We start from the raw sequence: 41,131 nt of genomic DNA, 5'->3' as shown, positions 1-41,131 counted from the left end.
GTGGCGGGCTGGCGCGGCGGGGGCCGCACGGCTGGCGGCGCCGCCGGTGACCCGGAAGCGGCCCACGAGGCGGGCCAGTTCCTCGGCCTCGTCGGCGAGGACGCGGCTGGCGGCGGTGGACTCTTCCACCATGGCCGCGTTCTGCTGGGTCACCTGGTCCATCTGGTTGACGGCGGTGTTCACCTGACCGAGGCCGAGGGCCTCTTCCTTGGCGGACGCTGCGATTTCGCCGACCACGTTGGAAATCTCGCCGACCTGACGGACGATGCGCTCCAGGGCCTTGCCGGTCTCGTCGACCAGGCCCACGCCCTCGGCGACCTGTTGAGTCGAGGCCGAGATGAGCGCCTTGATCTCCTTGGCGGCTTCCGCCGAGCGCTGGGCCAGGGCCCGCACTTCGGAGGCGACGACGGCGAAGCCCTTGCCCGACTCACCGGCCCGGGCGGCTTCGACGCCCGCGTTCAGGGCCAACAGGTTGGTCTGGAAGGCGATCTCGTCGACCACGCCGATGATCTGGCTGATCTTGTTGGAGCCTTCCTGGATGTTGTTCATGGCCAGGACGGCCTTGCGGACGATTTCGCCGGACTGTTCCGCGTCGGTCTTGGCCGAGGCCGTGGCCTCGCGACCGTGGGTGGCGCCTTCGGAGGTCTTGTTGACGGTGGCGGTGATCTCGTCGAGGGCCGCGGCGGTCTCTTCCAGGGTCGCGGCCTGGTGCTCGGTGCGGCGCGACAGGTCGTCTGCCGAGTGGCTGATCTCGCCGGCGCCCGACTGGATTGAGGCGGTGGCGCTGGCGATGGCCGTCATGGCTTCTTCCAGCTTGGCCACCGCGGCGTTGAAGTCGTCGCGCAGCTTGCGGTAGTCGCCGGGGAACTCGGTGTCGACGCGGTAGGTCAGGTCGCCGGAGGCCAGCGCATCCAGGGCGCGGGCCAGGTTGGTGACCACGTTGGCCTGCTCCTCGGCGATGGCCGCGGCGGCTTCGGCGTTCTGACGACGGGCCGATTCAGAGGACGCCTCGGCGACCTCATGCTCTTGGCGAAGCTTTTCCAGGTGGAGCTGGTTGTCGCGGAAGACGGTCAGGGAGGAGACAATCGCGCCCAGCTCGTCCTTGCGGGCCAAGGCGTCCAGGTTGATGGCGTTGTCGCCGCGTGACAGGGCCTCGGTGGCGCCGGCGATCTTCTTGACGTCGCGGCGCAGGGTCAGGGTGAGGCTCATGGCCAGGGCGCCGGCGATCAGCAGGGTGGCGAGCGCGCCCACCAGGGTGGCGGTCTGAGCGGTCTTGGCGCGGGCGGCGCTGGCCGCGGCGTTGGTGTCGGTGACTTTCTGGCCAGCGTCCACGATCCTGTGGAGGGTGGCGCTCATCTTCGCGTACTCCTCCTCGAAGGGTGCGGCGAATCCGGCGGCGGTGCCGAAGTCGGCGCCGATCATGGCGCAGATCACATCAAGGGCGTCGCGGGTGTTCTTCAGAGCCTTGATCAGCTCGTCATAGGATTTCTTCTGATCGGCGGGGGCGGTCTTGCGCGCGGTCTCGACCTCCTTGGTGATGGAGTCGATCTCGGCCAGCATCGCCTGGGATTCGCCCTCGATCTTCTCGACCTCAATGGACGCAGCCTGGTGGGTCAGCAGGAAGTAAAGCTGGCCGTGAACGGCGGTGATCCGTTCCGAGACCTTCTGCATTCGCAGGCTGTTGGGCATGTCCACCTGGACCACCTGCCGCAGCTCGGCCGACTGGGCGCGTTGCAGAATGATGGCTCCGGTGGCCAAGCAGGCCAGCATGACCAGGGCGAAGGCGGGTGCGAAACCGATCTTGATGATCAGCGGCGTATCCACGAGCCTGAAGCGCTTCACTGTATATTCCCCCCGTAAAACACGGTTAGCGACTCGGTCACCATGCCTTCAGGTTGCTAACCAAACGTCACCGAAGTGGGGATGAAATCGCTTTCTGTTGTTGCCCGCTTGAATTCACAGGTTCAAAAAACAGCGTTCGTGTATTCATGATTTCTTAACCGTGATTATGACGCGCCGCCTCAGACTCTCTTAACCCGACTGCTTCATCCTTAGATTGTCCAAATCTAGAAAGGAGTGGGGCATGAAAAATATCATCAAGATCTTGGGCGGTTGCGCCCTGGCTCTCGCGGTCGCCGGTTCGGCGTCTGCTGGGAGCTTCGAGGACAGCATGGGCCGTTGCCTGACGAAGAACGCCAACACGCGGGACTCGGCAGTCGTCATGCTGGAGTGCACCGCCGACGCCGGCAAGCTTTCGGGCTGCAAGGTGCTCGAGGACAGCAAGCCGAACAAGGGCTTCGACAAGGCCGCGCTCTGCGTCGCCGACGCGTTGCCGATGGGTTCGAAGACCGGGACCGTGAAGGTTCCGATGCGCTTCCCGGGCGGCGGCTAAACCCGCAGCTCCAAGAATTCTCATTCTTGCAAATTCGCGCCTCCGACCCTCGGGTCGGGGGCGTTTTGTATTGTGGGCGACGCTTCCTTGCCTGTCGCGCGCTCTAGGTGTTCACCCGCGAGATCAACTCCATCGCCGCGGCCGGAGCGCGCACCTTGCCCTCGTGGATGAAGTAGCAGAACACGTCCACGGGCTGTTCGGCGGGCGCGGTTCGGTCAATGGGGGTCAGGTCGTCGGGGCAACGCCCTTGGGCGTATTCCGTGAACCGCCGGGCCCACTTGTCCAGCCCCTCCGGAGCATAGCCGGTGGGGATGTCGTCGGAGCCGTCGATCAGGCGCGCATAGACGAAGTCGGCCGTGACGTCGGCGATCATCGGATAGCGGTCGTTCTCCGAGACGCAGATGGCCACGTTGCGGTTGCGGCACATCTTCACGAACCCCAGGTCCACGAAGCTGGAATTTCGCACCTCCACCACGTGCCGCAGTTTCAGGCCCTCATGGGTGCTGGGCAGCAGATCGAGGAAGGCCTCGAAGTCGTCGGGTTCGAACTTCTTGGTGGGCATGAACTGCCAGAGGATCGGCCCTAGCCGGTCCCCCAGCTCCACGATCCCCTGGTTGAGGAACTTGCCGATCGACTCCCCCGACTGGGCCAGGATCTTGCGGTTGGTGCAGAAGCGCGAGGCTTTCAGGGAGAAGACGAAACCCTCAGGGGTCGCAGCCCTCCACTTGGCGAAGGTCGCGGGCTTCTGGGACGAATAGTAGGTGGAGTTGATCTCGATGGAGGTGAGGTGGCGGCTGGCATAGGAAAGTTCGTCGGCCTGCTTGAGGCCTTCGGGATAGAAGACGCCGCGCCAGGGCTCAAAGGTGAAGCCTCCGATGCCGGCACGGATGTAACCCGCCTTCGCCATGCCGCCTGTTCCCCCTACTTGCGCGCGCCGGCGGTCTTGTCCCGCTCAGCCTTGAACTCAGACCCCGCCTTCCATTCCGGCCAGGCGCGGGAATTGGCCAGCTTGGTCCCCAGCACCAGCAGCATGTCGGCGTTCCGCGCCGCGCCGGACAGGTCCCAATCGGGGGAGTATTCGTCCGCCGGCTGGTGATACCGCTCACTGGTGTAGGCCTTCTGGAGCGCTTCGCCGCGCGCCTTGCCCCCGTTCACCAGGTCCTGGCCGCCGCCGAACGAGATGGCCGGCACGCCGCGCTTGGCGAAGGAGAAGTGGTCGGAGCGGAAGAAGCTGCCCGCACCCGGCCGGGGGTCGGGGCTGTAGGTCATGTTGAAACCCTTGGCGACCTCGATCAGATCGTCCTGCAGCGTCAGCGGGGCGTCGCCCGAGGTGCCGAAGTCCCTGGACGGCCCGTTGGTGGAGACCCCGTCCATATTGATATCCGCCACAGTGGTGGCCAGCGGATAGAGCGGATGGGTGGCGTAGTATTCTGAACCCAGCAGGCCCTTTTCTTCGGCGGTGACGGCCAGGAACAGCATGGAGCGTTGCGTGCGCGGCTGGGCGGCGGCGGCGCGGGCCATCTCGATCAGCACTGAGGTGCCCGAGGCGTTGTCCAGGGCGCCGTTATAGATGCGATCGCCCTTGGCGTCCGGCAGGCCGACCCCCAGGTGGTCCCAGTGGGCGGTGTAGATCACCTTGTCTTCGGGGCGCCTGGTCCCGGGCAGCAGGCCCACCACGTTCTTCGAGACGATCTTCTTGGCGGTCACCGCGATGTCGGTGGAGAAGGTGACGCCGGTCAGGGCCACCGGCTTGAAGTCGCGGGTCTGGGCCTGCTTCTTCAGGACTTCGAAATCCAGACCCGACGCCTTGAACAGGGCCACGGTCGGCTCGCGCTGAATCCAGGCCTCGATGGGGGCATGGTCCTTGGTGGGGTCCTCGCGGATGATATCGAAGACGGTGTTGGTGTTGGAATTCTTCACCGTGTTCCAGCCGTATGAGGCTGGCGCGGACTCGTGGATGACGATGAAGCCAACGGCGCCCTGGCGCGCGGCCTCCTCGAACTTGTAGGTCCAGCGGCCATAATAGGTCATGGCCTTGCCGCCGAAGTCTCCGGCGCCGGTCTCGAAGTCTGGGTCGTTGACCAGGACGAGCGCGATCTTGCCCTTCAGGTCATAACCCTTGAAGTCGTCCCAGTCGCGCTCCGGCGCCTTGACGCCATAGCCGACGAAAACGACGGGTGCGTCCTTCACCGTCACGTGGTCGACGCCGGTCTGCGGCGCGCGGACGGCGATCTGGTCGCCTTGGGCCCAGGTCTGGACCTGCCCGTTGACCGTGACGCTGACCGTGATGGGGTCGTTGTTGTCGAACTGGGCCAGGGGCACGTCCTGAGTCCAGGCGCGCGTGCCGTCCTTCTGCAGGTCACCGCCCGGCTGCAGGCCCACCGCCTTGAACTGGTCGGTCAGGTATTTGACGGTCTTGACCTCGCCGGCGGTGGCCGGGCCGCGACCCTCGAACGCGTCCGAGGCCAGAATCTTGATGTGGTCGGCGATCTTCGCGGCGTCGATACCGGCTTGGGCCGGAAGGCCAAAGGCTAAAACAGCCCACGCGGACGCGCCGGCCAGGAGGAATTGTTTCATGGATGCACTCGAGCAAGGACCAATTTGCCCAGGACCCTAGCGATACGGGTGCGTGGACGCTAGGGCGTCCGACCCGTGAGTTCGTGCTTGGTCATATCGTTCAGTATTGAACGATTATCGCCAAAAAGGTGTGACAGATGCGCCCCAGTCGCTATGGCCAAGCCAGTTTGTATCGCCACTGCAATTCTGGGGAGGGCTTGCTATGATCAACGGAGCATCAGCTAACCGCGTTGCGCCTCCCCAAAGCCGATACACTCGGCGGCGATTCGCGGTCTGACAACGACAGAGATCATGCGCCCCGCCATATTCGTAGCCGGACTGGCCTGCCTGACGCTTGCCGCGTGCGCTTCCGCGCGCAAGCCCGACGTCGCCGTGCCGACCGCCTTCGAGGCGCCGCAGCCCTCCGCGACCTCAATGGACGTCACAGCGCTCGACCGTTGGTGGACGCAGTTCAACGACCCGGTGCTCACCGCCCTGATAGAGGACGCCTTGGTCCGCGCCCCCGATTCTCGTTCAGCCGCCGCCCGGCTGGCCGAGGCCCGCGCCACCTCGTCAAACGCCCTGATCGCCTTCCTGCCCCAGGGCAACGCGGCGGGTTCGACCCGGGAAACCCACACAACCCAGACCTCAGGCACGGTGGTTTCCATCCCGGGCTTTTCGACGAACGGCGAAAGCACCACCGCAAGCGCCACCTTGAACGTGAGCTGGGAGGTGGATCTCTTCGGCCGCATCTTCGCCGTGGCCAAGGCCGCCAAGGGCGACACCAACCAGGCGCAGGCCAGCTATGAAGGCGCGCGCGCCAGCCTCGCGGCCAATGTCGCCGACACCTATTTCCTGGCCCGCGGCCAGGCCATCCAGCTCGAGGACGCCGGCGAGACCGCCCGCATCCAGCGCGGCCTGCAGCAGATCGCCAGCGTGCGGGCTGAACGTGGGCTGGGGTCCTCCTCCGAAGCTGACCGCGTGGCTGGAGACCTGGCTCAGGCCGAGGGGAACGCCGCCGGCCTTGAGGCCGAGTTGAAGGCGACCCGCCGAACCCTGCTGGTCCTGGTGGGACGGGGTGTTGATCCCCTGGCCAGCATCCCCACCCCGGCCAGCGTCGGGGAGATTCCGCCGGTCCCGGCCACCGTGCCGGGCGAACTGCTGGCCCGGCGCCCGGATGTCCGTCAGGCCGAAGCGGCCGTCCGCTCGGCCGCCGGCCGGCTGACCTACGCCAGGCTCGCCTTCTTCCCGACCTTCACCCTGACCCCCGGGATCGGCCTCTCCAGAACCGAGCAGCCGGGCTACGAGTCCTCGACCCGAAATTGGTCGATCGGGGCCGGCGTCACCCAGCCGATCCTGTCGATACCCAAGCTGCTGCAGGATTTGAAGGCTCAGAACGCGCGGACGGAACAGGCGGTCATCGCCTATGAAAAGGCGGTGCAGACCGCCTATGGCGAGGCCGACAGCGCCCTGACCCGCCTGGACGCCGACCGTCGCCGGGTCGCGCTGCTGGCCGATGGCGCGGTTCGCGCCCAGCGAGCCTATGAGGCGAGCCGCGTTCGCTACGCCGCCGGCCTCGACGACCTGACAAGCGCGCTCGGGGCCGAACAGTCCTGGCGCGCCACCCGATCGGCCCTGACCAGCGCGCAGGTTCAAGCCCTGCGCCGCGCCGTCCAGACCTACAAGGCGCTCGGAGGCGGCTGGCCCGCCACCCCGGCGCCGACCAATCAAGGGGCACGCTAGACGTGACGAGAACCGCAACTGCCCTCATCCTCGCCCTGGTCGCGACCTTCGCCCTCGCCGGCTGCGGTAAGAAGCCGCCGGCCAAGGAGACCGACACCCAGCGCGCCCGCGCCGTCCGGGTGGTCAAGGTCGAGCCGCGCCAGATCATCGGTTCGCTCACCGCCTCGGGAGTGCTAACGCCTCGCGAGGAGGCCGCCGTCCTGCCTGAGGTCACCGGCTACCGTGTGGCTCGGGTGCTCGTCGACGCCGGGCAGTATGTCCGCGCGGGCCAGACCCTGGTTCAGCTCGACGGCGCCCTGATCGTCGCGCAGGTGGAACAGCAGGGAGCGCTCGCCGCTCAGAGCGCCATCCAGGCCGAACAGGCCGAGGCGCAGTCCGCCCGCGTGCAGGGCCTCGATGGTCAGGGCGTGCTCTCGCAGGAACAGCTCGATCAGCGCCGCTTCCAGGCCCGCGCCGCGCGCGCCACCGCCAACGCCCAGGCCGCCGCCTACAAGGACGCCCGCACGCGCGCCAGCAAGCTCGCCGTCACCGCTCCGGTCTCCGGCCTGGTGCTGGAACGCAACGTCCGTCCGGGCGAGCTCTCGGCCGGCGGCGCGACGCCGTGGTTCCGGATCGCCCAGGGCGGTGAGGTCGAACTGCTGGCCGAACTGTCCGAAGAGGATCTGGCCCGGGTGCGCCCCGGTCAGCGCGCCACGGTTGCGCTTTCCACGGGAACCAGCGCCGAGGGCACGGTCCGCCTGGTTTCGCCGCAGGTGAACGCCCAGACCAAGCTCGGCACGGTGCGCATCCGCCTGCCGGTCCGCGCCGACATCCGTTCGGGCGGCTACGGCCGGGCCTTGTTCGCCGACGCCGTGGGCCAGAGCCTGGCGGTGCCGGAGACCGCCGTGCGCTACGACGCTGACGGCGCCAGCGTGATGGTGGTCGGCGCCGACAACCGCGTGAAGCGGGTCAAGGTGCAGACGGGTCCGCGCGGCTCGGGTCTGGTGTCCCTGATCAAGGGGCCGCCGGCCGGCTCCCGCGTGGTTTTGAACGCCGCGGCCTTCCTGCTGGATGGTGACATGGTGCGGCCGAGCGAAGGCCCGGTTCCCATGCCCAAGGCGGCGAGCGTGAAGAAATGACCCACGCGCCGAAAGATCACGACGCCGACGGCAGTTTCCAGATTTCCTCCTGGGCGATCCGCAACCCCGTCCCGGTGGTGGTGCTGTTCATCGCCCTGATCCTGGCCGGGATGATTTCCTACGGCGGACTGCCGGTGAAGCAGTTCCCCAACGTCCAGTTCCCGATGGTGAACATCACCGTGACCCAATCGGGCGCGGCGCCGGGCGAAATCGAGACCCAGATCACCCGGCCGGTGGAGGACGCCATCGCCGGCATCTCCAACGTCAAGAACATCTACTCGACCGTGACGCTGGGGGTCTCCACCACCAATGTCGAGTTCGAGCTGGGCGAAGACCTGCAGAAGAAAACCGACGAGGTCCGCTCGCGCATGGACCAGACCCGAGCGGTCCTGCCGCGCGAGATCGATGAGCCGACGGTGACTCGGGTGGAGCTGGATAGCCAGCCGATCCTGACCTATGCCGTGGCTGCGCCGGCCATGTCCGACGCCGAACTCTCCTGGTTCATCGACGACACCATCGCCCGTGAACTCCAGACCGAGAAGGGTGTGTCGCAAATCTCCCGCGTCGGGGGGGTGAACCGCGAAATCAACGTCATTATCGACCCTGATCGCATGGCGGCCCGTGGGCTCACCGCGCCCCAGATCAACAACGCCCTCCGCAGCTTCGACATTGATGCGCCTGGCGGCCGGGTCGCCGTGGGCGGACGCGAGCAGACCCTGCGGGTGCTGGGCGCGGTCAATACGCTCAAGGCGCTGCGCGAGCTGACCATACCCACCGGCGGTGGGCGTTATGTGAAACTGACCGAGGTGGCCGAGGTCGGCGACGGCTCCAGCGAGGTGCGTGGCTTCGCCCGCCTGAACGGCGCCCCGGTGGTGGGCTTCCAGGTGATGAAGACCCGCGATTCCAGCGACGTCGGTGTCGACGACGCGGTGATCAAGGCGATCGCCAAGCTGGAGACGGACCACAAGGGGGTCTCCTTCACCCGCATCTTCTCCTCGGTCGATGAGACCCGCGCCAGCTTCCGCGCCACCCAGCACGTGCTGCTGGAAGGCATGCTGTTGGCGGCCATCGTGGTGTTCGTATTCCTGCGCGATTGGCGCTCGACGATGATCACCGCCTTCGCCATGCCGGTCTCGTTGATCCCGACCTTCTTCTTCATGAACCTGTTCGGGTTCTCGCTGAACGTGGTGACCCTGCTGGCCCTGACCCTGGTGGTGGGCATTCTCGTCGACGACGCCATCGTCGAGATCGAGAACATCGAGAAGCGGGTGGCCCAGGGCATGCGGCCGTTCCAGGCCGCCCTGCAGGGCGCCGACGCCATCGGCCTGGCCGTGGTGGCCACCACCATGGCCATCATCGTGGTGTTCATGCCCGTCAGCTTCATGAAGGGCATGGCCGGCCAGTTCTTCCGGGAGTTCGGCCTCACCGTCTGCGTGGCGGTCATGTTCTCCCTGGTGGTGGCGCGCCTGCTAACGCCGCTGATGGCCGCCTACCTGCTGAAGCCCACCAGCCATCCGGTGGAACGCAAGCCCTTCGAGGGCTTCTACCGAAACGCTCTTGAGTGGTCCCTGGACCACCGTATCGTCGCCTGCATCCTGGGCGGCGTGGTGTTCGTGGGTTCCCTGTTCCTGGTTCCGATGCTGCCCCAGGGGTTCCAGCCTGCCGGTGACCCGGACTACATCTATGTCGACCTCCAGGGCCCGCCAGGCGCCGACGCCGCGGCCATGGAGGATGTCGCTCTTCGCGTCAGCCGGGTTTTTGAAGGCCATCCCGCGGTCCGCGCCGTCTTCGCCCAGGTTGGCTCCACCGCCGGCGGCGGCGGCCCCGGCTTCGGCGGCGGCGGCGGCGGCGGCGACCTGCGGAACGGCACGGTCACCGTCCTGTTGAACGAGCACCGCTCGATCAGCGGCGACGAGCTGAAGGCCCAGACCCGCCAGGCCCTGCGGGAGGTGCCTGACGCCCGCATCACTTTCATGGATTTCCAGGGGGGCGCCGGCCTGCAGGCCATCCTCGCGTCCAACGATCCTGCCGCGCTTACGGCCGCCTCGCTGGAGCTGGAAAAGCAGATGCGGACCATCGACATCATCGCCGATCCGCACGCCTCGGCGCCGCCGGTCGGGCCGGAGCTCATCGTGCGCCCGCGCGCCGACGAGGCCGCCCGCCTCGGTGTCTCGGTGGAGACCATCGCCACCGTCGCCCGCGTGGCCACAGTGGGTGACATCGACGCCAACGTCGCCAAGCTCACCGTGGGTGAGCGGCGTATCCCCATCCGCATCCGGATGCCGGCCGACGCCCGGGCCGACCTGGAGCGGATCAAGGCCCTGCGTGTCCCGACCGTCACGGGCGGAACCACAACCTTGGACGCCGTGGCCGATGTCAGCTTCCAGGCCGGACCCGCCAAGATCGACCGCCTGAACCGCAAGCGCCAGTTGACCATCCAGGCCGAGCTGAACGGCGCGGAACTGGGGGACGCCTACAAGCGTGTCCGCGCCTTGCCGATCATGAAGAACCTGCCCCCCGGCGTGGCGCCGGCCGAGACCGGTCAATTGGAGGCCCAGCAGGAACTGTTCGGCTCCTTCGGGCTCGCCCTCTTCGCCGGCGTGGCGATGATCTACGGCGTGCTGGTCCTGCTGTTCCGCAGCTTCTTCAAGCCGGCGGTGATCCTGACCGCCCTACCGCTGTCCTTCGCGGGCGCCTTCCTGGGTCTGCTGATCTTCAATCTCTCGCTCTCGATCCCGTCCCTGATCGGCTTCCTGATGCTGATGGGACTGGCGGCGAAGAACTCCATCCTGCTGGTGGAATACGCCATCGAACGCGAGCGTGAGGGTATCCCGCAGCGCGACGCCATCCTGGAGGCGTGCCGCGAGCGGGCCCGGCCTATCGTGATGACAACCATGGCCATGGCCGCCGGCATGCTGCCCACCGCGTTCGCCCTGGAAAAGGGCGCGGAGTTCCGTCAGCCCATGGCCGTGGCCGTGATCGGCGGTCTGATCACCTCGACCCTGCTGTCCCTGGTCCTGGTGCCGGTGGTCTACGAACTGGTGGACGACTTCGAGATGTGGCTGCGCCCGCGCCTGGCCAAGCTGATCACCCCGCGTGAAGCTCCCGCCACGGTCGCGCCCGAGGACCGGCTCTAGCACCTAGGCGGCCAGGACCCCCTGGAGCGCGCTCACCAGGGCGCGGGTGTCGACGGGCTTGGGCACGCAGTCGTCCATCCCGGCCGAGAAGTAGCCGCGGGTCTCCTCCGGCTGGACGCTGGCGGTGACGGCGATGATCGGGGTCTTGTCGCGCCCGAGCTCGATTTCGCGCCGGCGGATGCTGGAGGTGGCGGTGACGCCGTCCATCTCGGGCATGTGAATGTCCATCAGGATGGCGTCCCAGGCGGTGGTCTCCCAGGCGGCCACGGCTTCGACTCCGTTGACGACGCACTCTGCGGCCAAGCCCAACTGTTCCAGCAGGGCGCAGAGCACCAGGCGGTTGGTGGCGTTGTCGTCCACCACCAGGATGCGCAGCTTTTCGTCCGGGGCCCCCTCGGCATGCGGCTCGACCGGCGCGGCGCAGGCGGGCATGGGAACCATCAGGGTGAAGGTGGAACCCACCCCCAGTTCGCTGGTGAAGACGATGGTCCCGCCCATCAGCTCCGACAATTCCTTGCAGATCGCCAAGCCCAGACCCGCGCCGCCGAAGCGCCGTGTCGAGGAGCCGTCGGCCTGGACGAACCGGTCAAACATCTCGGCCTGCTGGTGGGCGGCGACGCCGATCCCTGTATCGGTCACCTCCAGGACAACCTGGTCACCGCGCAGGAAGAAGGCGGCGCGCACCTCGCCGACCTGGGTGAATTTCAGCCCGTTGGAGATCAGGTTGCCAGCGATCTGCCGCAGGCGAGCGGGGTCCCCGAGCCGCCAGCCGCGGGCGGCCGGATCGACCGTGAGGCTGAAGGTCAGGCCCTGGTTGGCGGCCATACCGCTGTAGATCGCGTCCAGATCGCCGGTCAGGCGGTCCATGTCGAAGGGTTCGGGCAGAATCTCGAGGCTGCCGGCCTCGATCCGGGAGATGTCCAGCACATCGTTGACGACGCTGACCAGGGCCCGACCCGAGGCGCCGATGGTGGCCAGATGCTCCCGCTGCGCGGGGTTCAGCTGGGTCCGGCCCATGACGTCCACCAGCCCCAGCACGCCATTGAGCGGGGTGCGAAGCTCGTGGGCCATGGTGGCCAGGAATTCTGATTTGGCATGATTGGCCGCCTGAGCCTGCAGGGCCAGGGCCTGGGCCTCCTCCCGGCGCACCTCGGCCTCGGCCTCCAGCAACTCCTTCTCCACCGCGGCGTCGCGGAAGGTGACCACGGCCTGGGCCATGAGGCCGACCTCGTCGCGGCGTTCGACGGCCGGGATCGAGACCGAGTGGTCACCACCCGCCAGGCGGTTCATCACCGCGGTGAGCCGAACGATAGGGTTGGCCATGCTGCGGCGGAGCGCCAGGCCCATGACCGCAGCGCTGAGAGCGGCGAACACTACGCCGAGCGCCAGGGCCGTGCTCATCGCCTGCATGGCCTCGGCCTTGCGCGCGCCGCTCACCTCCACCGCGTGCTGGCTCTGCGCCTGGATGGTTTCCAGGGCCCGCTCGGCCGGCGCGATCAGGTCGTCGGCGGGGCTGGCCGGCCCGACCATCTCGGCGGCGAGGGCTCTGGTATCCCGGGCGCCCGCCAATTCCAGGGCGCGGTCGACCGTCCATTCATTCCAGATGTCATAGGCCGCCTGGGCCTGGTCGATCTGGCCGTTCAGATCAGGGTCGCCTGCGGCGAGCCGCTCCAGCTCGGCCATACGCGCCTGAAACAGCGGGCGGTGATCTTCCGCGATCCGCCGAGCGTAGAAGGGGTCGCCGGAAATGATGTAGCCGCGCAGCGAGTCTTCCTGACGGGTCAGGGCGAAAAGGGCGCTGCTGGCGGTGGCCGCCACCCTATGGGCGTGATTGTCGTCCGCCTCGGCCTTTTGAACGACGCTCAGGTTGATCGCCAGGAACAAGCCCATGGCGCCGATGGCCGACAGCACGACGGCGAAGGCCAGGGTGAGCTTCCACGTCGCGGGAAGGTTGTTCAGGTGGGCTGTCAGGGCCGGCCTTGCGACGCCTGGGCGCCCTGAATCGCGTTTGGCCACGAGGGTCCCCGTTCGGTCGCAGGCTTTGACTGCGTTGAACGGCAACCTTGGCCGTGGTCCCTCAAGGCCGGGTTAAGGCGTAGTTTGGCCTGGCGAGACAAACCGCCGCACCCATTCGGGTGCAAATCGGGGGCTAGTCGCCGGCCAGAATTTCCGCAAACAGCGCCGGATCGACATTGCCGCCCGACAGCACAAGGCCGGTCGTACCGTCGCCCCAGGTCTTGACCTTACCGGCCAGCAGGGCGGCCAGGCCGACCGAACCGCCGGGCTCCGTCACCAGCTTCAGCGTGGAAAAGGCGTAGCGCATGGCGTGGGCCACCTCAGCGTCGCTCACCACGGCGATGTCGGCGAGGGTCTGCTGCAGGATCGGGAAGGTCAGTTCGCCTGGCGCCGGAGACTCCAGGGCGTCGCAGAGCGAGCGGGTGGTGGGTGTCAGGGTCTGGCGTGATCCAGCCTGTAGCGACCGAAGGGTGTCGTCGAAGCCGGCCGGCTCCACCCCCACGAGGGCCGTCTTGGGGGAAAGCGCCTTCACCGCCGTGGCGACCCCGGCCATCAGGCCGCCGCCGCCGACGGGGGAGACCACCACGTCGAAGGTGACCCCCAGGGCCTTGGCCTGCGTCACCAGTTCCAGGCCCACCGTCCCTTGGCCCGCGATGATGTCCAGGTCGTCGAAGGCTGGAACCACGACGGAGCCGCGTTGCGCGGCGATCTGCGCGGCGATGGCCACGCGGTCCTCGGTCAGGCGGTCATAGAGGCGGACTTCGGCGCCATAGCCCCGGGTCGCCTCCACCTTCACGACAGGCGCGTCGGCGGGCATGACGATCAGGGCCGGGATGCCCAGCAGTTTCGCCGCAAGCGCCACGCCCTGGGCGTGGTTGCCGGAGGAGAAGGCGACGACGCCGGCCTTACGCTGGTCAGCGTCAAGCTGGGCTAGGCGGTTGTATGCGCCCCGGAACTTGAAGGCGCCGACCCGCTGCAGGGTTTCGGGCTTGATCAGCACCCGGCGTCCCAGGCGGTCGTTGAGGGCCGGGCTCTCGATCAGCGGCGTTTCCACCGCATGGCCCTTGATCCGCGCGGCGGCGGCCTCGATGTCGGCCAGGGTCACGCTCATTTGGCGAACACCATGGCGTCGTCGGCGAAGGCCTTGAACTCCAGCGCGTTCCCCGACGGGTCGAGGAAGAACAGCGTCGCCTGCTCTCCGGGTTCGCCCTTGAAGCGGACCTGGGGCTCAATGACGAACCTTGTGCCCGCCGCCTTCAGCCTGGCCGCCATTGCTTCCCATTGCGGCAGGGTCAGGATCGCCCCGAAGTGGCGCACCGGCACGTCCTCGCCGTCCACGGCGCTGGTGGCCCTGTGGCCGACCTCGTCGGGAGACAGATGGGCGACGATCTGGTGACCGTAGAAGTCGAAGTCGATCCAGTCGGGGCTCGAGCGACCCTCGGGGCAGCCCAGCAGGCCGCCATAGAAGGCGCGGGCCTCCGCCAGGTCGCGGACAGGAAAGGCGAGATGGAAACGGGGCAGGGTCATACTGGCCTCATAGACCCTCGCGAGCCACGCCGTTAAGCGCCGATTTCGCCCACCGCGCCTTGACGGCGGGGGCGCCTGGATGCTCTACACCCGACGAACACGACCCTGGCGCCCGCGAGGCCCGGTCGCGGTTCCTAAAATCGATAAAGTCCATCCGCCGAGGTGCCTGTCGAAGGGCGTGGCTGGACCCTCTCGGCAGGCCGGGAGATCGTATCTGCATGGCTAATGTGACCGTGATCGGGGCCCAGTGGGGCGACGAAGGCAAGGGCAAGCTGGTGGACTGGCTGTCCAACCGGGCCGACGTCGTCGTGCGTTTCCAGGGCGGCCATAACGCCGGACACACCCTGGTGGTGGGCAATCAGGTCTACAAGCTATCGCTGCTGCCCTCTGGCGTGGTGCAGGGCAAGCTTTCGGTGATCGGCAACGGTGTCGTGGTCGATCCCTGGCACCTGCTGGAGGAGATCGCCAAGCTGGGGGGCCAGGGCGTCAACATCACGCCCGACCTGCTGGTCCTGGCCGACAACGCCTGCCTGATCCTGCCCCTGCACCGCGATCTGGACCAGGCCCGCGAGGCGGCGGCGGTCAACAAGATCGGCACCACTGGCCGCGGTATCGGCCCGGCCTATGAGGACAAGGTCGGCCGCCGGGCGATCCGCGTCGGCGACCTGGCCGACCGTGACGCTCTGGAGGCCAAGATCGACCGTCTGCTGGCCCACCACACGCCGCTGCGCCGGGGTCTCGGCCTGCCGGAGTATGACGGCGCGCAACTGCTGGCGGCGCTCGAAGAGATCGCGCCCAAGATCTTGCCCTTCGCCCAGCCGGCCTGGCGTCTGCTGGACGAGGTGGTGAAGTCGGGCAAGCGGGTGTTGTTCGAGGGGGCTCAGGGCGCCCTGCTGGACGTCGACCACGGCACCTATCCCTATGTCACGTCCTCCAACACCGTGGCCGGACAGGCGGCGGCGGGCTCGGGCCTGGGGCCCAAGGGGCCGGGCTATGTTCTGGGAATCGTGAAGGCCTATACGACCCGGGTTGGCGAGGGGCCGTTCCCCACCGAGTTGTTCGACGACATCGGCCAGCATCTGGGCACGGTGGGCAAGGAGTTCGGGGTGGTCACAGGCCGTCCGCGCCGTTGCGGCTGGTTCGACGCGGTGTTGGTGCGCCAGTCGGTGGCGCTGAACGGCATCGACGGCATCGCGCTCACCAAACTCGACATTCTAGACGGCCTGCCCAAGCTCAAGATCTGCGTCGGCTACAAGCTTGGGGACAAGACCTTCGACTACCTGCCCGCTGGCCTGAAGGCCCAGTCGGCCCTCGAGCCTATCTATGAGGAGATGGAGGGTTGGAGCGAAAGCACCGCCGGCGCCACCTCCTGGAAGGACCTGCCCGCCAATGCGGTGAAGTATGTCCGCAGGGTCGAGGAACTGATCGGGGCGCCTGCCGCCATGGTCTCCACCAGCCCTCAGCGCGACGACACCATCATGGTGCGTGACCCGTTCCAGGACTGAGGAAACGATCAGGGCGTCGCGGCCGATCGCCGCGGCGATCTTGAGATGTCGTCAAGGCGTTCTTTACCCACCAGACCCATATTGGGGGAGATTTTCCAGGAGTCCCCCGGCCTCGTGTTCAACGAAGAAGACAAGCTCATTCAGCGCATGGTCCCCATGCTGCAGAGAGTGCTGATCGTTGATCCGGCGCCGGCGAGCGCGCGCCTGCTGGCTGACTTGATGCGCAACATCTCCGCGGGCCACCTCTGGAACGCCCCCAGCAACCGCAAGGGTCTGGAGGCCGCGGAGGTGGTCAATCCGCAGCTCATCTTCGTGGAACTGAGCGGCGACAAGGTTGACGGCGTGGACTTCGCCCGTCGCGTCCGCCGCAGCGAGATGAACTGCCGCCAGGCGCCCATTGTCATGGTGACCGCCACGGCCACGGCCGCCGCCATCCTGGGCGCTCGCGACGCCGGAGTGCACGAATTCCTGCGCAAACCCTACAATGCCAAGGATCTGCTGCGCCGCCTGGAGGCCGTGACCCTGCGGCCTCGCGACTGGGTGGAGGCTGTCGACTATATCGGCCCCGACCGGCGGCGGTTCAACTCCGGCGACTATACGGGCAAGCTCAAACGCCGCTCGGACATCAAGGCCACCCCCGACGCCGCGCGAGTTACACAGGCCTTGAAAATCCTGAAGTCGGCCGTCACCGCGGTGGCCAGCGATCCGAAGCAGGCCCTGCGCTCGATGCAGGCGCAAGGGTCAGACCTGCAGAAGGCCGCCGTCGCCCTCGGCGATCTGAAGCTGGTGACCACGGTGGCCGATTTTCAGCGGTATCTTGCCGGCGCCGCGGACTGCGGTGTGCTGATCCCCAAGGACGTCGCCGCCGCTGCTGCGCCGCTGCTGGCCCGGCTCCCGGCTGATGACCTCAGCCGCAAACCCTCCGACCGCGCGGTCGTTTCAGTCTAGGTCCGCAAAAAGCCCTCCCCGTTTCCGGGAAGGGCTTGCTTGGGTTTCGGTCAGGCCGCGTCAGGCGTTGACCAGGTTCCGTTCCTGCGCCGCGGTCTGCATCGACTTCTGCAGCTTCTCGAAGGCGCGCACCTCGATCTGGCGCACGCGTTCGCGGCTGACGCCATACTCGGACGCCAATTGCTCAAGGGTCGACGGGTCGTCCTTCAGCCGCCGCTCGGTCAGGATGTGGCGCTCGCGGTCGGAAAGCTCGGTCATCGCTTCCTCCAGCAGGCCCATGCGCTGGGTCCGCTCCTGGTTCTCAGCGACCTGGGTCTCCTGGCTGACGGAGGTCTCGTCCTCCAGCCAGTCCTGCCACTCGCTCTCGCCGTCCACGCGCAGGGGCGCGTTCAGGGAGGCGTCGGGGCCCGACAGCCGGCGGTTCATCGAGATGACTTCCTCGTTCAACACCCCCAGCTTGGTGGCGATGATCGCCACCTGGTCAGGGTGTAGATCACCGTCCTGGAAGGCGCTGATCTGGCTCTTGGCCTTGCGCAGGTTGAAGAACAGCTTCTTCTGCGCCGCCGTGGTGCCCATCTTCACGAGGCTCCAGGACCGCAGGATGTATTCCTGTATCGAGGCGCGGATCCACCACATGGCATAGGTCGCCAGGCGGAACCCCTTGTCGGGCTCGAACTTCTTCACCGCCTGCATCAGGCCGACATTGCCCTCGGAGATCACTTCCCCGATCGGCAGGCCGTAGCCGCGATAGCCCATGGCGATCTTGGCCACCAGGCGCAGGTGGGAGGTCACCATGCGGTGGGCGGCCTCCGGGTCTTCATGTTCCTTCCAGCGCTTGGCCAGCATGAATTCCTCATCCTTGGCCAGCATCGGAAACTTCCGGATCTCGGTGAGATACCGGCTCAGGCCGCCATCGGGCGACATCACGGACAGCGCGTTCGTGGCCATGGATCAAATCCCCTATTTCCCGGACATCTGGGTCGCCGCGCTTGGTTCGCGCGCGTCCGTCCGCCCCCTCAACCATCTAGATAGGTATTGGGTTTCAAGTGCGGAAGGGCGTTGGGAGGACGACCTGTAAGTCCGACTGCTCAACTGGGGTATTTCTATTCCTGTGACGTGGCGCCATCAAGGCGCCCGGCCCGCAAGCTTTCTCACAGGGCTGCGAGCAAAGCTTCCAGCTGCGCCATATCCGGTGGCAGGGCGCTCTCGAACCGCATGGTCTCCCCGGTCACGGGATGCACGAAGCCCAGCACCGCGGCGTGCAGCGCCTGACGGGTCAGTCCGGCCTGGGACATGGCCTCGCGAACCGCCGGCGTCGGCGGGCCCGAGCCGTAGACAGGGTCGCCCAGACACGGGCTGCCCTTGGACGCCAGGTGCACGCGGATCTGATGGGTGCGGCCGGTCTCCAGGGTGCACTCCAGGCGCGCGGCCTGAGGTTTCTTCTGCGGTCCGAACACCTTGCGCGTCGAATAGTGGGTGATGGCCTCGCGACCGCCCGATTTCAGCACCGCCATCTTTTTGCGATCGGTGGAGGAGCGGCCGATCTGGGTGACGATGGTGGCCTTGGCGGGCGAGGGCGCGCCGCGCACCAGAGCCACATAAACCCGGTCGATGTCGTGGGCCGCGAACAGGGCCGACAGACCTTGGTGGGCGGCGTCGGTCTTGGCCACCACCACGATGCCGGAGGTCTCCTTGTCGATCCGGTGGACGATGCCCGGCCGCGCCACCCCGCCGATGCCTGACAGTGAGTCGCCGCAATGGGCCAGCAGGGCGTTCACCAGGGTGCCGCTGGGGGTGCCCGGCGCGGGATGGACCGCCATCCCCGGCGGCTTGTCCACCACGATCAGGTGGGCGTCCTCGTAGAGCACGGTCAGCGCAATCGCCTCGGCCTGGGGCTCGGCAGCCTCCGGCGGCGGGATCAGCAGTTCGTAGTCACCGGCCTGCGCCCTGGCGGAGGTGTCGGTCAGGACCCTGCCCTCTCGGCTGACCATGCCGGCCGCCATCAGGGCTTGGATGCGGGCCCGCGACAGGTCGGGCAGGTGCTCGGCCAGGGTCTTGTCCAGCCTTCCACCGGCGTGCTCGGCCGCGAGGGTCAGAGTGACCGTCTCGCCAAGCTCCTCTGAGGGGTCGTCGGCTGGCGTGTCCGGCGGCGCGACCATCATTTTTGAGCGGCCATTGCGCCCGTCGTCAGGCTCCGCGCGAGGCTGGACATGAGAAGTTGGTCGCCCCCTGCCAGGGCCGCGCTTGGGCCGAAGTCCCGCACGATGTGGGCCTGAACCTCGGGGCTGAATTCGTCGGCCTCGGGGAACGGCTTGCGCTTCTTGAGTTCGTCGAAGGTCCGATTGTCTGCTTCCCGGTCGCCGCAGAGATCTCCGATCCGCTCGAACACGATAGGGGTGGCCAGGGGGGTGCGGTTGGAGTCCATAAGTGCGGTCAGCACAAGACCATCCAACCGGGTCGCTCGCGGGAGTGAGACGGTATTGAGGATCATCGCCACCGGGGTCCGGGCCCAAACGTCCAGCACCATGGCGAACAGCTTGCCCTCGGCCGGCAGCAGGAATCCATCATAGAGCAGGCCCGCGCACCCACCTCGGAATTCGATCAGCCCATGCTCGGCCCGGCGGATCAGGCCGTATATGCAGAGCATCCGAACCGGCTGCCCGGGCGCCGCCATGGTGGAGCGCCAAAACCCTTCATATGGGGCGACGCGGTCTGGGTCAGCGTTCCGCGCCGCCTCCTGGAGCGGACCGAACAGAGCGTCGAGCACGCCCCCGGCCGCCGCCTTGAGGGCAGGCTCGGCCAGCGTCGGTTCGACCTCAAACAGCGTGGCCAGGCCGGCGAAATCGCGGTCCCAGTCGAGCATGGTGAACCCGTCGCGTTTGCTCGCGATCAAGCGCGTCAGGTTTTCGAGATTGTGAGAGGAGGGATTCACGGCGCCTGAAACCCAGCGTCCAACCAGCGACTTGTCCACGCCCAGTTCAGAGGCGAGGCGGCCGCGACTCATGGAAAGCGCTTTCAGGACCAGCGCCAGTTTTTCGGAGAAGCGGGTTGAGGACATGGGCGATGATTTCACACCCGCCCTGGAATGCAACGGTTGCATGCAACCCGGCGCCCGTCGTCGCTGGTCGATGCACCTGATCGGGGCCTGCTGTCATGGCTAGAAGCCTCCCAACAGCAACGCGGGTTGGCCCGCAGCAAGGGAGAACTACCATGAAGATCGCTCTGATCGCCGCCACCGCGGCCGCCGTCCTCGCCGCCGTCCCGGCCCAAGCCGCCACCCAGGCCAATGGCATCAAGTGGAATGGCGTCGTCTTGAACGGGGTCAAGCTCAACGGCGTCGAGGGGAACGGCTGGAGCCTCAACGGGATCAAACTGAACGGCTGGCAGCTCAACGGTGTGATCTTGAACGGCATCACCTGGAACGGCCAGGCTCTGAACGGGCGCGCCGTGGATCTCTGCGAACCGGCCGCGGATCGGACCTGCGCTCCGGCCCTGCGGGCCATCGTCCTGCCGAACGGCGAACGCGTCGCTCTGCGCTAGAGCGTCTCGGAGGCGGGCGCGCATCGGAATGCATCGCTGGTTGCATTTCGGTGCGCACGCCGCCGCCCGCTGCTGCAACTGAACGCGGTTCTCCGAGCTGACTAGAAGCCTCTCAACAACGCGGCGGGACTGTCCCGCCCCTAGGAGGAACCGCCATGAAGAAGACCCTGATTTCCCTCGCCGCCGTCGCCGCCCTGTCGATGACGCTCGCCGCTCCCGCCCAGGCCGCCACCCAGGCCAACGGTGTGACGCTCAATGGCGTCACCCTGAACGGCATCACCTGGAACGGTTTCACCCTCAATGGTGTGACGCTGAACACGGTGAAGTTCAACGGCTTCACCCTGAACGGCCTCACCCACAACGGCATCAAGTGGAATGACCAGGCCCCAACCGGTGTCGCGGTCGATGTCTGCGAGCCCACCGCCGCCCACACCTGCACCGCGGGGCTGCGCGCCATCGTACTGCCGAACGGCGAACGCGTCGCCCTGCGCTAGGCGCGCTTCGCAGATCGGATCAGGCGGGTCTTCGGGCCCGCCTCTTTCGTTTGGAAGGACCATCCATGACCCGCCTCCTGTCTCTGTTGGCCTTCGGCCTGGCCTTGACGGCCGCGCCCGCTCTGGCGGCGCCCACGGGCGGTCTTGCGGTGGAGGGAACCGCCTTCGTGGTCACCACCCCTGCGGCGCGGCTCGCCTCGCTCGATCTCGTGGGCGCGGTGTTCGAGATCGACGACGGCAAGGGCGGGCTGGCCCAGGTGCGCATCGACGCGGTGACGCCAGCCAAGGAGAACGCCTCCATCCTGCTGCACACCCTGTCGGCCCGTGATCCCAAGACCGGCGCCTGGACCAACATGTGCGAGCCCGACGCCCAGGGCCGCCGCGCCGGGTTCCCCCTGCGGGGCCACTGGGACGGTTACCGGTTCGTGGCCGACCCCAACACCTGGTTCCTGGCCTGCACCTCAGGCTCCCAGGGCAAGTGCGTGCTGTGGGGCTATGACCCCTGGGGCAAGGCGCCCGACGGCCGGCCCCTCGCCGATTTCTACCGGACCTGTCAGCAGACCGTGCGCGCCGACTATCGCGGCGACGGGGCGCCCCATACCAAGAACGGCACCGAGATCGATGTGGCCGACATCGCCGGGGTCCAGCGCCACGACAGCCTGAGCGACCCGGCCTACATGTTCGAGGCGGGCTGGGGCCCCACCGGCGCGATCTGCGTCGCCGCCACCCGCTGGCCGGATCTCCTGACCCAGGCGGCCCTAATCAAGGCCTCGCCGAACCTCGGCGGGCCCTGCGACGCCGCCGCCGCCCGCGCCAAGGGCGCCTTGATCTTCACCCGCATCAAGCGGCGCTAAAGCCCGCTCTTTTCGCTCGACTCCTCCTCGTGGCCGGTGATCGACCCCTCGGTGAAGAGGAACGCCTTGAGCTGATCGGCGAACTGCTCGTCGTTGCGGCGAATCCACTCAAGGGCCATCGAGGCGTGCTCGATCTCCTCGTGAGCGTTGTGCAGCAGGATGGCCTTCAGATCGGGGTCATCGCAGTCGTCAGCGCGCTGGCGGTACCAGTCCACCGCCTCCAGCTCCTCGATGAGGGAGGTGATGGCGTAGTGCATGTTCAGGGTCTTCCTGGACAGCTTCTCGCGCGGGACGTGAAGGCCTTCGCTGGACATCTCATGCTCCTGTCGTAACTCCCTGCTGTATGGCATGCGGAAACGAGATCAGGCGAGCAGGGACACACCATGAGCATCAATAGGCGTTCGGCCTTGGCGTTCCTCGGCCTTAGCCTGGCCGCGCCGGCTTTCGCCCAGGCGCCTGTCCACTATGCGGGGGCTGTGGCCTTCAAGCACGGCGTCGCCTCGGGCGATCCCCTGGCCGACCGCGTCATCCTTTGGACCCGCATCACCCCGGCCGAGGCCACCACCGGCGAGATCGCCTATCGCTGGCGGATCACGCCCACCGGCAAGGCGAGCCTCTTCCGGCGAGTGAAGGCCATCTCTGGTGAAGGCGTGACCAGCGGGGCTCGCGACTTCACGGTCAAGGTCGATGTCTCGGGCCTGAAGCCCGGCGTGGAGTACAGCTACGAATTCGAGGCCAACGGCGTGGTCTCGCGGAACGGCTGGTTCCGCACCCTGCCGGTGGGCAAGACGGCCGACGTGGTGTTGGCCGTGGCGTCATGCACCCTGCATCCCAATGGCTACTTCCACGCCTATAGCGCCATCTCCGCCCTTCCCCGCGTCGACGCCGTCCTGCACCTGGGGGACTATATCTACGAGTACGGCGGGCCCGGTTCCTATGGCATGGACAGCAAGGTCGCCTGGCACAGGGCCCATGAACCCAACCACGAGTGTGTGAGCCTCGCCGACTATCGGACCCGCCACGCCCAGTACAAATCCGATGTCCAGCTGCAAGCCGCCCACGCCCGGGCTGCCTGGATCGTGGTCTGGGACGATCACGAGACGGCCAATGACAGCTTCATGTCGGGCGCCCAGAACCACACCCCCATCGATGAGGGTCCCTGGAACGAGCGCAAGGCCGCCGCCATCAAGGCCTATTACGAGTGGATGCCGATCCGTGAGCCGGTGGACGGCGGCTTCGCCATCAACCGCACCTTCCACTTCGGCGACCTGGCCAGCCTGATGATGCTGGAGACCCGGCTGACGGCGCGAGACCGCCAGCTCAGCTATGAGCGGGATCTCAACGGCATGAATGGCAAGCCTGATGTGCCCGGCTTCAGGAAAAAACTGGCCGATCCCTATCGCAGGATGATGGGGGACGACCAGGAGGCGTGGCTCGCCTCGGAGCTGACGGCCTCCGTGGCCTCGGGCCGGACCTGGCAGGTGCTGGGCAATGAGGTGATCATGGCTCGGATGGGCATCCCCAGCGCGCGCAAGGTGATGGGGGAGGCCGCTTTCGCCAGGGCGCTCGCCGCCTCGTCGCCCGCCGCCCGGACCCGCGTCACCCGCCTTGAGGACTTCGCCAAGCTCGGCCTGCCCTATGGTCTGGACATGTGGGACGGCTATCCAGTCGACCGTGAGCGGGTCTATGCGGCGGTCAAGGCGGCCCAGGCGCGGGCCATCGTGCTGTCGGGCGACAGCCACGCCTTCTGGGTCAACGAACTGTTCGATGACGCGGGGACGCGGGCCGCGGTGGAGTTCGGAACCACGGGGATCACCAGCCCGGGCGGCGGCGATACGCTGACGGCCTTCCCGCTCGGCGAGGTGTTCGTCAGCGCCAACAAGGAGGTCGTGTTCAACGACCAGAGGGCCAAGGGCTTCATCCTGCTGACCCTGACGCCCACCGAGGCCCGGGCCGACCTGATGGCGGTCTCCAACATCACCGAACCCACCTACGAGACCCGGGTGGTGAAGAGCTTCAGGGTGACGCCGGCGCAGGGCGGCCTGTCGGCGCCGGTCGCGGTCTAGCGGCGCTCAAGGGCCAGGCGCAGGCCGAAGGCGATGAAGACGCCGCCGGTGGCCCGGTCCAGCCAGCGCACCACGGCGGTGCGCTTCAACACCCGCGCGATCGGCTGGGTGGCGGCGATCAGCAGGGTGAGCCACAGCACCCCCAGCAGCACGTGGATGGTGGTCAGCAACAGCATGAAGGGGGCTGCCGGGACACCGGCCGGCAGGAACTGCGGCAGGAAGGACACGTAGAAGACCCCCATCTTCGGGTTCAGCACGTTGGACAGGAAACCGCGCCGCATCCAGGCGGTGTCAGAGCAGGTCATCGCCGGCGTCTCGGCGACTTCGAAGGTCTCGCGCGGCCGCAGGATCAGGCCAACTCCCAGCCAGACCAGATAGGCCGCGCCCGCCCATTTCAGGATGTTGAAGGCCATGGTCGACGCCTGCAGCACCGCGCCGAGACCGAGGGCCACCAGCCCACCCCAGACGAAGCAGCCGGCGAGAATCCCAATCATGGCCAGAGCCGCGCGCTTGGGTCCCTCCACCGCGGCCGTGCGTAGGATCAGAGCGGTGTCCAGGCCCGGCGTCAGGGTCAGCAATCCAGCCGCGCCTGTAAAAGCGAGCAGCGACTGGACGAGGGTCACGGCAGCCGTTCCTTGAGTTTTCCGTTCTCCACCACCCGATAGAAACAGGTGCGGAAGCCGGTGTGGCAGGCGCCGCCGTCACCCTCGGGGGTCACCTTCAGCAGGATGGCGTCCTGGTCGCAGTCGATGCGGACTTCCTCCACCAGCTGGATCTGCCCGCTGGTGGCGCCCTTGTGCCAGAGCTCGTTGCGCGATCGGCTGAAATAATAGACCTCGCCGGTGGCGAGCGTCCGCTCCAGAGCCTCGGCGTTCATATAGCCCAGCATCAGCACCTCGCCGGTCTCCGCGTGGGTGGCGATGGCCGGGATCAGGCCGGCTGAGTCGAACCTCGGGGCGAGCAGGTCGCCACGTTCGAGGATTTCCTTGGAGGTCGCGGTGGGGAAGGTGGGCTTGGCCATGGCCGCATATGGCGCCCATCCGCCCTGCCGCGCTAGCCTGACGACATGAGTCTCAAGGACTGGATCAAGGGCCGGGTGGCCGCGATGGACCTGGCCGTCCGTCCGTGGGCGGGCCGTTCAAGGCTCAACGCCTTCGCCTACGAGTTCCTGCTGTTCGGGCTGAAGCAGGCCTGGGCCTGCCTCTATGGCGGGGCGATGGTGGCCCTTCTGATCGGCAGCCATTTCTGGTGGCCGGCCGATGCGGCCCTTTCCCGCTACGACTTTCTGGTGATCGCCGCGCTCGGTCTGCAGGTCGTCCTGCTGGCGACGAAGCTGGAACGCTGGGACGAGGCCCTGGTGATCGGGATCTTCCACGTGGTCGGCACGATCATGGAAATCTTCAAGACCAGCCACGGGTCGTGGATATATCCCGAGCCGTCGATCCTCCGGATCGCGGGCGTGCCGCTGTTCTCGGGCTTCATGTACGCCGCCATCGGCAGTTATATCGCCCGGGCCTGGCGGTTGTTCGATATCCGATTCAGCAACTACCCGTCGCTGTGGGGCCCGTGGCTGCTGGCGATCCTCAGCTACGCCAACTTCTTCACCCACCACTACACGGTCGATATCCGCTGGGGCCTGTTCGCCCTGTCGGTGATGCTGTTTGGCGGGCGGAGCTTCCAGTTCACCGCCGATCTGAGGCCCCGCTCGATGCCGATGCTGATGGGCTTCTTCCTGGTGGCGATCTTCATCTGGTTCGCCGAGAACATCGGCACCTTCACGGCGACCTGGACCTACCCGCAACAGGCTGCGGAGTGGCGGCCTGTCGGCCTGGCCAAGCTGGGCTCGTGGTACCTGCTGATGATGCTTAGCTTTGTCCTGGTCACCCTCGTCCAACGGCCGCGGCCGGTGGAGAGCGATGAGCCTCGGACGACCCCGCTGGACGACGAGTTCTAGCGGTTGACGAAGTCCAGGAACCGCTGACGCAGGGTGGCGTCGGTCTTGAAGACGCCCGTGAACTGGGTGGTGATCGTCGTGACGTGCCGGTGGTGGACGCCCCGGGTGGTCATGCACTGGTGGGCGGCGTCGATCAGGACGGCGACGCCGGCGGGACGCAGGCTGTCGGTGATGGCGTCGGCGATCTGCTGGGTCATGGTCTCCTGGGTCTGAAGACGGCGGGCGAAGATTTCCACCACCTTGGCCAGCTTGGAGATCCCCACGACCCGGTTGGTGGGCATGTAGGCCACATAGGCCTTGCCCAGGAACGGAGCCATGTGGTGCTCGCAGTGGCTCTCCACCTCGATCTCCCGAAGCATGACGATGTCGTCATAGCCCTGCACGTCTTCGAAGGTGCGCGAGAGTTCCTTGGCGGGGTCGAGGCTGTAGCCTTCGAACCATTCGCCATAGGCGTCGACGACCCGCTTGGGGGTGTCGATCACGCCTTCACGCCTCGGGTCGTCGCCGGCCCAGGCGATGAGGGTGCGGACAGCCTCCATCGCCTCTTCGCGCGTCGGGCGCTTCACGGCTTCAAGATCAACGCCGGGAGTTCCGACGAGGGTTCGGTCGCGAGTAACAGCGTCCATGTGAGATCGGTTCTTTCCAGGGCTGAGTTGCGCCGGGACGAAGGTCCCGGAAAGACGCGTGGCCACCCTTATACGTAAGGCGAAGCTTTCCGGTTGCGAGACCGTGGCTTCCCTGACGCCCCGTCTGTATATGGGGCGCAAGCCTTTCCCGGCAACTGTTACGCAGCGTCAGACCCTATGACTTTGAACCTTTACGACACCATGGCCCGCACAAAGCGGCCCTTCACCCCCCACGATCCGAAGCGGGTGACGATGTATGTGTGCGGTCCGACGGTCTATAATTACGCCCATATCGGCAACGCCCGGCCCGTCGTGGCCTTCGACGTGCTGTTCCGCCTGCTGCGCCACACCTATGGCGCAGACGCCGTGATCTACGCCGCCAACGTCACCGACGTGGACGACAAGATCAATCGCAAGGCCGCTGACGAGGGCGTCGACATCTCGGTCATCACCGACCGCTATCTCGAGATCTACAACGCCGATATGTCGGTGCTGGGCGCCCTGCGGCCTACCCACCAGCCCCGCGCCACCCAGACCATGGACGCCATCATCGCCATGATCGGGCGGTTGGTGGACAACAAGGCCGCCTACGCCGCCGAGGGCCACGTGCTCTTCAACACCCAGGCCTATGCCGACTATGGCAAGCTGTCGGGTCACCCGATGGAGGACATGATCGCCGGCGCGCGCGTCGACGTGGCCCCCTACAAGCAGCACCCTGCCGACTTCGTGCTGTGGAAGCCATCCAAGGACAACGAGCCGGTCTGGGAAAGCCCCTGGGGTCCGGGCCGGCCCGGCTGGCACATCGAGTGCTCCGCCATGATCGAGCAGGCCCTGGGCCTGCCCATAGACATCCACGGCGGCGGCATCGACCTGTTGTTCCCGCACCATGAAAACGAGATGGCCCAGGGCCTGTGCGCTGGCCATGACCATGGCGCCGGCAAGGACGCCGAGTACGCCCGCTACTGGATGCACAACGGCTTCCTGAACATGGGCGACGAAAAGATGTCCAAGAGCGTCGGCAACGTCGCCCTCGTCCACGAACTGATCGAACAGGCGCCGGGCGAGGCCCTGCGCTGGGCGCTGCTGGTGGGGCAGTACCGCGCGCCCCTGGACTGGACCAACGAGCTGATCGAGCAGTCAAAGAAGGCACTGGACCGGCTCTATGGCGCTCTGCGCCGTTCCAGCGAGGTGAGGGCGGAGGCCACAGGCCCATCCGTCGCCTTCCTGGAAGCCCTGGAGGATGACCTCAACACCCCGGCCGCCATGGCCGAGTTGTTCGCCATGGCGACGGCTCTGGAGACCGCGCGGGGCGAGGATCGCGCCTATGCCAAGGGCGAGCTGCTCGCCTCGGCCAATCTGATGGGCTTCCTGTTTTCCGATCCGGAATACTGGTTCCAGGCCGGCGTCAGCGATGAGCTGCGCGAGAAGGTCGACGGCCTGATCGCCGACCGGGTGGCGGCGCGGACCGCCAAGGACTGGGCGGCCGCAGACCGCATCCGCGGCGAGCTCACCGCGTTGAACATCGAAGTTATGGACAATCCGACCGGTGCGACCTGGCGGATCAAGGAACAAAGCTGATGCCAGCGATCAACGCCCCCAAGGTCTTCACGCCCGGCGCGGGGCTTACCTTCAAGAAGTCCGGCGGCGGTGGCGGCCCCGGCGGCGAAAAGATCGAGCATCGCATCGGGGTTCAGGCCCCGGCCCGGGTGGTCTGGGAGACCCTGGCCGATCTGGACGCCTGGTCGGAATGGAACCCGCTCTACACGAATGCGCAGGGCAAGCTCGCCATCGGCGGGACCCTGGTTCTGACCCTGCAACTGCCCGACGAGGCGCCCGACACCATTCGCCCGGTGGTCACCGACTGGACTCCCGATAGCCTGCTCCACTGGAAGCTGACCCTGGCCGGCGGCCTGGTGCGCACTGTCCGCTATCTGGAGATCGACGAACTGGCGGAGGCGAGCTGCATCTTCGCCAATGGCGAGATCATGGGCGGCCTGCTGGGCCGCTACGTCGCCCGGCGCATGGGGCGCAAGATGTACCGCGGCTTCGAGGCCATGGGTGAGGCGCTCAAGGTCCGGGCGGAGGCCAGGTGGCGCGCCCAGGGCGGAAACCCTACATCCGCCTCATGATCGACGAGCTCTATTCCAACAAGCTCCTGAAGCTGGCGGCGAACCTGCCGCACGCTGGGCGGCTGCCCCAGCCTGAAGGGTCCTCCGAGAAAATCTCCAAGCTCTGCGGCAGCCGGGTGACCATCGATGTGGTCATGGATGGCGACCGCGTTGGCCAGTTCGCCCAGGACGTGAAGGCCTGCGCGCTTGGCCAGGCCTCGGCCGCGGTGCTGGGCGCCCATGTCTTGGGCGCGACGCTGGCGGAGATCGAGATGGCTCGCGACCAGTTCCGTGCTATGTTGAAGGACGGCGCAGCTGCGCCCGTTGGACGTTTTTCGGACCTAGAGATGCTCGCGCCCGTGAAGGATTACCCGGCCCGCCACACCTCGACGCTGCTGGCGTTCGAGGCCGCGACCGACGCTGTCCGGCAGGCGAGCACCCGAACTAGCCGCGCCGGCATAGCTTGATCGCCACCAACCGTCGGCGTAATCGCTGCGGTTGATTTGCAAGGCGTCTGCGTCCCGGCATGACCTTTTACGAAACCTGCGTCAGAGGTGGGCTCCGCGCCTACAAGCTGACGCTTTCGCCCTGGATCGGGCGCCAATGCCGCTTTCTTCCGACCTGTTCGGAATATGCGGCGGAGGCCCTGATCGGGCACGGCCCCTGGCGCGGCTCCTGGCTCGCGGCCCGGCGGTTGTGCCGTTGTCATCCTCTGGGCGGTTCGGGCTTTGACCCGCCGCCCCCGCCGCGCGGCAAGCCTGAGGGCGCCGCCCGGAAATGGACGTGTGAAACATGATCGACCTGATTTTCCCCGACGGCTCTCAGCGCCAGTATGACGACGGCGCCACGGGCCGTGACGTCGCCGCCTCCATCGCCAAGTCCCTGGAGAAGCGCGCCGTCCTCATCAAGCTGGACGGCAAGCTCTATGACCTTGACCGCGCCCTGCCCTCGGGCGGCGTGTTCGAGATCCTGACGCGCGACGCCCCGGAGGCCCTCGACACCATCCGCCATGACGCCAGCCACGTGATGGCCGAGGCGGTGCAGGAACTGTTCCCCGGTACGCAGGTCACCATCGGTCCCGCCATCGAGGACGGCTTCTACTACGACTTCGCCCGCGACACGCCGTTCAGCCTGGATGATCTGGCCACGATCGAGCAGCGGATGAAGGAGATTGTCGACCGCGACGAGAAGATCGTGCGCGAGGTCTGGAACCGCGACGAGGCCATCGCCCACTTCAAGGAGATCGGCGAGGCCTACAAGGCCGAGATCATCTCCGACCTGCCGGAGAGCGAAGAGATCAGCGTCTATCGCCAGGGCGCCTGGAAGGACCTGTGCCTGGGTCCGCACCTGCCCTCGACGAAGCATGTCGGCAAGGCCTTCAAGCTGACCAAGCTGGCCGGCGCCTATTGGCGCGGCGATCATCGCAACGCCCAGCTGCAGCGCATCTACGGCACGGCCTGGGCCAGCGAGGCCGACCTTGAGGCCTATCTCACGCGCATCGAGGAAGCCGAGAAGCGCGACCACCGCAAGATCGGCCGGGCCATGGACCTCTTCCACCTGCAGGAAGAGGCCAAGGGCATGATCTTCTGGCACCCCAAGGGCTGGACCCTGTTCCGCACGGTGGAGAACTACATCCGCCGCCGCCTGGACCTGGACGGCTACCAGGAGGTCAAGACGCCGCAGATCATGGACCGGGGGCTCTGGGAGCGTTCGGGCCACTGGGAGAAGTTCGGCGCCAATATGTTCGTCTGCGAAACGACGGAAGGCGAGGAGCTGGCCGTTAAACCGATGAACTGTCCGGGACACATCCAGATCTTCAACGTCGGGCAAAAGAGCTATCGGGACCTGCCCCTGCGCCTGGCCGAGTTCGGGGCCTGCCACCGCTATGAGCCGTCCGGCGCCCTGCACGGCATCATGCGGCTGCGCGCCTTCACCCAGGACGACGCCCACATCTTCTGCCGCGAGGACCAGATCGAGGCGGAGACGACCAAGTTCGTTCGCCTGCTCAACTCGGTCTATTCGGACTTCGGCGTGCAGCTCGACAGCGTCAAGCTGGCCCTGCGGCCCGACCTGCGGGCCGGCTCCGACGAGGTCTGGGACATCGCCGAGGACAAGCTCGACCGCGCCGCCCGCCAGGCGGTGAACATCGAGATCGAGCGGATGCCGGGCGAGGGCGCCTTCTATGGCCCCAAGCTCGAGTTCCACCTGCGCGACGCCATCGGCCGGACGTGGCAGTGCGGCACGCTGCAATTGGACTTCGTGCTGCCCGAACGGCTGGACGCCGAATATACGGCCGAGGACGGGTCAAAGCAGCGGCCGGTGGTCCTGCACCGGGCCGTGTTCGGCGCCGTGGAGCGGTTCCTGGGCATCCTGATCGAGAACCATGCCGGCGCCTTCCCGCTATGGCTGGCGCCGACCCAGGTGGTGGTCGCCACAATTACGTCCGACGCCGATGAGTATGCCTTGGCCGTCGCCCAGGAATTGCGCGCGGCGGGCCTGCGGGTTGAGACCGATCTTCGCAACGAGAAGATCAACTACAAGATTCGTGAGCACAGCCTGGCCAAGGCCCCGGTGATCGCCGTGGTCGGGCGTCGGGAAGCCGAGGAGGGCAAGGTGGCGTTGCGGCGGTTCGGATCGGACGGGCAGGAAATCCTTTCGCTCGCGCAAGCCGCGAAGACTCTTGCCTTGGAAGCGTTAGCGCCCGATGTTGCCCGTTCCACGGCGGCGGCTTCGGTTTCGCCCCGTGAACCGGTCGGGGCCAGGGAGGCTGGATGAACGGCATCGCCGCACCGATCGTCGCCTACGAGCCCGCGCCAACGCCTGATTTCGTAAGGCCGCGCCGCAAGGTGTCGGTGGTGATGGTCGTGTTCATGACCGGCGCTGCGCTTGAAGAAAGCGTCGCCTGCGTGCTGGCTGATCCCGCGGTCGATGAGTTCGTCATCGTCGACAACGGTTCGACCCGCGTGGAGGCGGCGCGTCTCGCCGGGGTTGCCGACCGCGACCGCCGGGTGGTGCTGATCAACGGCCAGGGCAATGTCGGATTCGCGCGTGGCGCGAACCTGGGCGCCAAGGCCGCCAGCGGCGAGGTCATCGTCTTCCTCAACCCCGACGCCTTTCTGCAACCGGGCTGTGTCACCGAACTGGTCCGCGCGATCGAGGGCCGTCCGGTCCCCTGTATCGTCGGCGGCCGGGTGTTGAACGCCGACCGCACCGAACAGCGCGGCGCGAGGCGGGGCGACATCACCCCCATCAGCGCCCTGATGAGCCTCAGCCACCTGGCCAAGCACGTGCCGGCCTGGAGCCGCTACGAGGTGCATTGGGAAAACGATGTCGCGCCGGACTGCGTGGCGGCGATCCCCACCATCTCCGGCGCCTGTTTCGCCATGCGTCGCGCCGATTTCGAGGCGGTCCAAGGCTTCGATGAGGGATACTTCCTGCACGTCGAGGACGTGGACCTGTGCTGGCGCGTGCGCCGCGCTGGCGGCGTCGTGCTTTTTCAGCCGAAGGCCGAGGTCGTCCACCTGGGTCACACCAGCCATGCGAGCCCCATCAAGGTCGAATTCCACAAGGGTGTGGGTCTGGCGCGCTACTTCCGCAAGCGCGCGGACAACATTTCCGAAAGCCTGTTGGCCTGGCTGCTCTCGCCGATCATCGTCTGCACCGCCGTGGCGCGTCCCGTCATGTGGCGCGTGCGCGGCCGCGCGACCTAAGGCGCCTTCGTCCTGGCGCTGAGCCAAAAGCGACCACTGACGATAGAGCCTGCCTTGGGCTTCTGATTGATGGATGTTGGATCAATCACGACATCAATCGTGGCTCCTTCATAGGTCCGAACAAGAGCCCACCAGAACGTTCGCGTTCCCGCCGTATTTGTTTTGAGGCTGGTCTTGAGAACCGTTCCGGCGAAGTCCGCATAGGGAACCGGCAGATTTCCCTCGTCGGGAAGAGCGCCGCCGACCTTTTGGAAAAACATTCCACTCGGGATGAAGTAATTCGCTGCGTAGGTGACGCTCTCGCCGCGATCTTTTTGCGCCTTATAGTAGGCAGTCTCGTCTGCGTAGAGCTGCGGCTCGTAGCTAAAAGCCGATAGGTTGATGCTCAGCCTTTTCCCGACCGTGAACTGACTGGCTTGGATCGGGTCTGCCAAATCGAAAACGAGCGGAGTTTCCAGACCAGAGAAGCGCGCAGCGATCGCGATTTCATAGGGCTTCCAGTCTGGGTCGGACGCATCGCCAGAGACCTCAACCTCAACCTGCCCCTCACCTGCGAAGGCGGGATTCACCGTCACCAACTCAGATGCGCCGGACGAATTCTTTTTGATACCAAGGCGCAGCTCTCCGCCTGACGAGTCTCTTACGAGGCACGACATGTCTGACGCGGTGAGCGTGGCGGGCTGGCAGGTCTGTATGAACCGCTCGGCCAATTCAGAAACGGCCGCGGGGTTTCGGCTGTCGAAGACGAATCCGACCATGGAGAAGTGTGAAACGTCGGCCGGCATGGTCCCCCCGGAGAGCCAGTTCGAGCGCCTTAGCGCTCAGTTGATGAGCTTCTGTTAGCCAGCGGGCTGAGGAAACAATCCCGCCTTGGCCACCGACGAGGTCGGCGGCTTGCCTATCAGGTCCGACACCCATTTCGCCGTGCTGATCAGGCCGGGCAGGTCGTAGCCGGTTTCGAACCCGGCCCTCTCCAGCATGTAGACCAGGTCCTCGGTGCCGATATTGCCGGTGGCGTCCGGCGCGAAGGGGCAGCCCCCCAGTCCGCCGCAGCTGGCGTCCAGGATATCCACGCCGGCCTCCACGCCGGCATAGGCGTTGGCCAGGCCCGTGTTGCGGGTGTCATGGAAGTGCAGGCGCAGCTTCTTGTCGCCGATCACCGCCTTCACCGCCTCGACCCGGGCGCGCACGGTCCAGGGGTCGGCCGCGCCGATGGTGTCGGCCAGCGCGATCTCCGCGATGTTCAGGGCCGCCGCCTCGCGGGCGAGCGCCACCACCTGGTCCTGGCTGACCTCGCCGTCGAAGGGGCAGCCGAAGGCCACGGAGAAGGTGGCGCTGATCGGCGGCCCACCCTCGGCGTCGCGGCGGCCGGCGATGGCCGCCAGGGCCGCCATCTGCTCGGCGGTGTTGGCGCCCTGGTTGCGGATGCCGAAACCGTCGGTGGCGCAGACCACGACATTGGCCTCATCGCACTGGGCGGCGACCGCCCGCTCCCAGCCCCTCATGTTCAGCACCAGGCCGATGCGCGAGCGCCCGGCGGCGACGGGAACGCCGGCCATCACCTCCTCGGCGCCGGCCATCTGCGGAACCCGCTTGGGATTGACGAAGGAGACGGTCTCCATCCGCTTGGCGCCGGCGGCCTCCAACTTGCCAATGAAGGCCAGCTTCTGGTCGACGTCCAGCAGGGCCTTCTCGTTCTGCAGGCCGTCGCGGGGCCCGACCTCGACGATCTCGATGAAGCGGCTCATGGCGCGGGCTCCGGGGGCGGGGGCGGCGGCGCGTAGATGCGCAGGGTGGTCTCGTCGCCGTTGGAATAGTCCAGGCCCTTGACCTCGCCGATCTGTCGGGGTTTCAGGCCCCGCGCCCTGATGGCGGCGTCAAAGGCCTTCTGCTCGCGGCTCTCCACCACGGCGGGGCGGTTGTCGGCCAGGGCTTCGGCGGCCTGGTCAGGGCCGCCCAGGTCGGTGGGGGTGCCGAGCGCGAACACCAGGCTGGGTTCGGCGTAGCCGGCCACCGCCACGGGGGCGGGGGCGATCCCTTGGCGAGGCAGAAGGCGAGCCTGGGCCAAGGCCTGCTCGGTGCGTTGCGACAGCCATAGGGGCTCCAGCCGGGGCGCCAGGCCGGCGGCCAGCGCCGTGTGGCCCAGGATTCCAAGGGCGCCGGCCGTGAGCAGGGCCGTCTCGGCGCGGCCCTTCATCAACAGGTAGGCGCCCGCGAAGCCCGCCGCCGCAACCAGGGACCCCGCCACCAGGGCGGAGGGGAGATCGGAGGCGTCGCCGTACTGGCTCATCAGGTAACCGACTCCACCCGCCAGCAGGGCGCCAGCTAGGGCCGATAGGCCGGCCCCGCTCCAGCGCACCCGATCGCCCAGCGGCTCGCGCAGGGCCGCCGCGGCCAGCCAGGCCAGGGCGCCATAGGCCGGCAAGGTGTAGTGGACCAGCTTGGTGGGGGTCAGCTCGAAGGCCAGGAAGGCTGGGACCAGCCAGGCCAGGGCGAACCGGACGCCCGGCTCGGCGCGATGACGCCAGCCATAGGTCAGGGCGGTCGGCAGCAGCAGGGTGGCCGGGAAGAACAACAGTGGGGTGGCGAGCGTGTGATAGCCGGGTGGCGCGCCATGGCTCTCCTGGCCGCCAGCCAGTTTCGGGGCCAGGTCTCCCACCAGGGCCGCGCTCCAGAATCCGCCATCGGTGGCCACGGTCACCGCCCAGGCCCAGGGACCGACGACGGCGGCGAACAGGATCAGGCCCCAGCTCCAGCCCAGGCTCTTCAGCCAGGGGGCCTTGCGGTCCCAGGCCCACAGCGCGATGGCGGTGAGCGCCACCACCATCAGGCCGACCGGGCCCTTCACCAGCACCGCCGCCGACAGGCCGGCCCAGAACAGCAGCCGAGTCAGCCGGCCGGCCGGGGCGCCGTTGAGGCTGCCCGCATAGACCCGGGCAAGCGCCGCGACCGCCAAGGTCGTGGTCCCGCAAAGCACCGCGTCGGTCTTGGCGATAAAGGCCTCCGACGACAGCAGGAAGGTCGAGGCGAGGGTCGCGCCCGCCAGCAGTCCGGTGGGGCCGCCGAAGAACACGGCCGCGCCCCAGGCGCAGGCCGCGGCCGCCAGCATGGCGCCCAGCAGGGAAGGAATCCGATAGGCCCAGATGTCTCGGGCTTCGGCTTCAGACAGCAGGGCGACCGATCCGGCCTGCAGCCAGTAGATGCCCACTGGCTTCTTGAAGCGGGGCTCGTCCTGGAAACGGATCACCACGAAATCGCGGGTTTCCAGCATCTGGGCGGTCGCCTGAGCGAAGCGTGATTCGTCGCGATCCAGCGGCGGCACGGCGAAAACACCGGGCAAGCCCGCCAGGAAGGCGATCAGGGCGGCCAGGGCTGGACCACGCCAACCCCGGCTCCAACGTTCGAGAAATCCGTCCAGAGTCATGTGGGCTTGATAGCACGATCCTTCCAGCCGCCGACTTTTCCGGTAAGGAGGGGCATGGCCAGACCCGCAGCCTCAGCGCCCGACATCTCCGTGGTGGTTCCCGTCTTTGACGAGGAGGGCGCCGCGCCCGATCTGGCGCGGGAAATCGCCGCGGCGTTCAATGGGCGAAATTACGAGATGGTCTTCGTCGATGACCGGTCGCGGGACGGCACCGTCGCGGCGCTAACGGCGTTGAAGGCCGAACTGCCGCAGCTTCGGGTCCTGACCCACCGGTCCAATTCCGGTCAGAGCCGCGCCATCCGCACCGGCATCCTGGCCGCCCGTGGCGACGTCATCGTCACCCTGGACGGTGACGGTCAAAATGACCCCGCCGATGGTCCCAAGCTGGTGGACGCCCTGCTGGCCGGTCCGGCCAACCTTGCCCTGGTGGGCGGCGAGCGGGTCAAACGCCAGGACAGCCAGGCCAAGAAGATCGCCTCCAGGTTCGGCAATGGCGTGCGCAAGCGCATGCTGAAGGACACCGCCAACGACACCGGCTGCGGCCTGAAGGCTTTCCGCCGCGAGGCCTTCCTGCGGCTTCCCTATTTCGACCACATCCACCGCTACATCCCGGCCCTGATGATCCGCGAGGGATACCGGGTGGACTTCGCGCCGGTGAATCACCGCCACCGCCAGACCGGCAGGTCGAAATATACCAATCTTGGTCGGCTGATGGCCTCGGTCTCCGACCTGCTCGGCGTCATGTGGCTGCAGACCCGGGCGCGCAATCCGGGCGGCGCCGACGAGGTCTAGTAGACCAACCTGGCGGTGAAGCGCCTTTTCGGGCCGCGCCAAAGCGGTTAACCCTTCAAGGCTCGCCGGGCTTGCCGGCCGCCTTAGGGGGCTTTCGCGATGTTCGCCGCGTTTCCGCTGCTGGCCCTGCCAGTGCTTGTCTACAATCTGATCGCGCTGACGCTGACCGGGGGCTTCTCGGCCTTCGACGCCTCGACGCGGGTGAGCGAGGAGCTGTTCGTCATCCAGATGACCTCCAAAGCGGCCTGGCCGGTCAGCCTCGGAGACCTGCTGCTGGCCGCGGCGCTGGTGGTGCTGTTCATCGAGCTGCTGAAGTCGACCACGAGCCGGCGGGTCGCCATCGTCAATCACTCGCTGTCGATGATCCTGTTCATCATCTGTCTGGTGGAGTTCCTGCTGGCGCCCGCTTTCGCGACCTCAACCTTCTTCCTGCTGACGATCATGGTGCTGCTCGACGTGCTCGCCGGCTTCATTGTCACCATCGTCGCGGCGCGACGGGATATCGACTTCAGCCCCGAAGGCGGCTGACATCGCCCCTAGGTGAGGGCCGTGAAGATCAAGGCCACCACGGCGACGTCGAACATGCGGATGAAAGCGAACATGGGGCGCCCCGTTGGGATGGTCACCCCGGGGGTCAAGCAAGACCGGCGCCAGAGAGGGCGTTTCTGATGGCGCTCTTCTTCGACACCGGTTGGTTCGACGCTCGGTTGGCGGAACGTGGCCTGTCAAGGCGCGTGATGGCCGCTGCGGCCGGGATGTCCGAGGCCGATCTCACCCTGGTGTTCAAGGATCAGCGGGAGCTTTCGGCGGCGGAGGTGGCGGCTTTTGCGGAGCTGCTGGGCGCGGCCCCGGCGGAGATCGCCCGGCAGGCCGGCGTCTCGACGCCGGTTCCCGGCGGTGGGCCGGAGGCGCGGTTTTCGTCCCTGGAACGGCGGGTGGCGGCGCTGGAGGCCGAGTTGGCGCGGCTTAGGCGCTAGATCTCGGTCTTGCCGATGGAGCCTTTGCGGGCGCGACGGTCAGCCTTGCCGGACCATTCGGTGGCCCCATAGATATTTCTTGCCGCCCCCAGCGTTTCGGGGCCGCCGCGCAGGCCGCGCTTCTGGCCGTCCTGCCCCATGAGCTGGGCGCTGAACACGCTGGGGCCTTCCGCCGAGTGATCGGGCGTGGGCCGCACGGGGTCACCGGTGATGATCGCCGGGACGCTGCGATCGTCGGTGTCGTGCAGGCTTTCACTGTCATCGACCCGGCCCCGGTAGGTCCGGCGTGCCTGGGCGGCTCTGCGAAGGGGATCGATAGGCGAGGTCATGACAAGGTGATCCTGACTCCGCCTTCGTTAAAAAATGACGCCCTAGGTCTTGGAGATCAGCTTCTCGATCTGGGCCTGCATCTCTTCCATCCGTCGTTTCATCTCGTCCAGGGCCGGGTCGGAAGCCGCGGCGGGCGCGGGATCTGGCGCGCGCGCCGCCTGGGTCGGCTCGTCGGTGCGGGTGTAGGCGAAGGGCGAGAACATCTTCATGGCCCGGTCGAACAGGGCCAGGTTCTGGCGGATCTGATCGTCATAGACGCCGATCCCGGCGCCTTGGCCGAGCGTCGAGAACTGGGAGCGCATGCGCTCCTGCTGCTCGGCGAAGGTCGACAGCGACAGTTCCAGATACGACGGCAGGAAGGCTTGCATGGAGTTGCCGTAGAAGCCGATCAGTTGCCGCAGGAACTGGATGGGCAGCAGGTTCTGGCCCTCGCGCCCTTCTTCCTCGACGATGATCTGGGTCAGGACCGAGCGGGTGATGTCCTCGTTGGACTTCGCGTCATAGACCACGAAGTGGATGCCCTGTTTGACCATGTCCGAGAGGTGCTCGAGCGTCACATAGGAGCTCGACGCGGTATTGTAGAGCCGCCGGTTGGCGTACTTCTTGATGACCACGCGGTCTTCGTTGGACTTGCCGCTGTTACCCTGAGCGCCCGCCATCCCAAATCCTTCTCTAGGCCCGCCCCCCGTGGCGAGCCCTATCTTGCGGCGCAGTATCGCGGATGCGAGCGCGTTCGCAAAGCGCGCTCCGGTGGAACACGAACGATTTCACCCCCTTGCTCATTCTCCAGCGGTTCTCGATAGATAGGGTTCAAGCGCTTGAAGGAGCCTGTCATGTCCGATGTCGTCATCGTCTCGGCCGCCCGCACCCCGGTCGGATCGTTCAACGGGGCGCTCTCCGCCCTTCCGGCGCATGAACTGGGCAAGATCGCCATCCTTGCCGCCATTGAGCGCGCGGGGATCACCGCCGCCGACGTGGAGGAGGTGATCATGGGCCAGGTGCTGCAGGCCGGCGCCGGCCAGGGCCCCGCCCGCCAGGCCTCCATCAACGCCGGCATCCCGCAGGAAAGCCCGGCCTGGAGCCTCAACCAACTCTGCGGCTCGGGCCTGCGCGCGGTGGCCCTGGGCGCCCAGCAGATCGCCGATGGCTCGGCCGGCATCGTCATCGCCGGCGGCCAGGAGAGCATGAGCCAGTCGCCTCACGCCTCACAGCTGCGCACCGGCACCAAGATGGGCGACACCAGCTTTGTCGACACCATGGTCAAGGACGGCCTGCTGGACGCCTTCCACGGCTACCATATGGGCCAGACCGCCGAGAACATCGCCTCCCGCTGGCAGATCACCCGCGGCGAACAGGACGAATTCGCCGTCGCCAGCCAGAACAAGGCCGAGGCCGCCCAGAAGGCCGGCAAGTTCGCCGGCGAGATCGCGCCGGTCACCATCAAGGGCCGCAAGGGCGACGTGATCGTCGACCAGGACGAATACATCCGTCACGGCGCCACGCTCGACAGCGTCTCGGGCCTGCGCCCGGCCTTCAACAAGGAAGGCTCGGTCACCGCCGCCAACGCCTCGGGCCTCAATGACGGGGCCGCGGCCCTGGTGCTTATGAGCGCCGAGGAAGCCAAGAAGCGTGGGCTGAAGCCCCTGGCCCGCATCGCGTCGTGGGCCTCGGCCGGCGTCGATCCGGAGATCATGGGCACCGGCCCGATCCCCGCCAGCCGCAAGGCCCTGGAAAAGGCCGGCTGGTCGGTGGGCGACCTGGACCTCATCGAATCCAACGAGGCCTTCGCCGCCCAGTCGATCTGCGTCGTGCGCGATCTGGGCCTCGATCCGGCCAAGGTGAACGTCAACGGCGGCGCCATCGCCATCGGTCACCCCATCGGCGCCTCGGGCGCTCGCATCCTGACCACCCTGCTGCACGAGATGAAGCGCTCCGGAGCCAAGAAGGGCCTCGCCACGCTGTGCGTGGGCGGCGGGATGGGCGTGGCCATGTGCGTCGAGCAAGTCTAGCGGCGGTTTGACCCAGCGCCGGAGCAACCGGCGCGGGAACAGTTTTAGGGAGATACAGGAATGGCCAGAGTCGCATTCGTCACGGGCGGGACCCGAGGCATCGGCCGCGCGATCTGCGAGCGCCTGAAGGCCGATGGCATGAGTGTCGCCGCCGGCTACTCCGGGAACGAGGAGGCCGCGGCCGCCTGCGCCAAGGAGCTTGGCGTCATGGTGGTGAAGGGCAATGTCGGTAACTTCGAGGACTGCGAGCGGGCGGTGAACGTGGTGATGGCCGAGCTCGGCCCCATCGACGTGCTGGTCAACAACGCCGGCATCACCCGCGACGGGGTCTTCCACAAGATGAAGCCCGAGCAGTGGTCCGAGGTCATCCGGGTCAACATGGACAGTGTCTTCAACATGACCCGCCACGTCATCGAGGGCATGCGCGAGCGCGAGTGGGGGCGGATCATCAACATCTCGTCGATCAACGGCCAGAAGGGCCAGATGGGCCAGACCAACTATTCCGCCGCCAAGGCCGGGGTCATCGGCTTCACCAAGGCCCTGGCCCTGGAGAACGCCCGCAAGGGGGTGACGGTCAACTGCATCGCGCCCGGCTATATCGACACCGAGATGGTGCAGGCCGTGCCGGAGAACGTGCTGGCCTCGATCATCAGCCAGATCCCGGTGGGCCGCCTGGGCAAGGGCGAGGAGATCGCCGACATGGTGGCCTTCCTGGCCGGCGAGCATGCCGGCTACGTCACCGGTTCGACCCTGTCGCTGAACGGCGGTCAGTACATGGCGGGGTAGGGCGCCGGGGCCACACCGGCGCGATCAAGGCGTTTGGAGCTTGAGCGTAGGCCTATTGGCGTCCAAAAAGCGCCCCAGTCGTCGAGCATCACACCCCCCTGATGATAACCGAAAACCCGGCGCCTGCCTGCAAGCTCGCCCTCGTCATGGCCCTGGCCATGACGGGGCTGCTGGCTGAGCCCGCCTGGGCCGGGCCTGACAATCTAAGGGAAAGCCTGTTTGGCCAGCACCCGGCGGCGGGGCGCAATCAGTCGCCCCCCGTCGCCCGCTATGTCAGCCAGGAGGGGGACGTCTTCGTCCTCGACCGCAGCCAGAACCGGCCGCTGCTGAAGTTCCAGGACAGCCCCGAGGTCTGGGCGCTGAAGCCCCAGCCCGCGCCGCGCGGCGACATCATCTACAAGAACGACCTGGGCGAGCCGGTGCTGCGCGCCACCCGCCTGGGGGGGCTGACCCTGTTCACCGAGGGCCGGCCCGGCGGCACGGCGGCGGCCCTGGCCGGGGGCGGCCCGGCCCTGCGCC

Annotated in this window: 41 protein-coding genes; 23 read left to right on the top strand and 18 right to left on the bottom strand. The window is 67.1% G+C overall.

All coding sequences use genetic code 11. The features are described 5' to 3' along the window. A partial coding sequence (locus AAC997_RS15230) for a methyl-accepting chemotaxis protein (protein ID WP_340646549.1) occupies nucleotides 1-1,842 on the bottom strand: 1,842 nt, incomplete at its 3' end. Between the two features lie 241 nt (nucleotides 1,843-2,083). On the opposite strand from AAC997_RS15230, the gene AAC997_RS15225 reads away from it, so the two are divergent. Further along, nucleotides 2,084-2,392: an energy transducer TonB gene (locus tag AAC997_RS15225; RefSeq protein WP_340646548.1), complete on the top strand. Its 309-nt coding sequence runs from the start codon at nucleotides 2,084-2,086 to the stop codon at nucleotides 2,390-2,392. Nucleotides 2,393-2,495: 103 nt separating this feature from the next. Here the strand turns inward: AAC997_RS15225 and AAC997_RS15220 are convergent, their stop codons facing one another. Next, nucleotides 2,496-3,299, bottom strand: coding sequence for a DUF72 domain-containing protein (locus AAC997_RS15220; RefSeq protein ID WP_340646547.1), 804 nt, complete (start codon nucleotides 3,297-3,299; stop codon nucleotides 2,496-2,498). A 14-nt stretch (nucleotides 3,300-3,313) separates the two neighbouring features. After that, nucleotides 3,314-4,969: a M28 family metallopeptidase gene (locus AAC997_RS15215; RefSeq protein WP_340646546.1), complete on the bottom strand. Its 1,656-nt coding sequence runs from the start codon at nucleotides 4,967-4,969 to the stop codon at nucleotides 3,314-3,316. Nucleotides 4,970-5,260: 291 nt separating this feature from the next. Between AAC997_RS15215 and AAC997_RS15210 the strand changes: the two genes are divergently transcribed. Genes AAC997_RS15210 through AAC997_RS15200 form a run of 3 tightly spaced genes read left to right on the top strand, consistent with a single transcriptional unit; the run spans nucleotide 5,261 to nucleotide 10,946 of the window. Next, nucleotides 5,261-6,691, top strand: coding sequence for a TolC family protein (locus AAC997_RS15210; RefSeq protein ID WP_340646545.1), 1,431 nt, complete (start codon nucleotides 5,261-5,263; stop codon nucleotides 6,689-6,691). Nucleotides 6,692-6,693: 2 nt separating this feature from the next. After that, the gene (locus tag AAC997_RS15205) at nucleotides 6,694-7,809 is read left to right on the top strand and encodes an efflux RND transporter periplasmic adaptor subunit (protein WP_340646544.1); all 1,116 of its coding nucleotides are present in this window, start codon (nucleotides 6,694-6,696) and stop codon (nucleotides 7,807-7,809) included. Continuing rightward, entirely contained in the window at nucleotides 7,806-10,946 is a 3,141-nt protein-coding gene (locus tag AAC997_RS15200) for an efflux RND transporter permease subunit (protein ID WP_340646543.1), read from the top strand. The genes AAC997_RS15205 and AAC997_RS15200 overlap by 4 nt, the downstream gene beginning before the upstream one ends. A 3-nt stretch (nucleotides 10,947-10,949) precedes the next feature. Here the strand turns inward: AAC997_RS15200 and AAC997_RS15195 are convergent, their stop codons facing one another. The 3 genes from AAC997_RS15195 to AAC997_RS15185 form a co-directional block, all read right to left on the bottom strand. Next, nucleotides 10,950-12,962, bottom strand: coding sequence for an ATP-binding protein (locus AAC997_RS15195; protein WP_340646542.1), 2,013 nt, complete (start codon nucleotides 12,960-12,962; stop codon nucleotides 10,950-10,952). Between the two features lie 133 nt (nucleotides 12,963-13,095). Further along, the gene (locus AAC997_RS15190; protein WP_340646541.1) at nucleotides 13,096-14,073 is read right to left on the bottom strand and encodes a threonine/serine dehydratase; all 978 of its coding nucleotides are present in this window, start codon (nucleotides 14,071-14,073) and stop codon (nucleotides 13,096-13,098) included. Then, complete coding sequence (locus AAC997_RS15185; protein ID WP_340646540.1) at nucleotides 14,070-14,489, bottom strand: VOC family protein; 420 nt, start codon at nucleotides 14,487-14,489, stop codon at nucleotides 14,070-14,072. Before AAC997_RS15185 ends, AAC997_RS15190 begins: the two co-directional genes overlap by 4 nt. Before the next feature lie 218 nt (nucleotides 14,490-14,707). Between AAC997_RS15185 and AAC997_RS15180 the strand changes: the two genes are divergently transcribed. Next, nucleotides 14,708-15,994: an adenylosuccinate synthase gene (locus AAC997_RS15180; RefSeq protein WP_340646539.1), complete on the top strand. Its 1,287-nt coding sequence runs from the start codon at nucleotides 14,708-14,710 to the stop codon at nucleotides 15,992-15,994. Nucleotides 15,995-16,108: 114 nt separating this feature from the next. Then, entirely contained in the window at nucleotides 16,109-16,942 is an 834-nt protein-coding gene (locus AAC997_RS15175) for a response regulator (protein ID WP_340646538.1), read from the top strand. A gap of 60 nt (nucleotides 16,943-17,002) precedes the next feature. Here the strand turns inward: AAC997_RS15175 and rpoH are convergent, their stop codons facing one another. The 3 genes from rpoH to AAC997_RS15160 form a co-directional block, all read right to left on the bottom strand. Beyond that, the gene (gene rpoH / locus AAC997_RS15170; protein WP_340646537.1) at nucleotides 17,003-17,890 is read right to left on the bottom strand and encodes an RNA polymerase sigma factor RpoH; all 888 of its coding nucleotides are present in this window, start codon (nucleotides 17,888-17,890) and stop codon (nucleotides 17,003-17,005) included. 203 nt (nucleotides 17,891-18,093) lie between these two features. After that, nucleotides 18,094-19,101: an RluA family pseudouridine synthase gene (locus AAC997_RS15165; protein WP_340646550.1), complete on the bottom strand. Its 1,008-nt coding sequence runs from the start codon at nucleotides 19,099-19,101 to the stop codon at nucleotides 18,094-18,096. Further along, complete coding sequence (locus tag AAC997_RS15160) at nucleotides 19,101-19,946, bottom strand: helix-turn-helix transcriptional regulator (RefSeq protein ID WP_340646536.1); 846 nt, start codon at nucleotides 19,944-19,946, stop codon at nucleotides 19,101-19,103. The genes AAC997_RS15165 and AAC997_RS15160 overlap by 1 nt, the downstream gene beginning before the upstream one ends. Nucleotides 19,947-20,152: 206 nt before the next feature. Between AAC997_RS15160 and AAC997_RS15155 the strand changes: the two genes are divergently transcribed. From AAC997_RS15155 to AAC997_RS15145, 3 genes are all read left to right on the top strand, one after another. After that, a complete protein-coding gene (locus tag AAC997_RS15155) occupies nucleotides 20,153-20,482 on the top strand; it encodes a hypothetical protein (RefSeq protein WP_340646535.1) in 330 nt (109 codons plus the stop codon). Nucleotides 20,483-20,637: 155 nt separating this feature from the next. Then, entirely contained in the window at nucleotides 20,638-20,976 is a 339-nt protein-coding gene (locus tag AAC997_RS15150) for a hypothetical protein (protein ID WP_340646534.1), read from the top strand. A gap of 65 nt (nucleotides 20,977-21,041) precedes the next feature. Further along, the gene (locus AAC997_RS15145; protein WP_340646533.1) at nucleotides 21,042-21,830 is read left to right on the top strand and encodes an ADYC domain-containing protein; all 789 of its coding nucleotides are present in this window, start codon (nucleotides 21,042-21,044) and stop codon (nucleotides 21,828-21,830) included. Here the strand turns inward: AAC997_RS15145 and AAC997_RS15140 are convergent. After that, entirely contained in the window at nucleotides 21,827-22,144 is a 318-nt protein-coding gene (locus tag AAC997_RS15140) for a ferritin (RefSeq protein ID WP_340646532.1), read from the bottom strand. The two genes, AAC997_RS15145 and AAC997_RS15140, sit on opposite strands and share 4 nt — an antisense overlap. Before the next feature lie 69 nt (nucleotides 22,145-22,213). Between AAC997_RS15140 and AAC997_RS15135 the strand changes: the two genes are divergently transcribed. Continuing rightward, the gene (locus tag AAC997_RS15135; RefSeq protein WP_340646531.1) at nucleotides 22,214-23,896 is read left to right on the top strand and encodes an alkaline phosphatase D family protein; all 1,683 of its coding nucleotides are present in this window, start codon (nucleotides 22,214-22,216) and stop codon (nucleotides 23,894-23,896) included. On the opposite strand, the gene AAC997_RS15130 is transcribed toward AAC997_RS15135, so the two are convergent. Both AAC997_RS15130 and hisI read right to left on the bottom strand, forming a co-directional pair. Beyond that, nucleotides 23,893-24,519 (bottom strand): LysE family translocator, encoded by a 627-nt coding sequence (locus AAC997_RS15130; RefSeq protein ID WP_340646530.1) that lies wholly within the window; start codon nucleotides 24,517-24,519, stop codon nucleotides 23,893-23,895. The two genes, AAC997_RS15135 and AAC997_RS15130, sit on opposite strands and share 4 nt — an antisense overlap. Beyond that, entirely contained in the window at nucleotides 24,516-24,917 is a 402-nt protein-coding gene (gene hisI / locus AAC997_RS15125; protein ID WP_340646529.1) for a phosphoribosyl-AMP cyclohydrolase, read from the bottom strand. Before hisI ends, AAC997_RS15130 begins: the two co-directional genes overlap by 4 nt. Nucleotides 24,918-24,962: 45 nt before the next feature. On the opposite strand from hisI, the gene AAC997_RS15120 reads away from it, so the two are divergent. Then, nucleotides 24,963-25,850, top strand: coding sequence for a DUF817 domain-containing protein (locus tag AAC997_RS15120; protein WP_340646528.1), 888 nt, complete (start codon nucleotides 24,963-24,965; stop codon nucleotides 25,848-25,850). Here AAC997_RS15120 and folE read toward each other — a convergent pair. Then, nucleotides 25,847-26,476, bottom strand: a complete 630-nt coding sequence (folE, locus tag AAC997_RS15115; protein ID WP_340646527.1) for a GTP cyclohydrolase I FolE — start codon at nucleotides 26,474-26,476, stop codon at nucleotides 25,847-25,849. The two genes, AAC997_RS15120 and folE, sit on opposite strands and share 4 nt — an antisense overlap. Before the next feature lie 177 nt (nucleotides 26,477-26,653). Here folE and cysS point away from each other — a divergent pair, with 177 nt between their 5' ends. Genes cysS through AAC997_RS15085 form a run of 6 tightly spaced genes read left to right on the top strand, consistent with a single transcriptional unit; the run spans nucleotide 26,654 to nucleotide 32,294 of the window. Further along, nucleotides 26,654-28,054, top strand: coding sequence for a cysteine--tRNA ligase (gene cysS / locus AAC997_RS15110; protein ID WP_340646526.1), 1,401 nt, complete (start codon nucleotides 26,654-26,656; stop codon nucleotides 28,052-28,054). After that, nucleotides 28,054-28,605, top strand: coding sequence for an SRPBCC domain-containing protein (locus tag AAC997_RS15105; protein ID WP_340646525.1), 552 nt, complete (start codon nucleotides 28,054-28,056; stop codon nucleotides 28,603-28,605). Before cysS ends, AAC997_RS15105 begins: the two co-directional genes overlap by 1 nt. Continuing rightward, nucleotides 28,602-29,051, top strand: coding sequence for an iron-sulfur cluster assembly scaffold protein (locus AAC997_RS15100; RefSeq protein WP_340646524.1), 450 nt, complete (start codon nucleotides 28,602-28,604; stop codon nucleotides 29,049-29,051). The genes AAC997_RS15105 and AAC997_RS15100 overlap by 4 nt, the downstream gene beginning before the upstream one ends. A 59-nt stretch (nucleotides 29,052-29,110) precedes the next feature. Then, nucleotides 29,111-29,380 carry a membrane protein insertion efficiency factor YidD gene (gene yidD, locus AAC997_RS15095; RefSeq protein WP_340646523.1) on the top strand — a complete coding sequence of 90 codons (270 nt, stop codon included), beginning with the start codon at nucleotides 29,111-29,113 and terminating at the stop codon, nucleotides 29,378-29,380. Next, a complete protein-coding gene (gene thrS, locus AAC997_RS15090) occupies nucleotides 29,377-31,359 on the top strand; it encodes a threonine--tRNA ligase (protein WP_340646522.1) in 1,983 nt (660 codons plus the stop codon). Before yidD ends, thrS begins: the two co-directional genes overlap by 4 nt. Continuing rightward, nucleotides 31,356-32,294, top strand: a complete 939-nt coding sequence (locus AAC997_RS15085; protein ID WP_340646521.1) for a glycosyltransferase family 2 protein — start codon at nucleotides 31,356-31,358, stop codon at nucleotides 32,292-32,294. Before thrS ends, AAC997_RS15085 begins: the two co-directional genes overlap by 4 nt. Here AAC997_RS15085 and AAC997_RS15080 read toward each other — a convergent pair. The 3 genes from AAC997_RS15080 to AAC997_RS15070 are packed head-to-tail and all read right to left on the bottom strand — an operon-like array spanning nucleotide 32,291 to nucleotide 35,718. After that, entirely contained in the window at nucleotides 32,291-33,079 is a 789-nt protein-coding gene (locus AAC997_RS15080) for a hypothetical protein (RefSeq protein ID WP_340646520.1), read from the bottom strand. The two genes, AAC997_RS15085 and AAC997_RS15080, sit on opposite strands and share 4 nt — an antisense overlap. A gap of 54 nt (nucleotides 33,080-33,133) precedes the next feature. After that, nucleotides 33,134-34,042 (bottom strand): hydroxymethylglutaryl-CoA lyase, encoded by a 909-nt coding sequence (locus tag AAC997_RS15075; protein ID WP_340646519.1) that lies wholly within the window; start codon nucleotides 34,040-34,042, stop codon nucleotides 33,134-33,136. Further along, entirely contained in the window at nucleotides 34,039-35,718 is a 1,680-nt protein-coding gene (locus tag AAC997_RS15070) for a glycosyltransferase family 39 protein (RefSeq protein WP_340646518.1), read from the bottom strand. The genes AAC997_RS15075 and AAC997_RS15070 overlap by 4 nt, the downstream gene beginning before the upstream one ends. Nucleotides 35,719-35,772: 54 nt before the next feature. Between AAC997_RS15070 and AAC997_RS15065 the strand changes: the two genes are divergently transcribed. From AAC997_RS15065 to AAC997_RS15055, 3 genes are all read left to right on the top strand, one after another. Further along, entirely contained in the window at nucleotides 35,773-36,510 is a 738-nt protein-coding gene (locus AAC997_RS15065; protein ID WP_340646517.1) for a glycosyltransferase family 2 protein, read from the top strand. Nucleotides 36,511-36,609: 99 nt separating this feature from the next. Further along, on the top strand, nucleotides 36,610-37,038 hold the full coding sequence (locus AAC997_RS15060; RefSeq protein WP_340646516.1) for a hypothetical protein: 429 nt from the start codon (nucleotides 36,610-36,612) through the stop codon (nucleotides 37,036-37,038). Between the two features lie 140 nt (nucleotides 37,039-37,178). Beyond that, nucleotides 37,179-37,487: a helix-turn-helix transcriptional regulator gene (locus AAC997_RS15055; protein ID WP_340646515.1), complete on the top strand. Its 309-nt coding sequence runs from the start codon at nucleotides 37,179-37,181 to the stop codon at nucleotides 37,485-37,487. Here AAC997_RS15055 and AAC997_RS15050 read toward each other — a convergent pair. Together AAC997_RS15050 and phaR are read right to left on the bottom strand one after the other, a co-directional pair. After that, complete coding sequence (locus AAC997_RS15050; protein ID WP_340646514.1) at nucleotides 37,484-37,816, bottom strand: hypothetical protein; 333 nt, start codon at nucleotides 37,814-37,816, stop codon at nucleotides 37,484-37,486. The genes AAC997_RS15055 and AAC997_RS15050 overlap by 4 nt on opposite strands. A 42-nt stretch (nucleotides 37,817-37,858) precedes the next feature. Further along, a complete protein-coding gene (gene phaR / locus AAC997_RS15045; RefSeq protein ID WP_340646513.1) occupies nucleotides 37,859-38,476 on the bottom strand; it encodes a polyhydroxyalkanoate synthesis repressor PhaR in 618 nt (205 codons plus the stop codon). 174 nt (nucleotides 38,477-38,650) lie between these two features. Between phaR and AAC997_RS15040 the strand changes: the two genes are divergently transcribed. The 3 genes from AAC997_RS15040 to AAC997_RS15030 all read left to right on the top strand — a co-directional run. Further along, nucleotides 38,651-39,826 (top strand): acetyl-CoA C-acetyltransferase, encoded by a 1,176-nt coding sequence (locus AAC997_RS15040; RefSeq protein ID WP_340646512.1) that lies wholly within the window; start codon nucleotides 38,651-38,653, stop codon nucleotides 39,824-39,826. Between the two features lie 60 nt (nucleotides 39,827-39,886). Next, complete coding sequence (phbB, locus tag AAC997_RS15035) at nucleotides 39,887-40,612, top strand: acetoacetyl-CoA reductase (protein WP_215343187.1); 726 nt, start codon at nucleotides 39,887-39,889, stop codon at nucleotides 40,610-40,612. Nucleotides 40,613-40,713: 101 nt separating this feature from the next. Then, the coding region (locus AAC997_RS15030; RefSeq protein WP_340646511.1) for a DUF4908 domain-containing protein at nucleotides 40,714-41,131 on the top strand (418 nt) is incomplete at its 3' end.

Origin of the sequence: Phenylobacterium sp., assembly GCF_037968635.1 — a bacterium.
Classification (GTDB): Bacteria; Pseudomonadota; Alphaproteobacteria; order Caulobacterales; family Caulobacteraceae; genus Phenylobacterium.
The sequence above is the reverse complement of the archived record's forward strand: the minus strand, read 5'-3'. Positions and strand labels throughout refer to the sequence as shown.

Excerpts from the sequence above, each read along its gene's own strand:
- AAC997_RS15225 (WP_340646548.1), top strand. The coding sequence starts at position 2,084 with ATGAAAAATATCATCAAGATCTTGGGCGGTTGCGCCCTGGCTCTCGCG.
- AAC997_RS15220 (WP_340646547.1), bottom strand. The coding sequence starts at position 3,299 with ATGGCGAAGGCGGGTTACATCCGTGCCGGCATCGGAGGCTTCACCTTT.
- AAC997_RS15215 (WP_340646546.1), bottom strand. The coding sequence starts at position 4,969 with ATGAAACAATTCCTCCTGGCCGGCGCGTCCGCGTGGGCTGTTTTAGCC.
- AAC997_RS15210 (WP_340646545.1), top strand. The coding sequence starts at position 5,261 with ATGCGCCCCGCCATATTCGTAGCCGGACTGGCCTGCCTGACGCTTGCC.
- AAC997_RS15200 (WP_340646543.1), top strand. The coding sequence starts at position 7,806 with ATGACCCACGCGCCGAAAGATCACGACGCCGACGGCAGTTTCCAGATT.
- AAC997_RS15190 (WP_340646541.1), bottom strand. The coding sequence starts at position 14,073 with ATGAGCGTGACCCTGGCCGACATCGAGGCCGCCGCCGCGCGGATCAAG.
- AAC997_RS15185 (WP_340646540.1), bottom strand. The coding sequence starts at position 14,489 with ATGACCCTGCCCCGTTTCCATCTCGCCTTTCCTGTCCGCGACCTGGCG.
- AAC997_RS15180 (WP_340646539.1), top strand. The coding sequence starts at position 14,708 with ATGGCTAATGTGACCGTGATCGGGGCCCAGTGGGGCGACGAAGGCAAG.
- rpoH (WP_340646537.1), bottom strand. The coding sequence starts at position 17,890 with ATGGCCACGAACGCGCTGTCCGTGATGTCGCCCGATGGCGGCCTGAGC.
- AAC997_RS15165 (WP_340646550.1), bottom strand. The coding sequence starts at position 19,101 with ATGGTCGCGCCGCCGGACACGCCAGCCGACGACCCCTCAGAGGAGCTT.
- AAC997_RS15160 (WP_340646536.1), bottom strand. The coding sequence starts at position 19,946 with ATGAGTCGCGGCCGCCTCGCCTCTGAACTGGGCGTGGACAAGTCGCTG.
- AAC997_RS15155 (WP_340646535.1), top strand. The coding sequence starts at position 20,153 with ATGAAGATCGCTCTGATCGCCGCCACCGCGGCCGCCGTCCTCGCCGCC.
- AAC997_RS15150 (WP_340646534.1), top strand. The coding sequence starts at position 20,638 with ATGAAGAAGACCCTGATTTCCCTCGCCGCCGTCGCCGCCCTGTCGATG.
- AAC997_RS15145 (WP_340646533.1), top strand. The coding sequence starts at position 21,042 with ATGACCCGCCTCCTGTCTCTGTTGGCCTTCGGCCTGGCCTTGACGGCC.
- AAC997_RS15140 (WP_340646532.1), bottom strand. The coding sequence starts at position 22,144 with ATGTCCAGCGAAGGCCTTCACGTCCCGCGCGAGAAGCTGTCCAGGAAG.
- AAC997_RS15135 (WP_340646531.1), top strand. The coding sequence starts at position 22,214 with ATGAGCATCAATAGGCGTTCGGCCTTGGCGTTCCTCGGCCTTAGCCTG.
- hisI (WP_340646529.1), bottom strand. The coding sequence starts at position 24,917 with ATGGCCAAGCCCACCTTCCCCACCGCGACCTCCAAGGAAATCCTCGAA.
- AAC997_RS15120 (WP_340646528.1), top strand. The coding sequence starts at position 24,963 with ATGAGTCTCAAGGACTGGATCAAGGGCCGGGTGGCCGCGATGGACCTG.
- folE (WP_340646527.1), bottom strand. The coding sequence starts at position 26,476 with ATGGACGCTGTTACTCGCGACCGAACCCTCGTCGGAACTCCCGGCGTT.
- cysS (WP_340646526.1), top strand. The coding sequence starts at position 26,654 with ATGACTTTGAACCTTTACGACACCATGGCCCGCACAAAGCGGCCCTTC.
- AAC997_RS15105 (WP_340646525.1), top strand. The coding sequence starts at position 28,054 with ATGCCAGCGATCAACGCCCCCAAGGTCTTCACGCCCGGCGCGGGGCTT.
- AAC997_RS15100 (WP_340646524.1), top strand. The coding sequence starts at position 28,602 with ATGATCGACGAGCTCTATTCCAACAAGCTCCTGAAGCTGGCGGCGAAC.
- yidD (WP_340646523.1), top strand. The coding sequence starts at position 29,111 with ATGACCTTTTACGAAACCTGCGTCAGAGGTGGGCTCCGCGCCTACAAG.
- thrS (WP_340646522.1), top strand. The coding sequence starts at position 29,377 with ATGATCGACCTGATTTTCCCCGACGGCTCTCAGCGCCAGTATGACGAC.
- AAC997_RS15085 (WP_340646521.1), top strand. The coding sequence starts at position 31,356 with ATGAACGGCATCGCCGCACCGATCGTCGCCTACGAGCCCGCGCCAACG.
- AAC997_RS15080 (WP_340646520.1), bottom strand. The coding sequence starts at position 33,079 with ATGCCGGCCGACGTTTCACACTTCTCCATGGTCGGATTCGTCTTCGAC.
- AAC997_RS15075 (WP_340646519.1), bottom strand. The coding sequence starts at position 34,042 with ATGAGCCGCTTCATCGAGATCGTCGAGGTCGGGCCCCGCGACGGCCTG.
- AAC997_RS15070 (WP_340646518.1), bottom strand. The coding sequence starts at position 35,718 with ATGACTCTGGACGGATTTCTCGAACGTTGGAGCCGGGGTTGGCGTGGT.
- AAC997_RS15065 (WP_340646517.1), top strand. The coding sequence starts at position 35,773 with ATGGCCAGACCCGCAGCCTCAGCGCCCGACATCTCCGTGGTGGTTCCC.
- AAC997_RS15060 (WP_340646516.1), top strand. The coding sequence starts at position 36,610 with ATGTTCGCCGCGTTTCCGCTGCTGGCCCTGCCAGTGCTTGTCTACAAT.
- AAC997_RS15055 (WP_340646515.1), top strand. The coding sequence starts at position 37,179 with ATGGCGCTCTTCTTCGACACCGGTTGGTTCGACGCTCGGTTGGCGGAA.
- AAC997_RS15050 (WP_340646514.1), bottom strand. The coding sequence starts at position 37,816 with ATGACCTCGCCTATCGATCCCCTTCGCAGAGCCGCCCAGGCACGCCGG.
- phaR (WP_340646513.1), bottom strand. The coding sequence starts at position 38,476 with ATGGCGGGCGCTCAGGGTAACAGCGGCAAGTCCAACGAAGACCGCGTG.
- AAC997_RS15040 (WP_340646512.1), top strand. The coding sequence starts at position 38,651 with ATGTCCGATGTCGTCATCGTCTCGGCCGCCCGCACCCCGGTCGGATCG.
- phbB (WP_215343187.1), top strand. The coding sequence starts at position 39,887 with ATGGCCAGAGTCGCATTCGTCACGGGCGGGACCCGAGGCATCGGCCGC.